The sequence below is a fragment of the Amycolatopsis jejuensis genome (genome assembly GCF_000717335.1).
GTDB lineage: Bacteria > Actinomycetota > Actinomycetes > Mycobacteriales > Pseudonocardiaceae > Amycolatopsis > Amycolatopsis jejuensis.
Map to the genome: position 1 here is coordinate 115,343 of NZ_JNYZ01000013.1, position 57,000 is coordinate 172,342.

Consider the following 57,000-nt stretch of genomic DNA (forward strand, 5'->3'; position numbering starts at 1 on the left):
CTGTCCTCCCCGAGAGCCCGCGGCGGCCGCCCGGTGTTCCTCCGCGAGCAGGAACAGGTACGTCAAGCAGGCCCCCGCCTGCGCGGCAAGCGCATCGTGATCGATCCAGGTCATGGCGGCGAGGACCTCGGTGTCGTGGCCGGCGGCCTGCGCGAGGCGGATATCGCGTGGGACCTGGCGCGCCGCCTGGAAGGCCGGATGCAGGCAACCGGCATGGAAGCGCTGATTTCACGCGGCCCGAACCACAGCCCCACGGACTTCGAACGCGCCCGCTTCGCCAACGACGCGGGCGCAGACTTGTTCTTGTCGCTGCACAACGACGGCAACCCATCGCCGCGCGCGCAGGGGGTGGCGAGCTTCCATTTCGGCACGGGCAACGGCACGACGTCGACTGTGGGCGAGCTGCTGGCAGGCTTCATCCAGCGGGAAGTCGCAGCCCGCACGGGCCTGCTCGACTGCCGCACGCACTACAAGACGTGGGAAATCTTCACCCGCACGCGCTGCCCGGCAGTCCGAGTGGAAATCGGCTACCTGACCAACCCGGACGACGCCCGCCGCCTAGGGGATCCGGCCTTCCGCGACGTGGTGGCGGAAGGCATCCTGATCGCGGTGAAACGCCTGTACCTGCTGGGAGAGGGCGACCAGCCGACGGGGACGTTCACGTTTGCGGATGTCCTGGCACACGAGCTGGCCAAGGCTGAGTAGGTTCTGGGGCTTTTTTCGGGGGCCTGACCTCTCTTGTTGGCTTGACCCGGTTTTGGCCACCTCCGACTCGTCGCTGGCCGGGGCCTGGCTGCATTGCCCGGTGCCCCTCTGGCGTTGCAGGGTTGCCCGACGTCGATCCGAGCCGACTTCGCGACGGCGCGACCTCCGCTAGGCCTGGCTCGCGCTGGCTCTGGTCGCGCTCAGCCAACTCGCGGTGGCGCGGGGTCGATTCACGCCAGTCGAACCTCGCTGCGCCGACTCGCGCCGATGCGATCTCACTGCGCCGACTCGTACCGGTGCGATCTCACTGGTTTGCCCGGCCGCTCCACGCTGGCCACCAGCAGTCCAGCGAGCCCCGATTGCCGAGTCGACGCCCCTTCTTCCCGGCTGATCACCCTCGAGGCCTTCGCCAGCCGACGAACCTCGCTGAGCCTTCCCCGCCCCCGACCTCGCCGCACCGGCTTCGTTGATTCCCCACCAACACCCACTCCACGTCGTCCCGGACCTCGAAACGCCTCGCTCACGGGCCCAGCACGCCTACATCCCACCGACACACGCCCCTCGCCCCCTAAGCCCGGAGCCGCCCGTATCGCCCCCACTCAGCACCGACGCCCCCACAACGACGACCCACTCCCATCACGCGGCCCCCACACCCGCCCTAGGCCCGACCCCCGCCACATCCCCGGGCCCGCACGGCCACTACTGAACGTAACCAAGATCCCGCACCCACCGGCCCACCACACCCGCACCGCCGACGAGCCCACCCCTCGCCCCCACCCAAACCCGATCACCGGCAGCCGAGCGCCCACTCCACCCACCACACCCCCAACAACCGGAGCCACCACACCGCTTGACCGCAGCCACAACAACTTGCGCCCCACCGCGCCAGCACCCACCACACCTGGGGGCAGCCTCCGCCCTCCCAGGGGGGCGTCCCCAAATCCAGTCTACCCATCCACAGGTTTTCCACTGCCTCTATCTGCAATCTGTGGATAACTTCGGGACTCTTCCACAGTTGTGCACAGGTACCAGGAGTGGGTGTTTTGCTGGCGGCGAGAAGGTGGTATGGGAGGTTTCCCGGAGGCGGCGCCAGCGTCGGCGGCGGTAGTTCGCAGCAGGAAGAAGTGCGGCGGGTGGCCCCGGGCTGACCTCGGTTGATGCGGTTCGTTCGGCGATCGGGACGGCGGAACGAGATTCTTTGGCGAGTCGGGAGCGGCGCCGGAGGTGCGGGGAAATCGACGGGGAGGCACGGACGACGAATACAGACAGTGACCGTCAATGAGGGGTGGCCGCCGGGACGGGCGGTGCGTCGGCGGTGCGGGCAATACCGTCCGGATCGGGGCGAGCGACAGCGACAAAGCCGCGGGCGAAACTCGCGGTCCACGAACTCCAGCAACAAGGAGCGAAGGGACCCCTCAAGCCCTGCCGAGGCTTGGTTCTGCGGTTGTGATCGTCACCTGGCCCAGTAGCCGTTCGAGGGCGGCCTCGACGTCTTCCTTCCACGTGATCGCCGAGCGCAGTTCCAGTCGTAGCCGCGGGTACTTCGGGTGCGGGCGCACCGTCTTGAAGCCCACGCTCTGCAGGAACGCCGACGGCAGCACGCACGCGTGCTGGCCGAGCGGGTCCTCCTCGTCCGGCATGGCGTCGCCGAAGGATTCGATGGCTCGGACGCCTCGTTTGGTCAGGTCTTTCGCCACGGCTTGCACCAGCATGCGGCCGAGGCCGCCGCCGCGGAATTCCGGCAGGATCTGGAATGCGGTGAGCAGGACGGCGTCGGCGCTGGGTGGTGACGTCGGGAACGCCGCCGAGCGCGGGACCGCGTTCGGCGGGGCATACAGCACGAAACCGACCGGCAGTGTGTCGCTGTAGACGATGCGGCCGCACGAGCCCCACTCCAGCAGCACGCTCGACACCCAGGCTTCCTTTTCGACCTCGGTGGAGCCGTACTCCTCGGCCTGCGCCTTCAGGTGCGGGGCAAGCTCCCAGTACACACACTGCCGACAGTTTTTGGGCAGATGCTCGAGGTTGTCCAGTGTGACGCCAACCACGCGACGCGACACCCGTGACCTCCCTGGACCCCGTGACTCCGGCTTCAAGACCCGCAAGAGCGCAGGCAGCACCGGAAGAACCACCCCGAGGATAGGCCGATGTGACAAGCGCCGGAAGAGCGGGAAGCCGGAAGAGGCCCCGGTTACACTCGATGGATCTACCCGCAGGTACCTACCGAACCCTCAGGTGTCCGATGACCGAGAACCGTCCCGCCAAGCCGCAGAGCGGCCGCCATAATCTCGACCCTCATCTCGACCGGTACGCAGCACGTACCGCAGGGATGACCGCATCCGAGATTCGCGCGCTTTTCGCAGTGGCTAGCCGGCCGGAGGTCGTTTCGCTCGCCGGGGGGATGCCGAACCTCGCCGCGTTGCCGCTCGACACGCTGTCGGCACAGGTCGGCGAGATCATCGCGACCGAGGGGCTTGTCGCGCTGCAGTACGGGTCCGCGCACGGCGTTCCTGCGCTGCGCGACCAGATCTGCGAAATCATGTCCCTCGAAGGGATCAAGGCGCACCCCGACGACGTCGTGGTCACGGTCGGTTCCCAGATGGGCCTCGACATGGTCACCCGGCTTTTCTGCGACCCGGGTGACGTCGTGATCGCCGAAGGACCGTCGTACGTCGGCGCGCTCGGCTCGTTTTCCGCGTACCAGGCGAATGTCGTGCACGTCGCGATGGACGAGCACGGGCTCGTGCCCGAAGGGCTGCGCGAAGCGTTGCGGCAGACGGAAAAGGCCGGTAAACGCGCCAAATTCCTTTACACCATCCCGAATTTCCACAACCCGGCCGGTGTCACGCTGGCGCTCGACCGGCGCGCGGAGATCGTGGAGATCTGCCGCGAGTACGGCGTGCTCATCGTCGAGGACAACCCGTACGGCCTGCTCGGTTTCGACGGCCAGACGTACCCGGCGCTGCGCTCGCTCGACCCGGACAACGTCGTGTACCTCGGCTCGTTCTCGAAGACGTTCGCCTCCGGCCTCCGGGTCGGCTGGGTGCTCGCGCCGCACGCGGTGCGCGAAAAGCTGGTGCTGGCAGCGGAATCCGCGACGCTGTGCCCGCCGACGTTCAACCAGATGATCGTCTCGCGGTACCTCGCGACGCACGATTGGAAGGGCCAGGTCAAGAAGTTCCGGGAGAACTACCGCGAGCGCCGCGACGCGATGTTGTCGGCGCTGCAACAGTATCTGCCTCCCGGCTGCTCGTGGACGAACCCCGACGGCGGCTTCTACGTGTGGGTGACAGTGCCGGAAGGCGTTGACACCAAAGCAATGTTGCCCCGCGCGGTCACCGCGCGCGTGGCGTATGCGTCGGGTACCGGCTTCTACGCCGACGGTTTCGGCTCCCGCCAGATGCGGTTGTCGTACTGCTATCCGACGCCGGAGCGCATCCGCGAGGGCGTGCGGCGGCTCGCCGCCGTGCTGGAGTCCGAAATGGACCTCAGCCGCACTTTCGGTAGCGTGAAGGCACGCACCATCCCGGGGCCAGAGACCCCGTCTCCGGACACGGTCTGACCGGCCCCCCAGCAACACTAAGGAGTTCCCACGGTGGTCGACCGTACCGTTGCCGTGCTCGCCGGCGGGCTTTCCCACGAACGTGACGTCTCGCTGCGGTCCGGGCGACGGCTGTCCGCCGCGCTGCGGGCCGAGGGGCTCACGGTGGAGGAGTGGGACACCGACGCCGGTCTGCTGGAACGGCTGCGCAACCAGCGGCCGGACGCGGTGGTCGTCGCGCTGCACGGCGGCGAGGGCGAGAACGGGTCGGTGCAGACCGTGCTCGAGATGCTCGACGTACCGTTCGTCGGCACCCACTCCCAGGGCTGCCGTCGCGCGTGGGACAAGCCGTCCGCGAAGGCGTTCATCCAGCAGGCCGGATTCGCGACGCCGGACTGGATTGTGTTGCCGCACAGCACTTTCCGCGAGCTGGGCGCGCAGTCGGTGCTCGACGCGATGGTCGACCGGCTCGGGCTCCCGATGATCCTGAAGCCGGACCAGGGCGGGTCCGCGCTGGGTACCCAGGTGGTGCGGGAGGCGGCGGAACTACCCGCGGCGATGGTCGGCTGCTTCGCGTACGGCGACACGGTGCTCGCGGAACGGTTCGTGGACGGCGTCGAGGTGGCCGTCACGGTCATCGAAGGGGAGAACGGGGCTGAGGCCCTGCCTGCGGTCGAGATCGTGCCGGAGAGCGGCGTCTACGACTATGCCGCGCGCTACACCGCAGGTCTCACCGATTTCTTCACCCCCGCGCGAATCTCCGCGGAAGCGGAGAAGGCGGTCGGCGAGCTGGCCGTCGCCGCACACAAGTGGCTCGGGCTGCGCGACATCTCCCGCACCGACGCGGTCATCACGCCGGACGGGGGAGTGCACTTCCTCGAGGTGAACCTGTCGCCGGGGCTGACCGAAACCTCGACGGTGCCGATGGCCGTCGAAGCTGCCGGGAAGACGCTCGGTTCGGTGTTCGCGGATCTCGTCGCCCGCGCGGTCGCTCGAGCGAACTGAAGCGGTGCGGGGTGGGCGGCGGCCCTCCCCGCACCGGCGTTTCCGGCAGGCACTCAGTGTGATTGCCGCTGACCGTGTGCGCAATCATCACCGTGACGAAACGACCGTGGGTCGATCCCTAGTCGGTTTCGCTGTCCGAATTCGCCGGTTTTTCGCCCGAGTTCGCGTCGATGATCGAGACGATCCGCTCGAGGTCGTCGACCGACCCGAACTCGAGAACGATGCGTCCCTTGCGCCGTCCGAGGTCGACTTTCACCCGGGTGTCGAAGCGATCGGAGAGCCGGTTCGCGAGTTCCTGCAACCCGGGCGCCTGGATCGGCTTGCGCGGCGCGGCCTTCGGCTTGGCCGGTTTCTCACTCTTCTTCAGCGTGACGGCTTCCTCGGTGGCGCGCACCGACATGCCTTCCGCGACGATCCGCGCCGCCAGTTCTTCCTGGCTTTCCGGATCTTCCAGCGACAGCAGCGCGCGGGCGTGCCCGGCGGACAGCACTCCGGCGGCGACCCGGCGCTGCACGGGGAGGGGGAGTTTGAGCAGCCGGATGGTGTTCGTGATGACCGGACGGCTCCGGCCGATGCGACCGGCGAGCTCCTCGTGCGTCACCGCGAACTCGTCGAGCAACTGTTGGTACGCCGCCGCTTCTTCGAGCGGGTTCAGCTGGACGCGGTGGATGTTCTCCAGCAACGCGTCACGCAACATCGACTCGTCGGCGGTCTGCCGCACGATCGCCGGGATCGCCTCGAGCTCGGCCTGCTGCGACGCCCGCAGCCGGCGCTCGCCCATGACGAGCTCGTACTCGTCGTTGCCGAGTTCCCGCACGACGATCGGCTGCATGAGCCCGAACTCGCGGATGGAGTGCTCGAGTTCGGCGAGCGCTTCCTCGTCGAATACCTGCCGAGGCTGCTTCGGGTTGGGCTTGATCGCGCTGACCGGAATCTCGCGGTAAACCGCACCGGCGACCTCGCCGCTGACCGGATTCGCCGCACCGTTCGCCGCGAACCAGCCCTTGTCTTCGCGCACCACCTTCTCCGCAGGCGTACCGCCATCGCCTGCCGGAGGCGCGGTCGGCCCGGTCGGGATCAGGGCCGCGAGCCCGCGGCCGAGCCCTCCTCTGCGCTCAGTCATGTGGTGCTGCTCCTCTCATCGTTCGCGCCCCGCTCGGCGATCTCCTTCGCCGCGTCGAGGTAGCTCATCGCTCCGCGCGAACCGGGGTCGTAGGCGAGCACCGTCTGGCCGTAGCCGGGCGCCTCGGACACCTTGACGCTGCGCGGGATCACGGTTTTCAGCACCGTGTCGCCGAAGTGGTTCCGGACCTCGTTGGTCACCTGGTCGGCCAGCTTCGTGCGGCCGTCGTACATGGTGAGCAGGATCGTCGACACGCGGAGCTCGCGGTTGAGGTGCTGCTGCACGAGCTCGATGTTGCTCAGCAGCTGCCCGAGACCCTCGAGTGCGTAGTACTCGCACTGGATCGGGATCAGCACCTCCTGCGCCGCCACCATCGCGTTGACGGTGAGGAGACCTAGCGACGGCGGGCAGTCGATGAAGACGTAGTCGACGCCGAGCTGGTCCAGCATCTCGGACGACAGCGCCTCCTTGAGCCGCGTCTCGCGGTTCGCCATGGAGACCAGCTCGATCTCCGCGCCCGCGAGGTCGATCGTGGCGGGCACGCAGAAGAGGTTCGGCGACTGCTCGCTGTTGGCGGCGGCGTCGACAATCGAGACCTCACCGATGAGGACCTCGTAGATCGACGGTGTCCCGGACCGGTGGTCGATGTCGAGCGCGGTGCTCGCGTTGCCCTGCGGGTCGAGGTCGATCACCAGCGTCTTCAACCCATGCACGGCGAGCGCCGCCGCCAGGTTGACGGTGCTCGTCGTCTTGCCGACGCCACCCTTCTGGTTCGCAACGGTCAGCACGCGGCGCCGCGTCGGACGGGGGAGTTCCCCTTCCTTCGGATGCAACACGCTCGCGGCCCGGACGGCTTCTTCGGCGATCGGCGTCCAGCCCATCTCCTGGCTGGCCTGTGCGGAGTCGGACGGTGGGGGATTCACCGGTCTCGACACCTCCTCCTGATAGACGATTCGTGGGCGTTCGCACCGCGATGTTTCACGTGGAACGACGCGGTCGTTGTCGTTCGTTAGCTCCGCCTGCCGCGTGGCCGGGTCGGCTTAGACGGTAGGCGACGGATCAGGACCACCGTGCTGGGGACTTCGAGTACAGCCTTTCCACATTCGGCGATCACCGGGTCGGCCCCGCCGGCCTTGCGGACCGCGTCGCGGTCGCGGGAGATCTCCTCGGCCGCACTGGCACCTTTGAGGGCAACCAGCCGACCTTCGGGACGAACCAGGGGAAGGCACCAGCCCGCGAGCCGAGCGAGGGGAGCGACCGCACGAGCGGTGACGACATCGGCGCCACCCAGCTGCTCGCGCACGGACCGCTCTTCCGCGCGTCCACGGACGATGGTGATCGGGAGTTCCAGCTTCTCGGCGACCTCGGCCAGCCAGTCGACCCGGCGAGCCATGGGTTCCAGGAGAACGATAGCGAGGTCCGGTCGAGCGATCGCCAGCGGTACACCCGGAAGCCCGGCACCCGACCCGACATCGACCACCCGCACCCCGGACGGGATCTGCTCCCCGATCACCGCGGAGTTCAGCACGTGCCGCTCCCACAGCCGATCCACCTCGCGCGGCCCGATCAACCCCCGCTCGACCCCGTGGGTCGCCAGCAGCTCCACGTACCCAGCGGCTTGATCGACGCGCTCCCCGAACACCTCCACCGCCGCGGTCCGGAACGTCCCGGTGGCGCCGTCCAAGCTCACTACTTCCACTCCTCGCTCCGCGCGTTTCACGTGAAACGCGCTCCTTCGATTGTCCCTGATGCGGACGCCAAATCGAGCCGACAGACCGCAACTGTGGACAACTCCACTCGAGTCGCCGAGTGATCCACAGGGTGGTTTCACGTGAAACGGGGACGCGGGTGGGAGTCGCGCGGTTTCACGTGAAACGCCATGGTTGTAATTCGATCGACGGTGGGGTGGTTGATCGCGCCGGGTGTCGAGCGCGGCAAGAGGAGGGGATGGGAGCCGGGAAGACGAAGGTGACGGCAGAAGTGGGACTTCCGCGGCGTGGCATGGCGAGGGGTGGGGGACATGCCGTCGCAAGGCAGTGCGGAGCATCCGGTCGCCGACGCAACGCGGTCGGCATGGCGGCGTGGCGACAGCGGGACGTCGAGCGGGAGGAGCGGACGGGCAGGGCCGGGGCGGACGGGATGGCTGGCCAGTCGGAGAGAAGGCGAACCCCGACAGGTGCGCCGCGCCCCTCAAGCAACCAACAGTCCACCGCACTGACCCCGCCCGGTCCAACCCCGTGTCAGAGAGCCACAGCACACAAAAGCGCAAAAGAAAGCGGCCCACCGGAATCACCGGTGGACCGCCTCTGCTCAGTACTCCCGAAAACCCTTACTCCTCCGGGAAGATCACCACCCGGCGCTTCGGGTCCTCGCCCTCGCTCTCGCTCGTGACGCCCTTCACGGTTGCCACTGCGTCGTGGACGACCTTGCGCTCGAACGGGCTCATCGGCTGCAGCCGGACGCGCTCGCCGTTCGACAGCACCGACTCGGCCGTCGAGCGGCCCAGTTCGCGGAGCTCCTCGCGGCGGTCGGCTCGCCAGCCCGCGATGTCCAGCATCAGGCGGCTGCGCGAGCCCGTCTCCTGCTGGACTGCCAGGCGGGTGAGCTCCTGCAGCGCTTCGAGCACCGTGCCACGGGTGCCGACCAGCTTCTCCAGGTCCTCTCCGCCGTCGATGCTCACGATGGCGCGGCCTGCTTCGACGTCCAGGTCGATGTCGCCGTCGTAGTCGAGCAGGTCCAGCAGGCGCTCGAGATAGTCGCCGGCGATGTCACCTTCCCGCACGAGGGTGTCGTCGTCACCGCCCTGCTTCGGTTCGGCCAGTGCGCTTGTTTCGTCCTGATCGGCGTCGATCGTGTCGACCGTCTCCGACATCTTTCGTCTCCTCTCCGAACCGGTTCGCGTCAGCGACGCTTCCGGCCCGACTTCCTGTTCGAGTCCTTGAGGAGTCCGGGCACCCCGGTGCCGTTCTCCTTCGATCCGTTCGGGGACTGCTTCGGCGCGCTGTCCGTGCCGTCGCCAGAGTCGGCGGCCTTCTTCTCCGAGGACGCGACACCACCGTCAGAAGAACCCGACGACGTCTGCGCGAACCCGTGCGCCGAACCGGCCTTGGTCACCTTGCGCTGCTGCCCCTGCTGCTGGTTCTTCTTCTGCTGCACCGGCTTCTGCCCGACCCGCGGCGCGGTCGGCTTCTGGCCCGGCTTCGGTCCGAGCGACGCGCGCTTCTCGGCGGCTTCTTCCTTGCGGGCGGTCTCTTCCTTGTCGATCCTGGTGTAGACGATGCGCTGCTGCATCAGCGTCCAGCCGTTGTTCGCGAGCCAGTAGAAGAGCAGGCCCAGCGGGAAGAACGCACCGAACACGAGCACGCCGAGCGGGAAGATGTACATCGTCAGCTTGTTCATGATCGCGGTCTGCTGGCTGCCCGCCGCGGCCGCGTTCTGCCGGGACACCGAGTGCCGCGCGGTGAGGTGCGTGGCGATCGCCGCGACGATCATCAGCGGCAGCGCCACCGGGAGCACGTTCCAGTGCCAGCCGCCGTTCGCGACGTTACCGGCGACCGCGCCGACGCCGTTGTTGACCGCCTCGCCCAGGTTGACGCCGAACAGCTTGGCGCTCGTGTAGGACACGACGTCGTGCTCGGTGAAGAAGTAGTTCTCGGTCTTCGGGCCGCCGCCGGGCGGCGGGAAGGTGAACGCACGGAGCACGTGGTTCAGGCCGATGAAGACCGGGATCTGCAGGATCATCGGAAGACAGCTGCCGAGCGGGTTGACGCCGTGTTCGCGCTGGAGCTTCTGCATCTCCTGCGCCTGGCGCTGCCGGTCGTTCGCGTACTTCTTCTGGATCTTCTTCATCTCCGGCGCGAAGTCCTGCATCTTCTTCATCGACCGGACCTGGTTCACGAACGGCTTGAACATGATGCCGCGCACGGTGAACGTGAGGAAGATGATGCCGAGGATCCAGGAGATAGCCGTGGCTTCCCCGAAGGCGAACCCGAAGACCTTGTGCCAACACCACAAGATGAAGGACACGGGGTAGTAGATGAAATCGAGCACTGAGCTACTCCTCGATCGGTGTTTCAGGCATGCGGTGTCGCCACGAGAACTTCTCGGGCACGGGGTCGCGGCCGGGCAGGGTCCACGGGCCGCAGCGAAGCAGCCGGCGCAGCGCGAGGTAGGAGCCGCGAGCCGCGCCGTGGCGGGTCAGGGCTTCGACCGCGTACGCGCTGCAGCTCGGGTAGAACCGGCAAGCCGGCGGGAGAAAGGGCGAGATCGCCTTGCGGTAGAACCGCACGGGAAGGAGCAGTACCCACGCGACCGGGCCCGGCCGGGGTGGCTTCTCTTCCACGGGTGGAACATCCTGCTCGGGGGTGGCTTCCATGGCCGTTTACACCGCTGATCCGTGATCGGGGGCCGTGCCCTGCTGGCGCGGCTGCCGGGGAGCATCGGACCCCGGCGCCGGAAGACCGAGCCGGCGCAGTGCGGCGTCGAGATCGGCGCCGAGCTCCGCGCTCGAGGCAGCCGCCGCCGGAGGCAATGCCCGTACCACCAACGAGCTGCCCGCGGGCAGTGTTCCGAGCCGGGCGGAAACGAGGTGCCGCAGCTGCCGGGTGACCCGGTGGCGCACCACCGAGTTGCCGACGGCCTTGCTCACCACAAAACCCGCCCTGGCCGTCGCGGGGACGGCCACGGACGGGTCCGTGGTCAACGCGTGGACGACGAGCCGGCGCCTGCCTGCCCGGGACCCCCGCCGGAGGACGACCCGGAAGTCCTCACTCCGCCGCAGACGTGCAGCAGCGGGCAGCACGAGAGGCTCGATACGGCCGGATCAGGCGGACAGCTCGGCGCGGCCCTTGCGACGGCGCGCCGACAGGATGGCGCGGCCCGCACGGGTGCGCATGCGCAGGCGGAAACCGTGGACCCGTGCGCGGCGGCGGTTGTTCGGCTGGAAGGTGCGCTTGCCCTTGCTCACTGCTTCTCCTGTGTCTCGGCCGTCGGGCGACGGCGGATTCCCCGGCGCCCGGCTGTCGTACGGGTCGCACGGAAGGCGTGCGTGTCTCCTACCAACGTGTGGCCTCGTCACGACGAGCGACGACATACCTGGGCACGCGAAACGCACCCGTCGCTTACGGGAGACCTTACGAGGGTACGCACCCCGGTCGGGAGACCTGCAGCCACCCCCTCCGCCACGCACCGCGACCGGACGGGGGTCACCCGGCCCGGTACACCGCGGCACCGAATGGCAACACGCCGTACACCATGAAATGCTTGCGCGACACCACGTCTTGTGGCATCGACCGGGGCTTGTTAGCGTGCCTCTCTCGGGCTGCCGGGCGGGGTGGACGCCAGGTCATCGCCGCCGCTCGGTGCCGGTGGGTGTGGAGGCACCCCGGGGAGAACGCCGAGCCCGCAGGTGGCGTGGCTGCGGACCGCCGTACATTAGTGCACAGCTGTGGACAACTATGTGGATATCGCTGTGCCGTGGTGCGGGTGAGTCCGGCCATGCGCTCTGGGGGAGCGGTCCGGGACGTGCTCGGGGTGGTTGCGCGCGTCCACGCCGACGAGGGGAGGGGAGTCAGACCGGTGTCCGAGCACCAGCACAATCTGGGCGTCATCTGGGAGCAGGTGGTGCGGGAGCTGTCCGACGGCACCCTGTCCCCGCAGCAACGAGCCTGGATGCGGGTGACCCGGCCGATCGGGCTTCTCGACGGCACCGCGCTGCTGGCCGCTCCGAGCGACTTCGCGAAGGAAGCCATCGAACGCGCGCTGCGCACCTCGATCACCGACGCCCTGTCGCGTCGCCTCGGCCGTCCGGTCTCGCTCGCGGTGAAGGTGGACAGCACCGAGCACGTGGCACCCGCACCCCGCTATGTGCCGTCACCCTCACGGGTGGAAAACGACGGCGCCCGCGCCGACCAGGTGCGTCCAGAGGGCGCGCGCCCGGAGAACGGCCGCGCCGACCACGTCCGCCCGGAGAGCCCGCCCCCGCCGATGCCGCCGTCGCGTCCGCCGGTCGAGGCGGCCGTGCGCACTGAAGCGCCGCAGCCGCTCCGCGAAGACACTGACGACACCGACGACGCAGACGAAGAGGTCGACGAAGTGGGCGAAGCGCTCGCCGCCGCCAACGAGATCTGGCCCACGTTCTCCGGACAGCCGATCGCCGGGCAGCCGTACACCGCACCCGCGCAGCCGCAGACGTCGAAGACGAAGCTGAACGAGAAGTACAACTTCGACACCTTCGTCATCGGCGCGTCCAACCGCTTCGCGCACGCAGCCGCCGTCGCAGTCGCCGAAGCGCCGGCGCGCGCGTACAACCCACTGTTCATCTGGGGTGAATCCGGGCTCGGCAAGACGCACCTGCTGCACGCGGTCGGGCACTACGCGCAACGGCTGTTCCCCGGGATGCGCGTGCGCTACGTGTCCACCGAGGAGTTCACCAACGACTTCATCAACTCCCTGCGTGACGACCGCAAGGTCGCCTTCCAGCGCCGGTACCGCGACATCGACATCCTGCTCGTGGACGACATCCAGTTCCTGGAGGGCAAGGAAGGTACGCAGGAGGAGTTCTTCCACACCTTCAACACGCTGCACAACGCGAACAAGCAGATCGTGGTCAGCTCCGACCGGCCGCCCAAGCGGCTGGAGACGCTGGAGGACCGGCTGCGCACGCGGTTCGAATGGGGCCTGATCACCGACATCCAGCCGCCCGAGCTCGAGACGCGGATCGCGATCCTGCGGAAAAAAGCGGCGCAGGACCGGCTGGCGGTGCCCGGTGAGGTGCTGGAGTTCATCGCGTCGCGCGTCGAGGCGAACATCCGGGAGCTCGAGGGCGCGCTCATCCGCGTCACCGCGTTCGCGTCGCTGAACCAGCAGCCGGTGGAGGTCGGGCTCGCGGAGATCGTGCTGCGCGACCTGATCCCGGATTCGCACACGCCGGAGATCACCGCGCCGACCATCATGGGCGTCACCGCCGAGTTCTTCGACGTGACGCTCGACGACCTGTGCGGGCCCGGCAAGACGAAGGCGCTCGCCACGGCCCGCCAGATCGCGATGTACCTCTGCCGCGAGCTCACCGAGATGTCGCTCCCGAAGATCGGGCAGACGTTCGGCGGCCGCGACCACACCACCGTCATGCACGCGGACAAGAAGATCCGCAAGGAGATGGCCGAACGCCGGCGCATCTACGACCAGGTGCAGGAATTGACGTCGCGGATCAAGCAGCGAGCACGCCAGTAACCCGAATACCTGCGAAGGGCGCCACGGACCACCGTGGCGCCTTTTTGTTGGCCTACAACGCTTCGCGCGCGAAGCTGCGTACACGCGCGTACGCGGCTGTACGCAGAATTTCCCGAACTCATTGATACACAAGGGGTTTTCCCCAGGGTGTGGGTAGTTTGCCCACAGTGCCAACGAATCCGGGACCTGCGACGACCCGAAATCGATCCACATCCCGTTCACACTGAATCCACAGGTTGTCCCCAGGGTTGTCCACGTGGATTCCCCAGGTTGCCCACAATTGATCCACAGTTGTGGGTCGTCACCCATCAGGGCGATCGCGAGCCCGTCGAGTACCCCCAGAACCTGGGTACAACTCGGCCCGAAGCTGGGGACAACCCTGGGGACAACTGAGTCTTCCTGTGGACGAATCGGCCCGGGCCCGAAACCATCCACCGATCGGCCGATTCATCCACCGATCCACCACCAGGGCTCTCCACAGGGGTGCTTCAGTCACGACCAGGCACAACGAGCTCTGTCCACACAATCCACACCCCTTATTACTGCTACTGCTTTTAAATCTCTTCTTAGAGAGAACAAAACAAAAACAGGCGGAGGACGAAACTGGGGACAAGCTCCGAAGGCTGTCGGCTTGTCGACAAAGTCAAGGGGAGGCCGAGGTGACGGCGACCCCGGCGACGGCCTAACGTGGATGCCTGCACCTGGTCCGTTTCTGCGCAGGGACGGACCGGACCGGCGGGGACCCGGTCGCACGCGGTACTCACGACGGGTACCCGGCGGCCCCTTCACGAGCCGAGGGGCTCGGCTGTCGAAAGGATGCGCGCATGAAGATCCGCGTCGAGCGCGACGGGCTCGCCGACGCCGTCGCGTGGGTGGCCAGAAGCCTCCCCTCCCGGCCTCCCGTGCCGGTCCTTGGCGGCGTCCTCCTCGACGCGGGCGCGGACGGCGAGTCCGACGCGCTCACCGTCTCCGGGTTCGACTACGAGGTCTCCGCCACCGTCGGGGTCCCCGCGACCATCGCCGACGGCGGCCGCCTGCTCGTCTCCGGCCGTCTCCTCGCCGACATCACCAAGGCACTGCCCGCACAGCCGGTGGAGATCTCCGTCGACGGCTCCCGCGCCACCATCACGTGCGGCAGCGCCCGGTTCAGCCTCCCGACCATGCCGGTCGAGGACTACCCGCAGCTGCCGTCCCAGCCCGCCCGCGCGGGCGAGCTCACCGGCGACGTCTTCGGGCAGGCGGTCACCCAGGTCGCCACCGCGGCTGGCAAGGACGACACGCTCCCGATGCTCACCGGCATGCGGCTCGAGATCTCCGGCGAGACGCTCACGCTCGTCGCCACCGACCGGTTCCGGCTCGCCATGCGCGAGTTCACCTGGAAGCCGGCCGAGGGCCTCGCCGACGCCGCGGTGCTCGTCCCCGCCCGCACCCTCGCCGAAGCCGCCAAGACCCTCGGCGGCGCCGGCACCACCGTGCAGCTCGCGCTCGCCAGCGGCGAAGGCCTGCTCGGCCTTTCCGGTGCCGGTCGCTACACCACCACCCGCCTGCTCGACGCCGAGTTCCCGCCGTACCGCCAACTGCTGCCCGCGAACCACACGTCACGCGCGGTCATCGAGGTCGGAGCGCTCACCGAGTCGATCAAGCGCGTGTCGCTGGTCGCCGAGCGCGGCACCCAGGTGCGGCTCGAGTTCGGCGACGGCAGCCTCCGGCTCTCCGCGGGCGGCGACGACGAGGGCAGCGCCGAGGAAGAACTGCAGGTCGACTACGAGGGCGAGCCGGTCACCATCGCGTTCAACCCCGGCTACCTCGTCGACGGGCTCGGCGCGCTGCACAGCGACCGCGCGGAGCTCACCTTCACCACCCCCAACCGGCCGGCGCTCATCAAGCCCGCCGACGCCGAGGGCAACGTCGTCCCCGGGTACCTGTACCTGCTCATGCCGGTCCGCCTGCCAGGCTGACCGGCCGGTCACCCACCGAGGATTTTCGTTCTGACGTAAGGGGATCTCATGGTTCAGCTGGGTCTCGTCGGCCTGGGCAAAATGGGTTTCAACATGCGCGAGCGGCTGCGCGCCGCCGGGCACGAGGTGGTCGGCTACGACCGCAACCCGGATGTGACCGACTCGACGTCTCTGGCCGACCTGGTCAGCCAGCTGACCGGGCCGCGGATCGTGTGGATCATGGTCCCGGCCGGAGACCCGACCCGGCAGACCGTCACCGAGCTCGGGGAGCTGCTGTCCGAGGGCGACCTGGTGATCGACGGCGGCAACTCGAAGTTCACCGACGACAAGCTGAACGCCGACCTGCTCGCCACGCACGGCGTCGGCTACCTCGACTGCGGCGTGTCCGGCGGGGTGTGGGGCAAGGACAACGGGTACGGCCTGATGGTCGGCGGTGCGGCGGCCGACGTCGAGCGGGCCATGCCGATCTTCGACACGCTTCGTCCCGAAGGTCCGCGCGAAGAAGGCTTCTCGCACGCGGGCTCGGTCGGCGCCGGGCACTACGCGAAGATGATCCACAACGGCATCGAGTACGGCGTGATGCAGGCGTACGCCGAAGGCTTCGAACTGCTCGAAGCGTCGAAGGTGGTCGACGACGTACCCGCGGTGATCAAGGGCTGGCAGCGTGGCACCGTGGTGCGCTCGTGGCTGCTCGACCTGCTGGTGCGCGCGCTCGACGAAGACCCGGAGCTGGACGATCTCGAGGGGTACGTCGAGGACTCCGGCGAAGGCCGCTGGACGCTGGAGGAGGCGGTGAACCACGCGGTGCCCGCGCCGGTGCTGTCGGCGGCGCTGTTCGCGCGGTTCTCCTCGCGGCAGAAGGATTCCGCCGCGATGCGCGCGGTGGCCGCACTGCGCAACCAGTTCGGCGGGCACTCCGTGAAGAAGGCCGGGAGCTAGCTCCCGCGGGTCCCCGCTCGTGTATCTGCGACATCTCCAGGTCACCGACTTCCGGTCCTGGCCACAGGCCGACCTCGCCCTCGAACCGGGGCCGGTCGTCCTCGTCGGCCAGAACGGCCGGGGGAAGACGAACCTGCTCGAAGCAATCGGTTACGTGGCGACCCTCGGCTCGCACCGGGTCGCCACGGACGCGCCCCTCGTGCGGCACGGTTGCGAACGCGCGCTCGTCCGGGTCGCCGTGGTCAACGAAGACCGCGAGATGACGGTCGAGCTCGAGATCACGCCCGGGCGCGCCAATCGCGCTCGCGTGAACCGGGGCGCCGTCGGCAAACCCCGTGACGTGCTCGGCATTCTGCGTACGGTGCTGTTCTCTCCCGAGGACCTCGCGCTCGTCCGCGGCGACCCAAGTGAACGCCGTCGGTTCATGGACGAGCTGCTCGTGCTTCGCGCGCCGCGGTACGCCGGGGTGCGCGCGGACTACGAGAAGGTGCTGAAGCAACGCAACGCGCTTCTCAAGACGGCGGGCAAACGCCGTACGGGGCGCGAAGATCCGTACGCGCTGTCGACGCTCGATGTGTGGGACGACCATCTCTCGGTGGCTGGTGCGCAACTCCTCGCAGCACGGTTGAACCTCATCGCCGACCTTGCGCCGTACGCGGCCGACGCGTACATGGGCGTCGCGCCCGACTCGCGCCCGGCGAAGATCTCGTACAAGTCTTCGCTCGGTGAAGGGCTTACGCCGGTTGAAGGCGAGCGCGCGGACCCGGAGCAGCTTCGCGAGCTGATGCTGAAGGCGTTGGCCGGCACGCGACGGCAGGAACTGGAGCGCGGCATCAGCCTGGTCGGCCCGCATCGGGACGAACTGGAGCTGGTTCTCGGCGAGGCGCCCGCGAAGGGGTACGCGAGTCACGGCGAATCGTGGTCGTTCGCGCTGGCGCTTCGGCTCGGCAGTTACGAGCTCCTGCGTGCCGAAGCGGGCGAACCGGTGCTGTTGCTGGACGATGTCTTTGCGGAGCTCGACCGCAAGCGGCGGGCGCGGCTGGCCGAGGTCGCGGCGGGGGCCGAGCAGGTGCTCATCACCGCCGCGGTGGACGAGGACGTACCGGCCGAACTGGCCGGGGCCAAGTTCACGGTGGCCGACGGGGAGGTGAAACGTGCCTGAACAGTCCGGACGACCACGCCCGGTGACCGGCGTCACACGAGTTACCCACCGATCTGGGGACAAACCTGTGGACAGTGTGGATAAACCCGGAGCAGCGTCATCGCCGCGCGTGACGAATCGGCCCGATGGCGGTCTTGACAGTGCCCGGGCCGCTGACTCCGCGCGGGATTCCGCGCGTGCCGCGACCGAGCGTGATGGCGCCGCTGGGCCGAACGAGACGGCGCCGTCCGGCCGCGATCTGGCCCATGCGGCGCTCGAAGCAGCCAAGGCGAAGGCCCGTGAACGGGGGGCGCCGCCGAACCTGCGCCGCGGCCGGATCACCGGGGGCGGCGGCCAGAATCCCCGGCGGCGGCGCTGGTCCGGCCCCGGTGCCGACGCACGCGACCCGCAGCCGCTCGGCCGCCTGGTGTCGCGGCTGATCTCGGACAGCGGCTGGCAGGACACGATGACCAACGCGCGCGTGTTCGGGCAGTGGGCCCGGCTCGTGGGGGAGGACGTCGCCGAACACGCCCAGCCGGTGACGCTCAAGGACGGCGAGCTGACCGTGCGCGCGACCTCCACCGCGTGGGCCACGCAGCTGCGGCTGCTGCAGGGGAAGCTGCTCGCGAAGATCGCCGCGGGCGTCGGGCACGGCGTCGTCAAGCGGATGCGGATCCAGGGTCCGACCGCCCCGAGCTGGCGGAAAGGGCCCCGGCACGTGCCCGGTCGCGGGCCGCGTGACACGTACGGCTGACCCGGGTTGCGCGCAAGCGGGTGAGTTCCCCGAGAACCGGGTCACGCCGGTGCGGACACGAAAGGACTCGCCCGAGGGTGATTTCGCGCCTCTGTGACCGACTGAGGGGTGTCCTTGCCGCATGTGAGCGAGCGCGGCCAAGTACACTGTTGTAGTAGCGAGCGTCCGCTCGGGCGAGACGAGGAGAAACAACGCCGGTGACCGAGAACAATAGCGAGTACAACGCGTCGTCCATCACCGTGCTCGAAGGCCTCGAAGCAGTCCGCAAGCGCCCCGGCATGTACATCGGTTCCACCGGTGAGCGCGGCCTCCACCACCTCGTACAGGAAGTGGTGGACAACTCCGTCGACGAGGCGATGGCGGGGTACGCCACCAAGGTCGAGGTTACCTTGCTCGCCGACGGCGGGGTGCGCGTCGTGGACGACGGCCGCGGGATCCCGGTCGACATGCACCCCAAGGAGCAGAAGCCGACGCTCGAGGTCGTGCTCACCATCCTGCACGCGGGCGGCAAGTTCGACAGCGACTCCTACGCGGTGTCCGGCGGTCTGCACGGCGTCGGCGTCTCGGTGGTGAACGCGCTGTCCACGACGCTGCTCGCCGAGGTCAAGTACGCCGGGCGCAGCTGGCGGCAGGAGTACACCGACCAGGTCCCGGGTCCGCTCGAGGACCTCGGCCCGGCCACCGAAACCGGCACCACCATCACGTTCTGGGCCGACGACAACATCTTCGAGACCACCACGTACAACTTCGAGACCATCTCGCGCCGCCTGCAGGAAATGGCGTTCCTCAACAAGGGCCTCACGTTGTCACTGCGCGACGAGCGCGTGTCCGACGAGGAGACCGAGGAAGACGCCGAGGGCAAGCAGGCCAGGGTCAAGGAGAAGGTCTACTGCTACCCGGGCGGGCTCGAGGACTTCGTCAAGCACATCAACGGCAGCAAGGACCCGATCCACGCGAGCGTGATCTCCTTCGACGCCAAGGGGACCGGCCTCGAGGTCGAGGTCGCGATGCAGTGGAACACCGGGTTCACGCCGTCGGTGTACACGTTCGCCAACACCATCAACACGCACGAGGGCGGTACCCACGAGGAGGGCTTCCGCGCGGCGCTCACGCGCGTGGTCAACGCGTACGCGCGCGAGAAGAAGCTGCTCAAGGAGAAGGACGCCAACCTCACCGGTGACGACGTCCGCGAGGGTCTCGCCGCGATCGTGTCGATCAAGCTGGCCGAACCGCAGTTCGAGGGCCAGACGAAGACGAAGCTCGGCAACAGCGAGGCCAAGACGTTCGTGCAGCAGCAGTCGAACGAATGGCTCGGCGACTGGTTCGAGCGCAACCCGAGCGAAGCCAAGACGATCATCAACAAGTCGATCTCCTCGGCGCAGGCCCGGCTCGCCGCCCGCAAGGCGCGGGACCTGGTACGCCGCAAGGGTGCGCTGGAGATCGGCGGGCTGCCGGGCAAGCTCAAGGACTGCCGCTCGAACGACCCCGGCGAATGCGAGCTGTACATCGTGGAGGGCGACTCGGCCGGTGGCTCGGCCAAGGAAGGCCGCGACTCGATGTACCAGGCGATCCTGCCGATCCGCGGCAAGATCATCAACGTCGAGAAGGCCCGCATCGACCGCGTGCTGAAGAACACCGAGGTCCAGTCGCTGATCACCGCGCTCGGCACCGGGATCCACGACGACTTCGACCTGTCGAAGCTGCGGTACCACAAGATCGTGCTGATGGCCGACGCCGACGTCGACGGCCAGCACATCACCACGCTGCTGCTCACCCTGCTCTTCCGCTTCATGACGCCGCTGATCGAGCACGGGCACGTGTTCCTCTCGCGGCCGCCGCTGTACAAGATCAAGTGGCCGCGGCAGGAGCCGGAGTACGCGTATTCGGACAAGGAACGCGACGCGGTCATCCAGGCCGGGGTCGAGGCGGGCCGCCGGCTGCCGAAGGACGACGCGATCCAGCGCTACAAGGGTCTCGGCGAGATGAACGCCGAGGAGCTGTGGGAGACCACGATGGACCCGGCCAACCGCTTGCTCGGGCAGGTCACCCTCGACGACGCGGCGCAGGCCGACGATCTCTTCTCGGTCCTGATGGGCGAGGACGTCGAGGCCCGCCGGTCGTTCATCACGCGCAACGCCAAGGACGTGCGCTTCCTGGACGTGTAGGCGTCCCCCGTAACCCGCTTCCCCAGGACTGCTCACCGAGAAGGACCCCATGACGGAAACCTTGCCGCCGGAACACGACCGGATCGAACCGGTCGACATCCAGCAGGAGATGCAGCGCTCCTACATCGACTACGCGATGAGCGTCATCGTGTCGCGGGCGCTGCCGGACGTGCGGGACGGCCTCAAGCCGGTCGCGCGCCGGATCCTGTACTCGATGTTCGACTCCGGGTTCCGCCCGGACCGCGGGTACAACAAGTGCTCGCGCGTCGTCGGCGACGTCATGGGCAACTACCACCCGCACGGCGACTCGGCGATCTACGACGCGCTCGTGCGGCTCGCCCAGCCGTGGTCGCTGCGGTACCCGCTGATCGACGGGCAGGGCAACTTCGGCTCGTCCGGCAACGACCCGGCCGCCGCCATGCGGTACACCGAATCGCGTCTCGCGCCGCTGGCCATGCAGATGCTGGCGGACATCGAAGAAGACACCGTCGACTTCTCCGACAACTACGACGGCCGCACGCAGGAACCCGACGTGCTGCCGTCGCGGTTCCCGAACCTGCTGGTCAACGGCGGTTCCGGGATTGCGGTCGGGATGGCCACCAACATCCCGCCGCACAACCTGCGCGAGGTGTCCGCAGGCGTCGTCTGGGCGCTGGAGAACCCCGAGGCGACCGACGACGAGCTGCTGGCCGCGCTGCTCGTGCGGGTCAAGGGCCCGGACTTCCCGACCAAGGCGATGATCCTTGGCACGTCCGGCATCGAGGACGCGTACCGCACCGGCCGCGGGTCGATCCGGATGCGCGCGGTGGTCGAGGTCGAGGAGGACGCGAAGGGGCGCACCACGCTCGTCGTGTCCGAGCTGCCGTACCAGGTCAACCCGGACAACCTGGTCGAGAACATCGCGCACCTGGTGCGCGACGGCAAGGTCACCGGGATCGCCGACATCGCCGACGAGTCCAACAGCCGGTCCGGCATGCGGATCGTGGTCACGCTCAAGCGCGACGCGGTGGCGAAGGTGGTGCTGAACAACCTCTTCAAGCACACCCAGCTGCAGCAGAACTTCGGCGTCAACATGCTGGCGCTGGTCGACGACGTACCGCGCACGCTGCGGCTCGACCAGATCATCCGGCACTACGTCAAGCACCAGATGGACGTCATCGTCCGGCGGACCCGGTACCGGCTGCGCAAGGCCGAGGAACGGGCCCACATCCTGCGTGGCCTGGTCAAGGCGCTCGACATGCTCGACGAGGTGATCGCCCTGATCCGGCGGTCGCCCTCGGCCGACGAGGCGCGGCCGGGCCTGATGGAACTGCTCGAGATCGACGAGATCCAGGCCACCGCGATCCTCGACATGCAGCTGCGCCGGCTGGCGGCACTGGAGCGGCAGCGGATCATCGACACCCTCGCCGAGATCGAGCTCGAGATCGCCGACCTCAAGGACATCCTCGCGCGGCCCGAGCGGCAGCGGTCGATCATCCGCGACGAGCTGATGGAGATCGTCGACAAGTACGGCGACGACCGGCGGACGCAGATCATCCCGTTCGACGGCGAGGTGTCGGTCGAGGACCTGATCGCGGTCGAGGACGTCGTGGTCACCATCACCCGCACGGGGTACGCCAAGCGGACGAAAACGGATCTGTACCGGTCGCAGAAGCGCGGCGGCAAGGGCGTGCAGGGCGCCACGCTGAAGCAGGACGACATCGTCCAGCACTTCTTCGTGTGCTCCACACACGACTGGATCCTGTTCTTCACGAACAAGGGCCGCGTGTACCGGGCGAAGGCGTACGACCTGCCCGAGGCCAACCGCAACGCGCGCGGCCAGCACGTGGCGAACCTGCTCGCGTTCCAGCCGGACGAGCGGATCGCCCAGGTCATCGAGATCCCGAACTACGAGGTCGCGCCGTATCTGGTGCTGGCCACGCAGAAGGGCCTGGTCAAGAAGACGAAGCTCACCGACTTCGACTCCAACCGGGCGGGCGGGCTCATCGCGATCAACCTGCGCGAGGGCGACGAGCTGATGGGTGCGGTGCTGGCCGCGGCCGAGGACGACCTGCTGCTCGTGTCCGCGGGTGGCCAGTCGATCCGCTTCCACGCGACCGACGAGGCACTGCGGCCGATGGGCCGTCCGACGTCCGGTGTGCTCGGCATGCGGTTCAACGACGGTGACGAGCTGCTCGGCATCAGCGTGGTCAAACCGGACAAGTTCCTGCTCGTCGCCACGGACGGGGCGTACGCGAAGCGGACCCCGATCGAGGACTACCCGGTGCAGGGCCGGGGTGGCAAGGGCGTGCTCACCATCCAGCACGACAGCAAACGTGGCAGGCTGGTGGGGGCACTGATCGTCGACGAGGACGATGAGCTGTTCGCCATCACGTCCAGCGGCGGGGTGATCCGCACGCCGGCGCGGGACGTGCGCAAGGCGGGACGGCAGACCAAGGGGGTGCGGCTGATGAATCTCGGGGAGGGCACCACTCTTCTCGCGGTCGCACGCAACGCGGACGAGGGTTCGGACGTCGCCAATGGTGACGTGGACTCCGAGGATTCCGGGCAGGTTCCGGACGGCTCGGTGGCGGATGCGGACCAGGCTTTGGTTGACTCGGAATCGGCCTCGGGTTCGGGTTCGGACGGTGCTTCCGTTGCGGACCCGGGTTCGGACTCCGGCTCGGACTCCGGCTCGGCTTCGGAGCCCACGGCAGAAGAAGACGGCACGGCGCCGGAGCAGTGAGCGGCGCCCCACGCACGGGTAAGGACTGACTCAACGTGGCACCATCCGACAAGGCCGACGGCGACACCGCGGCCAACCCTCCCTGGCAACGCACCGCCAAGGACGGCGGCGGCGACCCCGAGGCCATGGCCACGGCCCGGATCGCGACCGAGGATGTGGTCCACCAGGGGCACGAACAGGGTCCGGCGGGCTTCGGGGAGCAGCACGACTACCCGGTGAGCGGCACGGCGGCGCCCCGGCTCTTCGGAGCCGAGGTCCCGCCTGCCGCCACCTCGGCCGAGGTCCCGGCGGCCGGGCGCACCCGGCCCACCCCGAGCGCGCTGCGCCGCCCTGGCCGCGGCCCACGGCGCGCGAGCCTGCAGATCAAGCGGTTCGACCCGTGGTCGGTGCTGAAACTGGCGCTGGTGCTGGGGGTCGCGATGTTTTTCGTGTGGCTGGTCGCGGTCGGCGTGCTGTACACGGTGCTCGACGGCATGGGCGTTTGGGACAAACTGAACGGCACATACTCGTCCCTGGTCGGCGGCGAGGGCGCGAACGCGTCCCCGGAACCGCTGATCAGCGCGGGCCGGGTGTTCGGCATCGCGGCCATTCTCGGGGCGATCAACATCGTGCTGGTGTCCGCGCTGGCGACGGTGAGCGCGTTCATCTACAACGTGTCCGCCGACCTGGCGGGTGGGCTGGAAGTCACGCTGTCGGAACGGGAGTAACCCGGTTGCGGGTGCGGGAGCGGGGTCCGGTAGAGTTCTTCTCGTTCGACGGGCCCATAGCTCAGGCGGTTAGAGCGCTTCGCTGATAACGAAGAGGTCCCAGGTTCAAGTCCTGGTGGGCCCACACAGGAAAAAGCCCGGTTCATCTGGTTGATGAGCCGGGCTTTTTCCTGTCTGAGTGACTAACTGAGTGACTGCGCCCCGGCTTCCATGGCGGCTTCGGCGCGTTCGACCAGGTCGGGCAGCTGGGCGGCGACCTCCTCCGGGCTCGGCATACCCGAGATTTCCGCCTGGATCTCGCCGATGCGGGTGCGGTAGGAGCCGTCGGCGAGGATTCGGGTGGCCAGTTCGGCCAGTGCGTCCGCGGTTACCTGCTCGGGGAGCAGCTGCGGGGCGACCCCGGCCTTGTCCAGGGCTCGGCCGTTGGTCAGCTGGTCAGCGCCCTGCGGGACGAGCAACTGCTGTACGCCTGCGGACAGGGCGCCGAGGACTGTGCCGCTGCCGCCGTGGTGGACGGCCAGGTCCACGTGTGGCAAGAGGAGAGCCTGCGGGACCCAGCGGTGTACCGACACCGAGGCGGGTAGTTCGTCCGTCTCGACGGTGGGGCCGGTGGCGACCAGTACCGGCAAGCCCGCGCTCGTGAGGCCGTCGACAATGGTGCGGAGTGTGCCCGCCTTTCCGAATACTGTGCCCAAGGTGACATAAACCAGAGGCCTTCCGGCGGGTAATTCCGGCAGCTCGGCCGGTTCGGAATAGGCGACCGGACGCAGTGCGATGCGATTTCCGCCGGTGAGCAGTTTCGAATGTTGCAAGGAGGGCGGGAAAATGTCGAGCATCGGATTTCCCACGGTCGCCGGATAATCGTCCGGAAGGGCAATGCCGAGTTCGCCGGCCAGTGCGCGCACGTGGTACTCGGTGGTCGAGGCGACGCGTCCGGTCGTTGCGCGGCCGAAGCCGTGGCACAACGCGGGGACGCCGGCGGCCCGTGCCGCGAGCGCGCCGCCGGGGTTGAAAGCGTCGTGGATGACCAGTCCTGGTGCGAAGTCCTGGATGACGGGGCCGAGTTCGGCGTGGATGTCGCGGGCCGCGTCCGAGCCGAAGACGCGGCCGAAAAGCCACAGCGCTTGTTCGGGGGTCAGGTCGTCGCCGTCGATGCGGGTGCCGTACGCCGTGGTGCGCGTTGCATTGAGCGGCTTCGCGACGGAGATATGCCGGAGACCGGCTCTGCTCAATACCGGACCGAAATCGGCCGACGTGGCGAAAAGGATTTCATGGCCTTGGGCAACCAATGCGCGGGCAAAAGGAATCATCGGAAAGATGTGCCCGTACGCGCCGATTGCGGAGAACAATACCCGCATGCCGTTCAGTGTCGGGACGCTGCGGAGGTTTGTCAATTCACCCCGGATGCGCGTCAGCCCTGCCGGGAAGAGAAGACCGGCAGGGCCTCACGGCCGTCGTGGCCATCCGGTGCAACGGCACACCCACCCCGGGTATTCCCGTTGTTCCACGTGGAACCGCCGGACCCGCCGCGCGGGCAGTGCAGTAGCATCGTGGGGTAGCTCAAGCACTCAGAAGGGGGCTTCAGGTGAAGAAGCTGTTGGCACTCGCGGTCGTCGCGGGCGGCGTCCTGTTCGTCGTCAAGCGCAACAAGGCGGCCAAGGCCGAGGCCGACCTGTGGCGCGAAGCCACCGCCCCGAACGCGCCGGTCTCGGCGAACGGCAGCACGCCGGCCAAGGCCACCGACGCGTCGCGCAACTGACCCGTTTTACGTACTCGCGGACTTCGGTCCGCACCGGGCCTGTAGCTCAATTGGTAGAGCACCGCCTTTGCAAGGCGGGGGTCAGGGGTTCGATTCCCCTCAGGTCCACTCGTTGACCAGCGTGTTTACCGCAACTTTTGCTCCTGAAGTTGATCAATGGGAGCCATGGTGGGTGCGGGTACTATCGGATCATGGCCAGGACGTCGGCTAACAAACGCTCTCGCCGCGAGATCGAGTGCGAGCCCTTGAGATCGAGCCAGGCGACGACGCGTACCTCTTTACCTACTCGCCAACGTTTGATCGGCCGTGCAACCGCTCAGCCATCACGCACCGATACGGGCGTATGTGCACGTCGGTTGGGATCGACAGCCACCTCCATGCGCTAAGGCACTATTCGGCAACGGAACTCATCCTCGCCGGCGTGGACATTCGCACCGTCGCAGGCCGACTGGGCCATGCCGACGGTGGTAACACCACCCTGCGCGTGTAGGCCGCATGGGTTGCCGAAGCTGATCGTCGGGCCGCGAGCGTGGTCAGCAGCAAGTTCTCGCGGCCTCCGCGAAGGAACGCGGCTGGGAAGTAGGCCAATGGCCGACGCACCACGTAGTCCGTTGCTGCCAGCAACCGTCGCGCGCGCCGTGCGCGCGCTGGCCGGATCGCGCACAAGCGTGGGAACTCGCTGTTCCAGAGGAGTTCGCGCAGCTGTGTCGCAAGTACAAAGCGCGCCAGCATCGCGTTTTCAACGCCCGCTTTGGTTTTGTTGCGTCCGTTGTGATTGCAGGCGGCCGCTTGGTTCTGAAGTCGACTCCGGACCCGGCAGGGCCACTGCAAGCGGCGGTCGCGCCGGAGCTTGCGCAGCTAGGCGTTGGCCCGGCAGTCCACGAGGTCATCCGGTCGGGATCGGGCGCCTGGACGGTGATGGACGAGGTCCTGCCGGGCCGCCGTGAGCTGCAGTTCGCAACCGTTCCCCAGCTTGCAGCCGCTCTGGCTCCACTCGCCACCGTCGAGCGAAGCCGAGCGACGGACCGCATCGTGGTTGCTTGAGCAGTTGGCGCCGAACGAGAGATCATCGCTTTGTCACGGCGACCTGTCCGCCGGGAACGTGCTGCTAGGTGAGCCGGGGTTTCGGTTGATCGATCCCCGCGCTGTGTCGGGTGACCTCGAATACGACGTCGCCGTGGTCACGTGGAAATCGGGGCGCACGGTCAATGACCTGGTCGCGCGTCTAGAACTTGACCTGGAGCGCGCGGAGGCTTGGCGATCCGTGGCGGTCGCGGCTCGCGTCTGAGTTGTCAGTCTGCCCCAATCGGCAAGAGTTCCGACATTCGCTCGATGATGGCACTTACGCCTAGTGCTTTGAAAAGCTCGCGCTTGCCAGGCTTGTTCGCATAGCTGAGCGCGGCCGCGCCAGCGGCGTGAGCTGCCCTCATGTCGGTGACCGAGTCGCCGATCATCACGCAATCGCCGATCGGCACGCTGACCAGTTCCGCGCCGCGGTTCAAGAGGTGCGGATGCGGCTTCAGCAGGGCGGGATCGGGCGACGTGCGCGAGGACACGCCGGCAACCAGCTGCTGGAGCTGATGGCGTTCGAGGTACGCGTCGACTGCCGTCGATCAGTTGTTGCTGACTATGACTACTGGGCGGCCTGCCAAGTGGAACTCTCGGAGCAGATCGTCTGCACCTGGCGTCGGCTCGGCTTCTGCAACGGCAGCACGTTCCAGCCGAGCGAGTTCCACTTCGGCATCCGACGCAACTGCAGGGACGGATCCAGCGACGTAACTCAGCAGCTCAAACGGCTCGCCGGTTTCGGGTGTGTTGGATAAGCACAAGGCCGCTCGAAGATCGCTCGCGACCTCGGCCGGCGTGAAAGAGCTGAAGACGGAACACACCGGACCGTCGAAATCGAGGAGGACAGCGGACGTCGACGAAAGGACTGCGGCGACGGTACTTGCAGTCATCGGTACTCCCGGCCGACCGAGTCCCACAGCGAGTCGAACCACATCCCTGACTGCCGGACGAATTCCGCTCCGAGGCTGTCCTGGTCCTCTTCAGCCGAGTGGCGAAAGAGTGTCGCGTCCTTGCCCATCAGGTCCCAGATCGCCGTTCGCTCACCGTTGAGCAACACCTGGTGTTCTTGGATGGGGTAGTAGCAGCCGAGAACGCCTCTGCGTTGTTCAGCAGGTTGAATCTCGGTCGGGTTGAACCGACTCTACTTTTTCTTGACGTTGTGTTTAACGATTGAAATTCCCTTGACTGCCAACGACTTATTCCCCTTTGCCGTTGGCAATCTCGTTGCGGCGGCTGCCGCTGCGGCTCTGGTTGTGGTGACCATTCCACGTGTTGCGCCGTGTCGCTGAGTGCCGGCTCGACGGAGCGGCCGAACCGCGGCTGCCGATCGATTCGACCGCGAGCTCTCCTGCGCAGGGATGTTGCGAATGTCCGCTATCGCCGCTTCGAGGTGGGACACTCTGGCTTCGAGATCGGTTCGATCTGCTGTCGCAGCTTCCTTTTCCGAGAACTTCCTCTCCACCAGTTGGCGAATCCACGCGGTCGGCTTGACGCCGTCATCGTCGGCGGCTTGCCGGACGCGGTCCATCAGGGACTTCGGGAGCCTGATGGACGTTGAGATCATGGGGTCCTCGACGACGTCCGTCTCCCATGTGCCTTGCTCCATCTCCTCCGCAAAGTCATGGGTTGCTGCGTATTCGGCGATTTCGTCGATCTTGTTCATCATGCTCACCTCGCTTTCTTGTCGAACGTGCGACGTTCCGCAGTGGTCATATCGCGCGCAGTCACGACGTACTCGCGTCCGTCGGCTGCATCCGAGAGCACTACGAGCAGGTGCCGCCCGCTCGCCGTGCTGCCGAAGACCAGCGTCGTCTCTTCGCGGCCGCGGGTCGTCAGCCGCGGGCGTGTGTAGATGACCTCCTCGACCTCCTCCGGTCGAACTTGGTGCCGCGCGATGTGCTCTTCGCTTTGCTCGGTCCAGTGGATCTCCCGCACATACCAATGTAGCACAAAGTGGCACAATGTGGCACATCGCGAACCGGCGAGATGCCGCACTGGAGCATGGCTACGCTGACCTGACGCTATTGGCGACTGGCGGGGCCCGCCTAAGTTGATCAATGGGAGCCACGATGGGTGCGAAACCTCGTCGTACGGATCCACTTCAGCCACTGCAGGCACGGGCTAGGTCACTGCGATCAGTGGCGGACGCGTCAGGTGGTAGAGCACCGCCTTTGCAAGGCGGGGGTCAGGGGTTCGATTCCCCTCAGGTCCACCACAACGAACGCCAGGTCAGAATCCCTGTCGATGATCAGGGTCGGCCGGCCATCTCGGGCCAGGCTCAGCTCTGAACAGAGAGCGTGACGATCCGTGCCGCTCAACGGAATCGGCGGGGTGGTGCTCGTCGACGGCGCGCATCATCGTGATGTCGACATCGGACGCTGCACACTGCCGATGTGGGCTCACCGTGACCGATGCACGTGGCCGGATTCGTGCCTGCATGCGAAGGGCGTTCCACGTTGGAGCTGCGCAATGTCGGAAGGTCCGGTCTGCGGGTTTCCGCGGTCGGGCTGGGCTGTAACAACTTCGGCCATTCGCTGGACCAGGCGGAGTCGTCGAAGGTGATCAACGTGGCCCTGGATCTCGGGGTCACCGTGTTCGACACCGCACCCGTCTACGGTGCTTCGTACGGTGCGTCGGAAGAGGTTCTGGGGCGCGGGCTTGGCAGGCGGCGGGACGAAGCGGTCGTCGTGACGAAGTTCGGGGTCCCGGCTGACCGGGCGAACGGCTTCAACACGTCGCGCGCTGCCGTCCTCCGTGAGATCGAGGCGAGCTTGACGCGGCTCGGTACCGATCATGTCGATCTCTACCTGTTGCACTGGCCGGACTGGACGACGCCGGTGGAAGAGACGCTGCGCGCGCTGGACGACATCGTCACCTCCGGCAAAGCGCGCTATCTCGGGGCCTGCAACCTCTCGTCCTGGCGGTTCGTCGAGGCGCACTGGATTGCCAGAACCCGCCGGCTGCACGAGTTCCTCGTTGCGCAGAACGAATACTCGCTGGCGCAGCGCACTGCGGACACGGACCTGCTTCCCGCGCTGGAAGAGTACGGCGCCGCCTTGATGCCCTACGCTCCGCTTGCGAACGGGCTGCTCACCGGCAAGTACTCGACTGCTTCGGCGGCGCCGCGGGACAGCCGGCTCGGCAGGAACCTGTGGAAGACCGGTGATCGGCACCTGACCAGCGGCAGTCTCCACCTCGCGGATGCGCTTGCGCGGTTCGCCGCCGAACGCGGCCACACCCTGCTCGAACTCGCGATGTCTTGGCTGTTGTCCAACCCGCACGTCTGCACGGTCATCGGCGGCGCGACCAATCCCGGTCAGGTCGAGGCGAATGTCTCGGCCGGCCGAGGCTGGCGACTCGACGCCGAGGAGTTCGCCGAGGTGGACCGCATCTGCCGCGCGGCGGAGGGGGCCGGGCGATGATCAACGGAATACACCACATCGGGTTCGCGACGGCCGATCTGGACCGCTTCCTGCACTTCTACCGTGACGTGCTGGGCCTGAAGCAGACCGCCGACCGGCGGCTGGAACCGGGTGACCGGGCCTTCGAGACCATCGTCGGCCTCGCCGAAACCCGAGTGCGGGTCGCGATCCTGCGCGCGGGCAACGTCCAGCTCGAAGTGTTCGCCTACGAGCAGCCCGAGCCGAAACCCGGGGAGGCGCTTCGCGCGTGCGACGTCGGGATCCGGCACATCGCCCTCGACGTCACCGATATCGACGTCGAATACCGGCGACTCACCGCCCTCGGTGTCGAGTGCTTCTCCCCGCCGCAGGAAATCACCTTCGCCAGGCTCACCTCGGTCTACTTGCGCGACCCCGACGGGAACATCGTCGAGCTCCAGGAGGTCTTCCCGGGCAGCATCGTCGATCGCTCCCACGTCGTGGGCGGTAGCGACGAAACCTGCCGTCGGATCGCCCGCGAATTCTTCGACGGCGTGTCGAGGGGAGTTGTGCCGAAGGGGCTGTTCGCGCCGGACTTCTCGGTGTGGACCACGTCGTCGGGCGACTCCCTGCCGGGGTCGGACTACCTGACCCAAGTGGGGCTGCTGAAGTCGGTCTTCGCCGACGGGCCCCACTTCACCATCGATTCCCTGACGGCAGGCGAGGGCCGCATTGCGGTGGAATGCCGGAGCGCCGGCACCTTGGTCAACGGCGAAGACTTCCGCCAGACCTACGCCTTCGTCTTCCGCATCCGAAACGGTCAGATCACCTCGTTGGCGGAGCATTTCAACCCGGACGTGGCTGTCAACCAGCTCCGGCCGCTCATCCGGTCAGCTGCGGTTCCGAAGGGCACGTCGCATCGCCAACGCGAGCTGTAGGCGTAACCGCCCCCGTGGGTCTCGCACATTCCAGCCGAGCAGGGATTCCGCTCGGGTCAACCGGTCGTGCAACGTCGAGTGGTGGATGTGCAGAGCGCGGGCGGCATCGCGCAGGCTGGCGGCGTCGGCGACCGTCGCCAGGGTGACCAGCGTCCACTGTCCTGCGTCGGCTGCGTGCTGTAGTGCTGCGACATCCGGGATGGGCCCGCGGGCCGCGTCGGCGGCGGTGACGACCAGCCCCAGTGCGCCCAGCGACTCGGCTTCCACTACCTGCGGGCCGGGGTCGGCGTCGGTTCCCTCCGCGGTCAGGCGGAGTGCCACGCGGGCCGCTGCCCAGGATTGCGGGAGGCGCTCGGCAGGTACGGCCGGTCCGATACCCGCGCGCTGACCAGCTGGTGGTGCGGCGTTCGCGTCGATGACGATGGCGCTCCCATCGGCCAGCGCGACTGCCCGGCCGGTTGGGGGCAGACGGAGGCGGCGCGAGGCGGCGAGCCGGTCTGCGACGTCCGCCTTGGCGTCGAGGACCAGCTCGAGCGAGGCGGGGTCGTCCTCGGCACGCCGGGCGCGGACGCGTTCGATCACCATCCGCGCGGCGGTCGCGGCGCGTTCGAGGACGACCGACTGGAGCGTGCCGACCGGGGCAGCGGTCTCCAGCCACAACAGCGCGCCGTCGGAGGTCACCGGAGCGGATGGCCAGGTCGGCTCGGGCGGTGAGCCGGCCGGGGTCGCCACTCCGTCGGGGCTCATCCGCACGTCGAGGCTTCTGCCGGGGTCGACGAGCCGGGCCGCGCATCCGGCCAGTTCGGCGGCGCCGCCGACAATCGACTGCAGCCCGGCTCGGGAGGCCACCAGCACGTCGAAGTACCCGATCACGTTGACTGCAGCGCCGGCCTCGGGATCGAGCTCGGACAGCCGGATGGCCAGTTCCTTCATCACCACATTGTCACCCGTCGGACTCGGGCGGCGGCCACCCGGAAATCCGCCACCGTGCGGGAGAAGGCTGTCGGATGGCGGGTGCCGGTGCCTCACGCGAGCGCCGACAATCATTCGACAGGTTCACCGTTGCGAGGAGTGTCGCCCATGAGCGTCAGCGAGGCCGCACGCAAGTTTCTTCAGCACCCGCGCCGGATCATGACTTTCCCGCCGCGGGACGACGTCGCAGGCTGGCTGCGCCTGGTCGAGGAACAGGACGCCTACATCATGGAGTCCTTCGCCGGGGTCACGCTCCCGGTCACCGCCGACGACACCGAGGTCGCCGGGGTGCGCACCTACGTGGTGCGCGGGCCCGGCATCCCCGACAGCGACCAGACGCCGATCTACCTCGACCTGCACGGCGGCGGCCTGTTCCTGTGCGGTGGCGATCTGTGCCGGCTACTTGCCTCCGGGATGGCGATGGTGAACGGGATGATCACCTGGAGCCCCGACTACCGTATGCCGCCGCACCACGTGTACCCGGCGGCGCTCGACGACTGCCTTGCGGTCTACCGCGCGTTGCTCGAGGTCCGGGACCCGGTGGACATCTTCGTCGGGGGCGGGTCGGCCGGTGGCAATCTCGCCGCCGCGCTGCTGGTCCGGGTGAAGGAGGAGGGACTGCCGATGCCGGCGGCGCTGGTGCTGCAGACCCCCGAGGTGGACCTCACCGAATCCGGCGATTCGTTCCTCACCAACCGCGACTTCGACAACGTCTGCGGCACTCTGCGCGAGGCGAACGAGCTCTACGCCGGTGGGTACGACCTCGCCGACCCGCGTCTCTCACCCCTTTTCGCCGACCTGCGGGGATTTCCGCCCACCCTCCTGCAGGCCGGGACCCGGGACCTGTACCTGTCCAACACCGTCCGGATGCACCGGGCACTGCGGGCCGCCGGTGTCGATGCCGAACTGCACGTGTTCGAGGCCATGCCACACGGCGGTTTCGGCGGCGGGACCCCGGAGGACCTGGAACTCACCGCCGAGGTCCGCCGATTCCTCGACCGCCACCGCCGAAGCTGACCAGCCATTCCGGCAGCCAAGTCTTTCGCGCACGATTGCTGCCCGGATTACCGCCTTTCGGACGCCCTGTCCCGCGGCTAAGTTCAATTCCATGGAAATCGCACGCCCGTCCTGGGACAATATCGCCGCCGCGACCGAGATTATCGACCCGGTGTTCCTCGGTTCACCGGTCGTGCGCAGTGCGACACTCGACGAGGTACTGGGTTGTCACCTGGTCGCCAAGGTCGAGACCCTGAACCCGATCCGCTCCTTCAAAGGCCGCGGGACCAGCTATTTCGTCCGGACCGGGGCGTACGGAACCGCGGCCGGCCTGGTGACGGCGTCGGCGGGCAATTTCGGGCAAGGGCTCGCGTATGCCGCCGCGGATGCCGGAATCGGGCTCACCGTGTATTCGGCGACCACCGCCAATCCCGGAAAGATCGATTCGATGCGCCGGTTCGGTGCCACCGTCGTGCTCGAAGGTGACGATTTTGACGCAGCCAAGATTGCGGCCACCGCATTCGTCGAAAAAACCGGCGCGTATTTCGTCGTCGACGGCAATGAGCCCGCAATTGCCGAAGGCGCCGGTACCGCCGCGTTGGAGCTGCTGCAGGACGGTCCGCTCGACGCCGTCCTCGTTTCCCTGGGAAACGGTGCGCTGGCCACCGGCGTCGGCACCTGGGTGAAGCATGCGGCGCCGGGTGCCGAGGTCGTCGCGATCGGTGCAACGGGGGCACCGTCGATGGCGATTTCCTGGCGTACGCACCAGACGACCGAAACGCCGTCGGTGAACACGATCGCCGACGGCATCGCGATCCGGGTCCCCGTGCCGTATGCGCTGGACACCATGCACGGCACGGTCGACGACGTCGCCGAGGTCGACGACGGGCACCTGATCACCGCAATGCGCTTGATCCACCAGCATTTCGGCCTGGTGGTGGAACCCGCCGGGGTGGCCGGCGTCGCCGCCGTACTGGCCGACCCGCAGCGGTGGGCGGGCCGCACCGTCGGGACGATTCTCTGCGGGGCGAACATCGACCGCGTACGGGCGCCGGAGTGGCTGTTCGAGCAGGGCACGTAACCAACCTCACCGCGGCCACCACGAGGTCTGCTCTCGGAAGGTGTTCGTTCCACAGTGGACCTCGCCGCCGCGGGTGTGGTGGCTGTCCCAGTCGTCGACATCGTGCACGGTGAACCCGGCCTTGCCGTACGCCGTATTCACCGCTTCGGTGAAGATGTCCTTGCCGCCGATCATCGGACCCCATTGCCGGGCGGAGAGGTAGTGCTGCGAGTTCAGCACGACTCCGTTGACGGCATTCGGAACGTAGGCGACGAGGCCCTCGGGCATCTGGTCGGGTGGCACCTTCGGCTTGCCCCTGGACTGGTCGATGTCGGACGGTTCGAAGTCGCGGAACAGCACCGGTACCTTCACGATTTCCCCGTCGGTGACGCCGGTTTCCCGTTGCAGCAGCTCGAGATTGGCCTTGATCCGGCGTTGCGCCAGCGCGTTGCCGTCCAGCACCTTCCGGTTGGCGAGCACCTGGTCGACGGTCTCGTTCCGGGTGCTGCCGGGACGCGAGAACATCCGCACCGAGCCGTGTCCCTGCCGCTGCGCATCACGCAGCACCTTCAGCCCGGACTCAGGGTCGGCGACGGCGATCGTCCAGCCCCGTCCGCCCGCACGGGGGAGGAACTGCACGAACTCGTCGACGTGCCCGACGGCCAGCCAGGACGTGTCCAGCACCAAGGGAGACTGCAACCCCTGTGACCGCAGGAAAGTCAGCATTTCCGGGCTCGGCGTCTCCTCCGGCTTGCCCTGCGTGCCGATGATGATCCGCCCGGCCGGGAACCCGTGGTGCGGCGGGATCGTTTCGAGGTTGCCGGTGGAGTTCACGCTGTTGTCGGACCCACCGGCGATCTGCACCGCGCCGATTCCGGGGCCGCGCAGCTTCGTGAACACCTGCCTGCCCGCTTCCCGCTCGGCCTGCGCCGATCGGATCGCAATGCGCAGTCCCTTCGGCTTCCCGTCCGGCCCCGGCATGGTCACGTACCCGGGTTCCACGAAGTCCTGTGCCCACCGGTCGTCCCCGTCGAAGCGGCGCAGCGGCGCGGTCAGCCCGGCCGCGCGGACCTGTTCGGCGAGCTCCTTCACGAACCGCTGCTGTTCCGGGCGGTCGTTGTCGGTCACCAGGACCTCTTGCGCCTGCTGCAGGTGATGGTGGGTCAGCACCGGGGCGACCCGGAGCACCACGGAGTCCGAAGTGGACCGGCCGCCGTGCGCCACGGTGAACTGCACGGTTGCCGAACCGTCCCACACCGCGGTGTCGCGGATGACGTCCTTGGCGTCGATGCCCAGCGTCGCACCGCCGCGGAGTTCCGCCGGAGTGAGCGGACCAGTCAGCTTGACCCACTTGCCGTCGCGGTGGACGAACAGCCGCGTTTTTTCCTTGCCCGCACCGGTCACCGCGACCTGCGCGACCGCGTCCTGCGGGGCATGTGGAATCGGGACGGTCTTCACCGGGGCCAGGTTTTCCGTAGCACGGGCGACGTCGTCGGAAGCGTCGTTGCAGGCGGCCAGTTTGTCGTCGGGGAGTGGCTTGCCCGCGGAATCAGTGCTGGGGCACCGGCGTTCCGAATCCCCGATGTTCGGCAGGAAGATTGCGCCGCGCTGGGTCGTCCAGGTCTTCTTGCCGACGCTGTCGGAGGGGCCGGCGAGATCGACGACACCGTCACGGTTCACGTCGGCTCGGACGTCAGCGGTCAGCGGGCGCGGGTCGGCGGCTGCCGGGGTGGCGAGGCCGGATGCGGTCGTGATCACGAGGAGCGGAACGAGAGCCGTCTTCTTCACCCGGTGAACGATGGCGGATCGCCGTCCGCCCGCACCCCCGCCGAGCGGCTGCGGATGCCCCGCCACCCGTCGGTGATCGGGGCGCGGCGCAGGGTCACGAACTGCCAGCTGAGGAAGCCCACCGCCAGCAGCAGATAACTGTTACCCACGACGTGTTCGAACGGTCCCCACGTCAGTTCGCGGAAATTGTTGTTCGGCAGCAGCGAATGCGGGGCGACGACGAACACCACCGCGGTCGCGGCCAGCCCGGCCACCGCGGGCCGGGTCGTCGCGCGGGCGGCCAGCAGGATGGTCGCCGGGACGATCCATACCCAGTGGTGTGACCAGGAAATCGGCGAGCAGACCAGAATTGCCGTGGCGTTGAGCAGGAACGCCATCGGCGGGTCGGCGCGCAGCATGGCCGGCACGGTGAGGAGCAGGGCACCGAGGGTCGCGACCGCAACCAGCACCAACGTCAGCGTGTCCGGCAAGGCGAACCGGTGGAGCGCGCCCTGGATGGTCTGGTTCGTGGCGAAGATCGACCCGCTCATCCCGGACGCACCGGTCAGCCCGCCGCCGAACCAGTACTTCGTCGACGCTTCCGGCGCGATCGCGAACCCGGCCAGCCCGGCCGCCGCGAAGGTCACGAGGGTGGTCACGACCGTCCGGAAGTCCCGCTTCACCAGGAAGAACAACAGGAATCCGGCGGGCGTGATCTTCACCGCCGCGGCCAGGCCCAGCAGCACCCCGCGGGGGAGCCGGGTTTTCGGGCCGAGGCAGTCGAGCACCACGAGCGCCATGAGCAGCAGGTTGATCTGCCCGAACCACAGCGTCTCGCGGACCGGCTCGAAGGCCAGCGCCGCCGCACCGGCCAGCAGCGACGCGAGCAGCGCGGTCCGCTGTGTAGTACGCGGCCGGACCACGACGTACACCGTCCCGCACAGCGCGGTCAGCGACAGGGCGAGCATCACCACCGCGCCGACCGGCAGCGGAACCGGCGTGAACACCAGGAACAGCAGCGCGGCGAACGGCGGGTAGATGAACGGCAGGACCAGGCCGTTCCGCGTCGGCGGCAGCGGCCCGTAGAGGTCCTGTCCCCGGACGAGCGCCTGCGCACCCATCCGGTAGATCTCCAGGTCGAGCGGCCACATCGTGCACACGGCCACCACGATCAGCGCAGCGCCCGCCAATGCCGCCGTGACCAGCGCGAACACCGTCCAGCGGCGGCTTCCGGCACCTTCGAGCCAGTGCCGCAGCACGGCAGCGAGGGTCGGGGTCACCCTGCGATCATGCCGGGAAGATCACCCGTTCGCGCAGCGGGGCCCCTCACGAGGCGACATACGCCGCCAGGTGTTCGCCGGTCAAGGTCGATCGCTTTTTCACCAGTTCCGCTGGCGTGCCTTCGAAGACGACCTGGCCGCCGTCATGGCCCGCACCAGGGCCGAGGTCGACGATCCAGTCCGCATGCGCCATCACCGCCTGGTGGTGCTCGATCACGATCACCGACTTGCCCGCGTCGACGAGGTGGTCCAGCAGCCCGAGCAGCTGCTCGACGTCGGCGAGGTGCAGGCCGGTGGTCGGCTCGTCGAGGATGTACACGTCACCGCCGGAACCCATGTGCGTGGCCAGTTTCAGCCGCTGGCGCTCGCCACCGGACAACGTCGTGAGCGGCTGCCCGAGCGTCAGGTAGCCGAGGCCGACCTGCTCCATCCGCTCGAGGATCTTGTGCGCGGCCGGCGTGCGGGCCTCGCCGTCGCCGAAGAAGTCCTCGGCCTGCGCGACCGACATCGCGAGCACCTCGCTGATGTCGCGGCCGCCGAGGTGGTAGTCGAGCACCGACGGTTCGAACCGCTTGCCCTCGCACACCTCGCAGGTGACCGCGACCCCCGCGATCATCGCCAGGTCCGTGTAGATCACGCCGGTGCCGTTGCAGTTCGGGCACGCGCCCTCGGAGTTGGCCGAGAACAGCGCCGGTTTCACGTTGTTGACCTTGGCGAACGCCTTGCGGATCGGTTCGAGCAGCCCGGTGTACGTCGCCGGGTTGCTGCGCCGCGACCCGCGGATCGGCGTCTGGTCCACCGACACGACCTCGCCCGACGCCGGGATCGACCCGTGGATCAGCGAGCTCTTGCCCGACCCCGCGACCCCGGTGATCACACACAGCACGCCGAGCGGGATGTCGACGTCGACGTCCTGCAGGTTGTGCGTGTTCGCGCCGCGGATTTCCAGCACCCCGGTCCGTTCCCGCACCGACGGCTTGAGCGACGCGCGGTCGTCGAGATGCTTGCCGGTGATCGTCTTGCTGGCACGCAGATCCTCCAGCGGACCCTCGAAGCACACCGTGCCGCCGTTCGTGCCCGCGCCGGGCCCGAGGTCGACGACATGGTCGGCAATCGCGATCGCCTCCGGTTTGTGCTCCACGACCAATACGGTGTTTCCCTTGTCCCGCAAGCGAAGCAGGAGACTGTTCATGCGCTGGATGTCGTGCGGGTGCAGGCCGATGGTGGGCTCGTCGAAGACATACGTGACGTCGGTGAGCGCCGAGCCGAGGTGGCGCACCATCTTCACCCGCTGCGCCTCACCGCCGGACAGCGTGCCCGACGGCCGCTCCAGCGACAGGTACCCCAGCCCGATCTCCACAAAGGAATCGAGCGTGTCGTGCAAGGACGTCACCAGCGGCGCGACCGATGGTTCGTCCAGCTTCCCGACCCATTCGGCCAGGTCGCTGACCTGCATCGAGCACGCGTCGGCAATGCTGATGCCGTCGATCTTCGACGACCTGGCCAGCTCGCTCAGCCGCGTGCCCTCGCACTCCGGGCAGGTGGCGAACGTGATCGCCCGGTCCACGAACGCGCGGATGTGCGGCTGCAGCGCCTCCCGGTCCTTCGACAGCATCGACCGCTGGATCCGCGGGATCAGCCCCTCGTACCACACGTTGACGCCGTTGACCTTGATCCGCGTCTGCTCCTTGTAGAGCAGGTCGTTGAGCTCGCGTTTGGTGTACTTGCGGATCGGCTTGTCCGGATCGTGGAAGCCGGACTCCCGGAAAATCGTGCCGTACCAGCTGGTTCCGGTGTAGTTCGGGATCATCAGCGCGCCGTCGTTGAGGGATTTGCTGTCGTCGTACAGCTGGGTCAGGTCGAAGTCGGACACGCGGCCCATACCTTCACACCGCGGGCACTGGCCACCGGTGATGCTGAAGCTGCGCCGCTCCTTGACCTGCTTCCCGCCGCGCTGCAGGGTGACCGCGCCTGCTCCGCTGAGCGAGGCCACGTTGAACGAAAACGCTTGCGACGAACCGATGTGCGGTTTGCCGATGCGGCTGAACAGGATGCGCAGCATGGCGTTGGCGTCGGTCGCGGTGCCGACCGTCGACCGCGGGTCCGCGCCCATCCGCTGCTGGTCCACGATGATCGCGGTGGTGAGCCCGTCGAGCACGTCGACCTCGGGCCGCGCCAGCGTGGGCATGAAGCCCTGTACGAAACTGCTGTACGTCTCGTTGATCATCCGCTGTGATTCAGCCGCGATCGTGCTGAACACCAGCGAGCTCTTGCCCGAGCCGGACACCCCGGTGAACACCGTCAACCGGCGCTTCGGGAGCTCGACGCTCACGTCCTTGAGGTTGTTCACGCGGGCGCCCTGCACGCGGATCAGGTCGTGGCTGTCGGCGGCGTGCGGCGCGGGTGTGGTCTTCCCCTTGGCCTTGGTCATCGTCTCTCCCTCTTCGTTCCCGGAGTGTCCGGCCCCAGTGGTTCAGCTCAGCTCTTGAATACGGAGGAGGTTGCCCGCCGGGTCGCGGAACGCGCAGTCGCGCACCCCGTACGGCTGGTCGGTGGGCTCCTGCACGACCTCGGCATCGCCTGCCTGCAGCCGTTCGAAGGTGGCGTCGACGTCCTTGGTGGCGAGGTTCACCGCGGCGTAGGTGCCCTTGGCCATCATCTCGGTGATGGCGCGGCGTTCGTCGTCGGTGAGCCCGGGGAACGCGGCGACCGGCTGCAGCACGATCGACGTGTCCGGCTGTCCCGGCGGGCCGACGGTGATCCAGGCCAGATCGCCGTACTTGACGTTGTTGCGCACCTCGAAGCCGAGGGTGTCGCGGTAGAAGGCCAGCATGGCGTCGGGGTCGGTGTGCGGAAGGAAGCTTGCGTGAATGGTGATGTCCATGTCGGTCACACTAGGTGCGCGCGGACGACGATGCTTCTCGATTCCTGATCGGTCGCGTGACCTGTTTCGCGACGCACGGCGCCATGCCCTCGGTGGCGCCGGTCTCCTCCTCGCGGTAGACGCTCGGCGGCTTCCCGACCAGCTCGGTAAACCTCGTACTGAACGTGCCGAGCGACGAGAACCCGACGGCGAAACACACCTCGGTGACGCTCATTCCGCCCCGCCGCAGCAGGGCCATCGCCCGTTCGATGCGCCGGGTCACCAGATACCCGTACGGTGACTCTCCGTAGGCGGCGCGGAACTGGCGGCTGAGGTGCCCGGCGGACATGTTCGCGCCTCGCGCGAGCGCCTCGACGTCGAGCGGCTGCGCGTACTCGCGGTCGATCCGGTCGCGCACCCGGCGCAACCGCGCGAGGTCGGCCCATCGCTGCGCGTCATCGGCTCTGCTGGTCACTCCGAAATCGTGCCACGGCTCGCCGCGGCGACCCAGTATTCGCCCCCGTTCGGGCCGGTGGCCGATCCGTTCAAGACGGCCGCGGCGAGATCGTGCGACGGTGGCCGGGTGACTGTGAAACTGGATGCCGTCGCCCCGTTCCTCGCCGGGCACGGCCGGGTGCTGGACCGGCGGCGGTTCGAACTGATGCAGGGAAGCGGGCGGGCCGAGGAGGTACTCGCGGCCGTCGCGGCCTACCGCAATCCCGACGGCGGGTACGGCTGGGGCCTGGAGCCGGACCTGCGGGCACCGGAGAGCCAGCCCGGCGGCGCACTGCACGCGTTCGAGGTGTTCGCCGAGCTCGGACCGGTGACCACGCCACACGCGACGCAGCTGTGCGACTGGCTCGAATCGGTCTCGCTACCCGGCGGCGGGCTGCCGTTCGCGTTCCCGGTGGCCGACCCCGTCGCGTCCGCCCCGTTCTGGACCGGCGCCGACCCGGCGGTGTTCTCGTTGCAGAGCACGGCGTTCGCGACGTCGGTGGCACTGCGGGTCGCCGAGCACGACCCGGCCGTCGCAGCGCATCCCTGGCTGGCCCGCGCGACCGAGGCCTGCCTGCGGGCAATCCGGTCCATCGAGGAAATGCCGCACGCGATCGAGCTGAACTTCGCAATCCACCTGCTTGACGCCGCGTACGACCGGTACCCGGAGGTGGACGAACTCCTCACGAAACTCGGGAAGTTCCTGCCGGACAACGGAATCGTCCCGGTGGCGGGCGGCTCCGAAGGGGAGGCGCTGCGGCCGTTGGACTTCAGTCCGACCCCGGGTCCGGCCCGGCGGCTTTTCACCGCGGACGCGATCGAGGCCGACCTGACCCGGCTCGAACAGGGTCAGCAGCCCGACGGCGCCTGGACGGTCGATTTCGCCAGCTACTCCCCGGCCGCCGCACTGGAATGGCGAGGGTACGCGACTGTCGGTGCGATTTCCGTGCTCCGGGCCAACTCCCGGCTCGGCTGAACACGTCCGGCCAAAGCACCCCAATGTGGCATTGGGTGCATGTGACGCACCCAATGTGGCATTGGTTGCGTCAGATGCAGCGAATGTGGCATTGGGGTCAGGGCCAGAGGCGTTCGCGGACCCAGGTCGCGCCGTCGCGGCGGTAGCGCAACCGGAGGTGCCGCCGGTCGTGCGCGGCCTGCCAGAACTCGACGGAATCCGGGCGTACCAGGTATCGCGTCCACGTTTCCGGTGCGGTGTCCGGGTTTTCGGCGACCCAGCGTTCAGCGGCCGCCGCGGCTTCCGGGAGCCGCGCGGGGTCGTCGAGGATCTCCGACTGGTGCCCGAGGTACGCCTCGGCGCGCGACGCGGGCGGACGGGCGAGGAAGTCCGCAGCGGACACCTCCGGCGCAGCCGGGGCGACCGTGCCCCGTACGCGCACCTGTCGTCCGCGCCCTGGCCAGAAGAACGTGAGCGCTGCTCGCGGATTCGCCTGCAGCTGCTGCCCCTTCGGGCTGTCCGAGCTGGTCGCGACGGCCCAGCCCGGCGCGCCGACGTCCTTGAGGATCACCACGCGAGCGTCCGGAGCGCCATCTTCGTCCACTGTGGACAGCGTGACGGCGTGCGGGGCCAGCACGTGCTCACCGGCTTCGGTCAGCCAGGCGAGAAACAGCTCCTCCGGTGTGTCCGGCGCGGCGGCCGGGTCGAACTCCGGTAGCTGCTCGGGAAACGACGGCCAGCCGCGCAACGAAACCATGTTCCGACCGTACGGCGGCCGCCCCGGCGGCGGGTAATGCGGTGGCTGGGGCACGGCGACCGGCGGGGGACCGGTCTGCGGTAACGGACCGGCCGGGCGCCAGCCGGGGAACTGCTGTGGTGCCTGCACGGCCGCGACCTCCCAGCTCGAGCGTGTCCACCGCCATCGTTGCACGCCTGCTTGACGCGGCATGGTTGACTGTGCGCGCCATGCGCCGATTCCTCGTTCTTGCCCCCGCCCTGGCCCTGCTCGCCGCCTGCGGTCCACCGGCCCCGGTCGCGGGGACGCCACAGCCGACGGCACCGGCGAGTTCGTCGTCCGCCGGGCTGCCGCCCGATCCGAAACCGGCGCGCACTGCGAAGTGTCCGTACCTGTCGAACGAGGAGGTGCAGGACGCGAACGGGCAGCACGTGACGAAGGTGAGCGTGTCGGCCGACCAACCGCATCCGACGTGCTTCTTCTATCGGCCGGACGACAGCCTGCAGCTCACCGTGCGCGTGTACGTGGGCACGAGCGAGGTGGCAACGGCGCTGGTCAACAAGGCGGCGCCGGTGGACACGTCGAACCCGGCAGCGGAGCCGGCCGGGTGGAAGGGCGGCTACCAGCCGTCCGGAGACGGCGTGGTGTACGCGGTCGCGAAGGGCGACGCGGCCGTGATCGTGACGAGCAACCAGAAGCAGAGCATCAAAGCACGCACAGTGGCGAAGAAGGCTATCGCTGCCCTGAAGCTGTGAGTAGTGGGCTCCGCACGGGTGAGTGAAGTTGATCTTGTATTACTCTGGGCAGCACGCGCAGGCCCCCGGCACTCGCGCGGGCGGGTGCCGGTCCGGCACCGAAAACTTGGTTACCCCCATCCGACGACAAGGACAGATTCGTGGCTGACACCCTCAAGGAAATCCTGCTCGACTCGAGCCGTCGCCCCAACGTGGTCACCGACCTCGGAGAGCTCGTGGACGCCGAGGTCTCCGACAAGGGCGGGGTCTCGGGCGCGGTCGTGAAGACCGGCTTCGCCGCCGTCAAGAAGATCAAGCCGGGCATCATCCCGTCCGCGGTCGACACGCTGCTGGACGACTTCGCCGGCGCGCTCGAGCCGTTCTACGGCGACTTCAGGGCCAGCGGCGGCGGTGACTTCGGCGCGTACCTCACGAGCCGCTCCGACGAGGCCTCGGACGCGCTGCTCAGCGTCACCGACAACCGCGCCGACCGCAGCAGCCGCGACAGCATCAAGAAGGTGTACTCGAAGCTGCGCCCGAACGGCAAGAAGAACGTCGAGGAGGCGCTGCCGCGGCTCGGCAAGCTGATCGACAAGCACGCCGCCACGGTCTGAACCGGCTGAGCGAGCACGAAAAAGGGCCCCGGGACACGCTTCCCGGGGCCCTTCTCGCGTTCAGTTCTTCTTCTCTGCAGCCGGCGTGCTCGGCGCCTTGCCGTTGGTCTTCGGCTCGGCCTCCTTGGCTTGGGGGGCTTCGGGGGCTTCGGGCTTCTCCGGAGCGGCCGGTTTCGCGGGCGGCGTCGCCTTCGGCGGTGCCGGGGCGACCGGCGGCTCCTGCTGGCGTGACTTCAACGCCACCGCGGTACCGACGGCGATCGCGCCGAGGCCGAGCAGCCATGGCCAGCGACGGCGCTTGCGGGTGCCCTTGGCGGCCACCTTGGCCTCCTCGAGCGCAGCGCGGAACTCCTTCTTCGCCGCCTTGAAGTCCTTCTTGCCCCGCCGCTTCGAGTCGCCGGCGGACGCCGCCGCCTTGATCGCGGCCCGCTTGGCCTTGCGGCCGGGCTTCTTCAGCTCGGCCAGCCGGGCCAGCGCCTCCTTGCGGGCTGCGGCCGAGCTCTTCTTGAGCTCCTTGCGGGTGAGCTCCGTCTTCTTCGCGAGCTTGCGCCGCGCGCGCCGGCTCTGCTTCCCCAGCTCTTCGGCTCCGGCCTCGGCGGCCTTAGCACCTGCCTTACCGGCCTCGACGGCCCGTTTGCGCAGGTCCGCCGCGCCGGACTTGACCGACTCGCCGACCGAATCCACGGCCCGGGTCATGGCCTTCACCTCATATCAATCGTTGTGAAATACCTCTGGTGCTTGTCATCCATCCTGCCCTTTTTCCGCGCGTACCGCTGCGGCTTCCCGCGCGTGGCGCAGCGCAAACCCCCGGAAAGGGCGCTCTTCCTGCGCAGATGCCCGCTGCCCCCGGACCGGGTCGCCCCCTGAACCCCCCATTTGTGCGACGGGGTGGCACGATGACCGCGTGACTGAAAGCGCCCGCAAGGCCACCCTGCACACCAACCAGGGTGACATCCACGTGAACCTGCTGCCCGACCACGCGCCGAAGACCGTGGCGAACTTCGTGGGGCTGGCCACCGGCTCCAAGGAGTACACCCAGCCGAACGCCGGCGGCAGCAACTCCGGCCCGTTCTACGACGGCTCGATCTTCCACCGGATCATCGACGGCTTCATGATCCAGGGCGGTGACCCCACGGGCACCGGCCGCGGCGGACCCGGCTACAAGTTCGGCGACGAGTTCCACCCGGAGCTGCAGTTCTCCAAGCCGTACCTGCTGGCCATGGCGAACGCCGGGCCGGGAACCAACGGCTCGCAGTTCTTCATCACCGTCGCGCCGACGGCCCACCTGAACTTCCGGCACACGATCTTCGGCGAGGTGGCCGACCAGGCCTCCCGCGACGTCGTCGACAAGATCGCGTCCGCCGCGACCGGCCCGGCGGACCGCCCGCTCGCCGACGTGGTCATCGAGAAGGTCACCGTCGAGGACTGACCCCGCGGGGCCCGGGTGGATTTCGGTAGGTTGGTGCCATCGTGAACCAACCGCCGAATCCCCCCGTACCCCCGGTACCGTCCGCACTTCCCGGTTGCTGGTGGCATCCCAACCGCCCGACCGGCCTGAGCTGTGCCCGCTGCGGACGTCCGGCGTGCCCGGACTGCCTGCGCGAGGCCCCGGTCGGCTTCCAGTGCACCGACTGCGTCCAGGCCGGCGCGCAGCAACAACAGCGGCAGCACCGGCAGTACCGCAACGCCGGGATGGGCACGCGCACGATCGCGGGCGCCCGGCCGTCGAACTCCTTCCCGGTCACGGTCACGCTCATCGCGGTCAACGTGGTGGTCTTCCTGATCACCGTGATCCAGGCGAAGAGCCTTTTCGACAACAGCAGCGCGCCGGTCGAGCAGCTCGGGGTGCTGTGGACGTCGGCAACGCTCGGCGGCGGCGAGTGGTGGCGGATCATCACCTCCGGCTTCCTGCACTACGGGCCCATCCACATCGCGGCGAACATGTTCTCGCTGTGGATGATGGGCCGCGCGCTGGAGCAGGTCTTCGGCAAGGGCCGGTACCTCGCGCTGTACTTCGTGTCGATGATCGGCGCGTCGGCGACGGTGCTGGTGTTCCAGGACGTCAACGGGGGCACCGCGGGCGCGTCCGGCGCGATTTTCGGGCTGCTCGGCAGCTACGCGGTGATCGTGCTGAAGCTCAAGCTCAACCCCACCGCGCTGCTGATCAACCTGGTGATCAACGCGTACGTCACTTTTGCGATCCCGGGGATTTCGATCTACGCGCACGTCGGCGGGCTCGTCGCCGGTGCGCTGGTCACCGTCGCGATGCTGTACGCGCCGGAGCGGAACCGGGTCCGCTGGCAGGCCATCGGCACGGCGATCGTCGCGGTCGCCATCGTGGGGCTGATCGGCTGGCGGGCCACCCAGGTCCCGCCTGCGCAGTGCACGTTCGCGGAGCTGCGGGGCGGCACCACGTATGTCTGCGGAACGTCACGCTCCGGTTGAGCGGGCCCGCAGCGCGGTGAGCACGTCCAGCACGTCGCGGGGGTCCTCACCGAGGTCGAGCTGCCCGAAGATGAACAGCCGGTCGTCGTGCTCCAGTTCGAGCGTCACGCCGTCGCGGCCGAGGCGGCGGGTGCTGCGCAGCCGCGTGCTGGTGCCTGCCCACGGAAGCCGGTGCGTGCCGCCGAGGGTGCGGGCGCGCAGGCCGTGCACGTCGGCGGCGAGCCGCGGCCGCACGAGGGTCCAGTGGCCCGCGAACGCGCCGACGGCGACCGTGGCGAGGCCCATCAGCACCGCACCCTTGCCGTCGCCGAAGACCGCGTCCACCACGGCTCCGGCCAGCAGCACCGTGGCAAGTCCCCAGGTCACTACCACAAGGTTCCACCGGGGCGCCCACGAGGTCGGCTGGTTATCCACAGGGGTTATCCACACTGGGGATGAGTCACACCGATGTGATTCGGTGTCAATCGGCCGTCCGGACGAATGGTCAGCGCCACCGCATCGTCATCAGCAGACCGGCGATCATCGCCGCGAACCCGATCGCGAAGTTCCAGTTGCCGAGCTCGGTGAGGAACGAAATCTTCGGACCGGCGATGTAGTTGAGGACCAGCCACAGCAGACCGAGCAACATGAGGCCGAACATGACGATCTTGTAGAACAGGTTCGACGGGCCTGCGGCCTTCACCTTCACCGGCGTCCGGCGATCGGCAGGCGGGGTGTACGCGGTCTTCTTCCGGACCTTGGACTTCGGCATCGTTTCCTCGCGTGCTCTCGGGCATTACTGGTGGCGCATCCTGGACGAGGTCCCGCTGTCGGGGTGCGCAACCAGCGCCACGTGCACACGTTAACGTAAAGGACGGCTCCGCAGCACCGGGCTGGAGCGGTCGGGTTCTCGGACTGTGACAATAGCGCCACGCGGAGCGCCGAATCGGCCTCCGACCGGCGCGGGAGGAGCTTGCGTGACGCCGCAGGATTGGCCGGGCGACGACCGTCACCCCGGCACGGGAGCCTCCCGCCGCCAGCCCCCGCCACCCCGCCGCCAGCCAGGCGAGACCCCACCGCGACGAAGAGCAGCGGGCGACCCGGGACGTAGATCACCCGAACAGCGCACGCCGATCGACCGGGGTGGCCAGGGTGGTTACCGCGACACCGACGCTCGCGACGGCGGGCCCGCCCGGCGGACCGGGGAGTTCCGCACCGGTCGAGCCGACGACCGCGGCGGCGCCGGGTCGCAGCGGGACCCTGGCGGCCGGGTAGGCGAGTTCCGCGGGGAAACCGGACCGGATCGGCGGACTGGCGACCTTCGCGCGGCTGATGGGCGGACCGGGGAGTTCCGCCCCGAAGCAGGACCGGATCGGCGGGCCGGTGACCTTCGCGGCGAGGCCGGGTCGGATCGGCCGCATCGCGACTCCGGCGCCCGGACCGGCGACCTTCGCGCCGAAGCCGGGTCCGATCGGCCCCAGCGCGGTCCACGCGGCGAAAACCCAGGTCAACGCGCCAACCAACCCAACCGCGACCCCCGCCGCAGGGCCGAGGACACGCGGCAGATGCCTCGCCGGGTCGGTGAAACCGGCCCGCCCCGGCGGCGGATGACCGGTCCCGAATTTGCCGAGCAGCCCACCGAGGTCTTCTCCGCGGTCGCCGTATCGGACGAAAAAGACAAAAAACCCAAGCCGCCGCTCGGTAAGGGGGGCGTCGCGATCCGGACCGCCGGGGAAATCTTCATCACCCTCGGCGTGGTCGTGCTGCTGTTCATGGTCTACGAGGTCTGGGTCACCGACCTCTTCTCCGCCGAAAAACAGCACACCGCGAGCGACCAGCTCGACGGCGACTGGGCCAAGGACCGCACGCTGCATCCCGAGCTGGTCGACGGGAAGGCGTTCGCCCGCATCCACATTCCGTCGTTCGGCGCGGACTTCAACTTCACCATCCAGGAAGGCACCGGCGAGAACGCACTCGCCGTCGGGCCGGGGCACTACAAGGGCACCGCGCTGCCCGGCGAGCCCGGCAACTTCGGCATTGCCGGGCACCGGGTCGGCAAGGGCGCGCCGTTCAACGATCTGGACAACCTCGGCTCGTGCGACCAGATCGTCATCGAGACGCACACCGATTTCTTCATCTACCAGGTCCTGCCCTACGAGGACGAGATCAAGGGCTGGGCCGCGGGCAAGGGCGCGCAGCCGGAGTGCAAGAACGTGCCGACGCTGCGCAATACGAGCATTCCGGGCGGCGGCGCGTACGACGAGACGTTCGGCCGCAAGGTCGTGCTGCCGAGTCAGGGCGACGCGGTGAACCCGGTGCCATACAAGCCGGCCGGGATCCTGCCGAAGGCGCAGCAGGCGTCGCTGCTCACGCTCACCACCTGCCACCCGCAGTTCTCCGCGAAGGAGCGGCTGATCATCACCTCGGTGCTCACCCGCCAGGTCCCGAAGACGCAGGTCAAGGACTACACCACGTTGCTGTCGAAGATCGGCGGTGCCTCCTGATGTACGGCTGGATCTGGCGGCATCTGCCCGGGCCGTTCGCGGTGAAGATCGCGACCGCGGTCGTGCTGGTGCTCGGCGTCGTGGCGTTGCTGATGTTCGTGGTGTTCCCGTGGCTCGACCCGTTGCTGTGGTTCAACAACGTGTCGGTGGACAACTGATCCGGTTCGGCGTCTTCCTCGTCTCCGCACGCTTCCCCGGCCAGGACGACGCCGACGTCCTGCGGCGTACCGTCCGCGCCGCCGAGGCAGCCGAGGCCGCGGGCTTCGACGACGTCTGGCTCGCCGAACACCACTTCATGCCCTACGGCGTCTGCCCGTCGGCGATCACGCTCGCCGCACACGTGCTGGGACGGACGGAGCGGATCGGCGTGGGCACCGCGGTGAGCGTGCTGTCCACGACGCATCCGGTCGCGCTGGCAGAACAGTGGTCGATGCTCGACGCACTGTCCGGCGGACGCCTGCACCTTGGCGTCGGCCGCGGTGGGCCGTGGCAGGACCTGGAGGTGTTCGGCACCGGATTACCGCGCTACGAAAGCGGTTTCGCGGAGTCCCTCGGCCTGTTCCTCACCGCGACCACCGGCCGGGTCTCCGCCGCCGGTGAACATTTCGCCTTCCGCGAGGTACCGCTGACCCCCGTGCCACACCGCCCGCCACGGGTGGTCGTCGCCTGCGGCGGTCCGACGTCGGCCGCCGTCCGGCTGGCAGCGGACCGCGGTTTACCGATGCTGCTAGGCCTACACGCCGACGATTCCGAAAAAGCCGCAACCGTTGCCGCGTACGGCAAACCGGCCGCGCACGTGTCAACCGTGCTGTGCCAAGTCGGCGACAACGCGACGACCCTGGTCCGCCGAACCCTGCCCGGCTGGCTGAAGGACGGCCTCGGCGCACACGTCACGGTCGACGGCCGCCCCGGCCCGTCCCGCGATCCGGGCGAGTACACCGAACGCCTGTGCGCCATCCACCCAGTCGGCCCGGCCGCCCACTGCGTCGACACCCTGGCCACGAGCCTCCGACGCACCGGGATCTCCCACGTGATCATGTTCGTGGAAGCCTCCGGCACGACGGAGGGCACGGTGGACAATATCGCCCGCATCGGCGCGGAAATCCTCCCCGAACTCCGCGGCCAGAGAACGAGGTAAGCCCCTAGCGCTGGCTCTCCTCGCGACGCAGGCCGATCGCCCCGGCCCACAGCCGGGTCAGGTGATCGATCACCTCGTCCTCGTCGAAGTTCTCCCCGAGGTACAGCCACACGTGCACCGTTTGCTCGACCATCGCCCCAAGGGCGATCGCGGTCAGCCGGGGCTGCAACGACGGGTCGGCGAGGCCTGCTTTCTGCAGCCTGCGGATGCCCTCCGCCCCGCGGCTCACGAAGAGCTCGCGCAGCTCGATCATCAGCTTCCGGTACTGCTCGCTCGTGGCGGACATGTGGTCGATGAGCCGCATGATCTTCGCCCCCTTGCGCCACGCCGCCAGGTAACGGCGGTTCGCCGCCTCGATCCGCGCATAGGGGTCGCCAGGAGCGTCGGCACCGATCAGGTTGGCCGCGAACACCTCCCCGATGACGGTGTGCGCGATCTCGCGCAGCAGCGAATCCTTGGAGTCGAAGTAGACGTAGAAGGTCCCGTGCGAGACCTTCGCGCGTTTGACGACCTCGTCGATGCTCGTTTCGGCGAAGCCCCGCTCTTCGAGCAGCTCCCGGCCCGCCTGTACGAGCATCGCCCTGGTTCGCTTGCCGCGGGCCGTGGTCGGGGTGGTCACCGAGGGCCTGCGTGTGGGCGTAGCCATGAATCCGGTCCTAACATCGCGGTGCTGCACGTCTTGACCCGACGGCGCAGTCACCTAGGGTAGACCATTCCAGCCTGGCATTCGATGCGGCACGACCCCCTGGACTTGACGTCATCGTCACCACGGTGTGGTCATCTGCCGGTGAACCGGGGAGAGCGTTTGGCGAGGAATGCATCGATCGCCTCGACGTGGTCCTCGCTCAGGAACGTGGAGATCTCGTATCCGGTCGAGGCGTCGAATGCCGAGTTCAGGCTGTCCTTGACGAGCTTGTTGACGGCGAGCTTGGTGAACCGGGTGGCCAGCGGGGCGCCGGCGGCGAGCCGGCGCGCGAAGGCCAGTGCGGCATCGGGCAGAGCGTCGTCCGGCACGACGTGGTTGACGAGGCCGAGGCGCTCGGCGTCGGCCGCGGTCAGCGGATCGCCGGTCATCAAGTACTCCTTGGCCCGGGCGGGACCGACGGCGAGGGGCCACGCGACCACGCCGCCGTCGCCGGCCACGATGCCCGCTCGGACGTGCGGGTCGCCGATCGTGGCGCTCTCGGCCATGAAGATCACGTCGGAGAAGAGCGCGATACTGGCACCGAGACCGAGGGCGTGCCCGTTGACCGCGGTCACGATCGGCAGCTCGACGTCGAGCAGGTCCCAGATGAGCTGCCGGGCGTCCCGGCTGAGCTCGGCCAGCCGGTGTGGCGTCCGGAGTGTCTTGAACCAGCGGTAGTCGCCCCCGGCGGAGAACGCCCGACCGCGGCCGGTTAGCAGGACCGCCCGCGCGTCGTTCTCCTGCTTGAGCTCCCGGAACAGCCGGGTCAGGTCGGAGTGGAGCAGGTCGTCGACGGTGTTGAGGGCACTGCCGGGATGGTCGACGGTGATGCGGAGGACGTCGTCGTCGTAGGTGACGTCGAGGCACGTGAAGTCGTTGCGCACGAAGGGGAACTCCCTGCTTCCGGGACGAAATGCATGGTCGGTTGACGGCCCGCGCCCGGCTCGCCTGCGAAGGCCTGCGCGAGGCTCATCCACTCCGCCGCTCCCGGTCCGGTGAGCACCAGGTCCAGGTCGGCGAGGTGGCGGCGCTGGGTGACGGCGAAGCAGAAGTCGAGCGCGGGTCCGGTGACCCGGCCGGGAGCGTCCGGCGGTCCCCACGTCCACGGGCCGGCCGGTCCGGTGAGCTCGACCCGGACCGGAGTGTCCGGGGCGGGCCGCCCGTTGATCAGGAAGCTGAACTTGCGGGCGCCGACGCCGAGGTGCGCGACGTGCCGCAGCCGTTCGGTCGCCCGGATCGGTACCCCGAGCGTGTCCGCGATGTCCACGCCGTGGGCCCAAGTCTCCATGAGGCGGGCGGTGGCGCACGAGCCGATGCTCATCTCCTGGCTGAACCACGGCACCCGCGATCCCGGGTCGGCGCCGGTGAACGCGCTGATGAGCTCGGCGCGGCCGGAAGTGAACCAGGACAACAGTTCCGAGCCGCGCCACGAGCGGTAGCGTCCGGCGATCTGGTCCGGGTCGATGCCGTGTTCCTCGATCGTGGCCCGGCCGGCGGCGAACGCGTCCGGATCGACGAGCGCGAGCCGAGCCTGGTCGTCGAAGAACGCGAGGTGCGAGATCTGGTCGGCAATCGACCAGCCCGGGCTGGGAGTCCCGGCCTGCCAGCCGGTCTCGGGCAGGTCCTCGACGAGCTCGCGCACAGTTTCGGTCTCCGCGGCGAGATCGTCGAGGAGCACCGGCATCGTCACCGCCATGTCAGTGCGAGCTGCTTGTCGTGGACCGGCGGCAGCTCGCGCAGCGAGACCTCGGTTTCGAGCCGGCAACCGCAACCCGGGCAAACGAACTCGCGGAACACCAGGCTCGTCTCGTCGACATACAGTGCCGGGTCCCGCCAGACGCGGTCGGTGGCCGACAGCGGGGTTTCGACCACGTGGGTACCGAGCTTGTAGTTGGCCTGCGGGTCCGCCAGCCGGTGGCGGCACCGGCCGCACGCGGAGGTGCCGTCCTCGGCGATCACGATGTTCTCGTCCAGCCACCGATGGCCGTCGGGCAGTGCGGGGGCCGGTGGTTCGGGCATCGGTTCGCGGCCTAGCCGATCGCCTCGCAGCTGCGCCCGCAACCGGGTCGACTGCTCGTGGTCGACGGCGCCGTCGAGGACCACTGCGCCATAAGTGGTGCGCGCGTGCGCCACGCTCACCAGCCCTTCCGCGACGTCTTCCTCGACGGCGGAGAGATCGCGTTCGAGCGGGTCGCCGTATCCGCCACCGCCGAACCATCCGAGCGCGTAGACGTCGTTCAGCCCGATCGGCAGCAGCACGGTCTTCGAGTGCGGCCATTCGGTCGTCCCCGCGAGCTCGTCCTCGTCGACCGGCACCGCCGAGGTGGCGTACCGGTCCCAGACGTCGGAGTCGCGGACGACCTTGTAGTAACCCGCTTTCGCCGGCGACCCGCCGCACAGCCCCGCGCCGTTCGGGGTGGCGAGGCCGGAAGCAATGCACATCGCGTACATCGGCTCGGCGGTGTCGTGCGGGACGACAGCGGACTGCGCACCCGTGCCGCCGCGGAACCGCCCGGCGCCTCCGCTGTCGACGGTTTCCGTGCGGTACAACCACAACAGGGGCTGGTACCACTCCTGGGACTCGACGTTCGCGATCCGGCACGCCGGGCTGAGCGGCATGCCCGCGGCGTCGTCACCGTCGCCCCAGGAACGGGCGCCGATCCCGCCGGCTGCCTGGTCGAGGGAGAGGGCCAGGGTCGGCAGCCCGTCGCGGTCGAGTCCGCCGAGGAGCTGGGCGAGCCAGCTCGAGTTCGAGACGGCCAGCAGGTGCTGCTTGTGCTCCGCCGGGCCTGCCGCGAGCATTTTCGAAATCAACGTCGTCGCGGAGTTGATGTTGGTCCAGCTGGTCTGCGTGACCCCGCCGCCCGAAGCGGCCGGGAACTACGAGGCGATGATCGTGCCCGGCGTGACCCGGCATTCCAGCACCCGCAGCACGGCTCCCGGCGCCCACGGCATGTCGTGGCACAGCAACGGAAGGACCGCGGCGACGATCGACGCTTCGGTCAGCGTCCGCGTGCAGTTGAAGAAGCCGGTCTGCGGATCGGCCTCGGTGAGGTCGAAGACGAGCCGGTCGCCGTGCTTCTCCATCGTCATCGGAAGGGAGTAGAGGCCGCGGTCGCCGTCCTTGGCGCACTCGGCGAAGTGCAGGTGCCGCCAGACCCCGTCCGGAAGGTCCGCCAGCCTGCTGCGCAGCCGGGTCTCGGTGGAATCCAGGATCCGTGCCATGACAAGGGCTACCTCGTCGGCGCCGTACGCCGCCGCCATCTCGGTGATGCGGGTCGCCGCCACGTGCGTGCCGCCTACCAGCGCACGCAGGTCCAGTCCGGCGGACAGCGGCATCCGGCTGCGCCGCAGGAACATGTCCTCGACGTCCGCCCGGATCACCCCGCCCTCGACGTACTTGATCGGCGGCAATGGCAGGCTCTCGCTGAAAACGTCGTCGGCGTCCACGACGAAGCTCGACGGATGCCGCCCGCCGAGGTCGACGAAGTGCAGGGTCGCCGCGACCCACGCGAAGAGCTTCCCGTCGACGAATACCGGCCGGAGCAGGGCGGTGTCGTTCTGGTGTGCGGCGCCGACCCACGGGTCGTTCACCAGAAATGCGTCGCCTTCCCGGATACCCGGGTTGGCGCTGCGATGTTCGAGCGTCCACTGGATCATCCGCTGGACGACGCCGCCGTGGACGCTGATGTGCGAGCCGAGCGCGACGAGATCGCCGCGCGGATCACCGACTGCGGTGTTGAAGTCGTAGGCCTCGGTGACGATGATCGAGCCCGACATTTTCCGGATCGTGGCGCCGGCCTCGTCGTTGACCTGCGTGAGCTTGTGCGACAGGACGGCGTAGGTGACCGGGTCGACGACGCAGTCCGCCGCCGGGACGAATAGCGCGAGGCTCGGGTCGATCTGCAGGGCGGACGCGGGTTTGGCCACCGACTCGAACTTGTCCGAGCCCGCGATGGGGTAGCTGGTCATGGTGGGACTCCGATCGATCAAGCCGGGGTGATGACGTAGTTCGCGAATTCGTCGACGCGCAGCCGCTGTCCCGGACGGACCGCCACGGTCGTCGTGGTGAGCTCGACGACGGCAGGCCCGTCGATCCGGGTGCCCGGCTGCAATCCGGCCGAGGTGAACACCGGGGTGGGCCGGGACTCCTTCAGCTCGTACCAGTAGACCGACCTTTTCGCGGACGGCTGCGCGGTTCCCGTCGACAGCGGATGGCGGGCGATGGCCGGTTTGCGCCGGACGCCGTAGGCCTGCACCCGGAAGTTGATGCACTCGACGCCCGCTTCGCGGAAAGCGCTGCCCTCCCCGTAAAGGCGTTCGTACTGTTGCTCGAACGCATCGACGACCCCCTCGATGGCCGCCGCATCCAGACGCCCGCCTGGTACCGGAACCACGACGACATTCGTCTGGGTCGCATACCGCAGCTCGGCGTAGCGTTCGACAACTCGGGCGTCCTCGGCGACGCCGTCCCCGTCGAAGCGCTCACGGGCCCTGCCTTCGAGTGTGCCGAACACCTCGGCGAGGGCATCGGTGTCGAACGGCGCCTTCATCGGGCTGGACAGTTCGTGAGTGTGGTGTACGTCGGAGCCGGCGATGCCCCACGCGGAGAAGACCGACGCCAGCTCGCCGCCGGGAACGACCATGGAGGTGATGCCGAGCTTCGGCGCGTAGGCGGTGCCGTGGAGCGGGCCGCCGCCACCGTAAAGGAATGCGGTGAAGTCCCGGGGGTCGTGCCCGCGCTCCACTGTCTGCTGGCGCATGGTGTCGGCCATGTGGTTGTCGGCGATCTCGACGATTGCCGCCGCGGCCTCCTCGACCGACAGGCCGAGCGGCTTGCCGACCTTCTCCTCGATGGCACGGGGGGCCCCCGCCACGTCGAGCCGCATGCTTCCGCCGAGGAAGAAGTCAGGGTCGATGAAGCCGAGGACGAGGTCGGCGTCGGTGACGGTGGGGTACTCGCCGCCCTTGCCGTAACAGACCGGGCCGGGGACCGCGCCCGCGCTTTCCGGGCCGACGCTGAGCAGCCCGGCCACCTCGTCGACGCGCGCGATACTGCCGCCGCCGGCGCCGATCGAGACCACGTCGACGATCGGAAGGTAGAGCTGATGCTGGTGGACGACCGCGGTCGGGGTGAGCACGGGTTTGCCGTTCACCAGCAGGCCCATGTCGAACGTCGTGCCGCCGACGTCGGTGCAGATGACGTTCGAGAGGCCCATCGCTTCGGCGAGCACCTTCGCCCCGAGCACGCCGCCCGCCGGACCCGACCCGATGAGGTTCACCGGCCGCGACGTGACGTGGACGGAACGGTCCAGCCCGCCGTTGCCCTGCATGACCAGAACGCGATCCGGGGCGAGCCCGCCGGCAGACAGGCGGTCCTCGAGCCGGTCGAGGTGAGAGCTGGCGACCGGGGCCATCGCCGCGTTGTAGGCCGAGGTCGTCATCCGTTCGTACTCACCCATCTTGGGCGCGAGCTCGCTGGACAGCGTCACCGGCAGGCCGGGCGCGACCTCGGCCGCGATCTCCCGGACGCGCTGCTCGTGGGCGTCATTCCGGAACGACCACAGCAGACACACCGCCAGCGACTCGGCGCCGGCGTCGACCAGTTCCGCGACGGTGGCGCGGACCTGGTCCTCGTCGAGCGGAGCCAGCACCTGGCCCTTCCAGTCGACTCGCTCGCGCAGTTCCTTGACCATCCGGCGGTTACGCGGGATCAGCGGGGTGGGCTTACGGCGTTCGGCGAACCGCCGGAGGCTCTCGGTGCCCAAGCCGTTGGTCCGGCTCGCCGCCCGCGCGATGAACATCGTGCTGGCGAATCCCTGTGTCGTGATGATCCCGGTGTTCGCCGCCTGCCCGGTGGCGATCGCGTTGACGACAATCGTTGTCCCGTAAAGGAAAGCGTCGGTGTCGGACAGCAACCGGTCGTCGATGCCGAGCTTGCCTGCCGCATCGGCCACGCTGTCGAGGACACCCCCGACGAACTCCGGCGGCGTCGAGGAGCGCTTCCCGATCGTGACCCTGCCGTCCTGGTCCATCACGACGGTGTCGGTGAAGGTACCGCCGGTGTCGGTGCCGATGACGTACGACATCTTCAGTCCTGCTTCCTCGTGGAGTGCGGAATCGCCGGGGCGATCGGATCGGGGTGGCCGGTGCCGGCCAGCTCGCGCAGGACGCCCTTGCGGATCTTTCCTGCGGGCGTGAGCGGCAGTTCGTCGACGACGACGATTTCCTCCGGCACCTTGTAATCGGCCAGCTGGCTCCGGCAGCGCGCGATCAGGTCGGCCGGATCGACCCGACGGCCCGGCTCGGCAACGACGTACACCCGGCCGACCTCGCCGAACATCGGATGCGGGATGCCGATCACCGCACACATCGCCACCGATTCCTGACCGGCCAGGAAGTTCTCGATCTCGGCGGGGTAGACGTTGTACCCGCCGCGGACGTACATCTCTTTCCGCCGCCCGCGCAGTTCGACGTGGCCATCGGGCCGGATGACAGCCATGTCGCCGGTGGCGAGCCACCCGCCGGGCCGGAACACCGCGTCGTTTTCCTCGGGGAGGGCAAGGTAGCCCGCGGCAAGGCACTCGCCGGACACCTGCAGCTCGCCTTCGGCACCGGCGGCAAGGATGGCCCCGGAGT

Annotated in this window: 56 protein-coding genes, 3 tRNA genes and 2 pseudogenes (2 of these 61 only partly in view); 29 read left to right on the plus strand and 32 right to left on the minus strand. The window is 68.4% G+C overall.

All coding sequences use genetic code 11. The features are described from left to right. Positions 1-705, plus strand: partial view of an N-acetylmuramoyl-L-alanine amidase gene (locus OO71_RS20490; RefSeq protein WP_033291437.1) — the 3' portion only. Its footprint begins 444 nt before the window's first position; the window shows 705 of its 1,149 coding nt (coding positions 445-1,149); its start codon lies off the left edge, out of view; its stop codon occupies positions 703-705. 1,415 nt (positions 706-2,120) lie between these two features. Here the strand turns inward: OO71_RS20490 and OO71_RS20495 are convergent. After that, entirely contained in the window at positions 2,121-2,765 is a 645-nt protein-coding gene (locus OO71_RS20495) for a GNAT family N-acetyltransferase (RefSeq protein WP_033291438.1), read from the minus strand. Positions 2,766-2,947: 182 nt separating this feature from the next. Between OO71_RS20495 and OO71_RS20500 the strand changes: the two genes are divergently transcribed. Next, positions 2,948-4,267 (plus strand): aminotransferase-like domain-containing protein, encoded by a 1,320-nt coding sequence (locus OO71_RS20500; protein ID WP_033291439.1) that lies wholly within the window; start codon positions 2,948-2,950, stop codon positions 4,265-4,267. 33 nt (positions 4,268-4,300) lie between these two features. After that, positions 4,301-5,251, plus strand: a complete 951-nt coding sequence (locus tag OO71_RS20505; RefSeq protein WP_033291440.1) for a D-alanine--D-alanine ligase family protein — start codon at positions 4,301-4,303, stop codon at positions 5,249-5,251. A 118-nt stretch (positions 5,252-5,369) separates the two neighbouring features. Here the strand turns inward: OO71_RS20505 and OO71_RS20510 are convergent, their stop codons facing one another. From OO71_RS20510 to rpmH, 8 genes are all read right to left on the minus strand, one after another. Further along, complete coding sequence (locus tag OO71_RS20510; RefSeq protein ID WP_033291441.1) at positions 5,370-6,374, minus strand: ParB/RepB/Spo0J family partition protein; 1,005 nt, start codon at positions 6,372-6,374, stop codon at positions 5,370-5,372. After that, positions 6,371-7,297 (minus strand): ParA family protein, encoded by a 927-nt coding sequence (locus tag OO71_RS20515; RefSeq protein WP_033291442.1) that lies wholly within the window; start codon positions 7,295-7,297, stop codon positions 6,371-6,373. The genes OO71_RS20510 and OO71_RS20515 overlap by 4 nt, the downstream gene beginning before the upstream one ends. An 86-nt stretch (positions 7,298-7,383) precedes the next feature. Further along, positions 7,384-8,064 (minus strand): 16S rRNA (guanine(527)-N(7))-methyltransferase RsmG, encoded by a 681-nt coding sequence (rsmG, locus tag OO71_RS20520; RefSeq protein ID WP_033291443.1) that lies wholly within the window; start codon positions 8,062-8,064, stop codon positions 7,384-7,386. Between the two features lie 639 nt (positions 8,065-8,703). Beyond that, positions 8,704-9,246, minus strand: coding sequence for a Jag family protein (locus OO71_RS20525; RefSeq protein WP_033291444.1), 543 nt, complete (start codon positions 9,244-9,246; stop codon positions 8,704-8,706). A gap of 29 nt (positions 9,247-9,275) precedes the next feature. After that, positions 9,276-10,424 (minus strand): membrane protein insertase YidC, encoded by a 1,149-nt coding sequence (gene yidC, locus OO71_RS20530; RefSeq protein ID WP_033291445.1) that lies wholly within the window; start codon positions 10,422-10,424, stop codon positions 9,276-9,278. Between the two features lie 4 nt (positions 10,425-10,428). Beyond that, entirely contained in the window at positions 10,429-10,749 is a 321-nt protein-coding gene (gene yidD / locus OO71_RS20535; protein WP_033291446.1) for a membrane protein insertion efficiency factor YidD, read from the minus strand. Between the two features lie 6 nt (positions 10,750-10,755). Continuing rightward, complete coding sequence (rnpA, locus tag OO71_RS49005) at positions 10,756-11,175, minus strand: ribonuclease P protein component (protein ID WP_033291447.1); 420 nt, start codon at positions 11,173-11,175, stop codon at positions 10,756-10,758. Between the two features lie 21 nt (positions 11,176-11,196). Further along, complete coding sequence (rpmH, locus tag OO71_RS20545; RefSeq protein WP_033291448.1) at positions 11,197-11,340, minus strand: 50S ribosomal protein L34; 144 nt, start codon at positions 11,338-11,340, stop codon at positions 11,197-11,199. Positions 11,341-11,951: 611 nt separating this feature from the next. On the opposite strand from rpmH, the gene dnaA reads away from it, so the two are divergent. The 9 genes from dnaA (at position 11,952) to OO71_RS20590 (ending at position 24,117) form a co-directional block, all read left to right on the plus strand. Next, complete coding sequence (gene dnaA, locus OO71_RS20550) at positions 11,952-13,604, plus strand: chromosomal replication initiator protein DnaA (RefSeq protein WP_033291449.1); 1,653 nt, start codon at positions 11,952-11,954, stop codon at positions 13,602-13,604. 824 nt (positions 13,605-14,428) lie between these two features. Further along, on the plus strand, positions 14,429-15,562 hold the full coding sequence (dnaN, locus tag OO71_RS20555; RefSeq protein WP_033291450.1) for a DNA polymerase III subunit beta: 1,134 nt from the start codon (positions 14,429-14,431) through the stop codon (positions 15,560-15,562). Between the two features lie 48 nt (positions 15,563-15,610). After that, positions 15,611-16,501 (plus strand): phosphogluconate dehydrogenase (NAD(+)-dependent, decarboxylating), encoded by an 891-nt coding sequence (gene gnd, locus OO71_RS20560; protein ID WP_033291451.1) that lies wholly within the window; start codon positions 15,611-15,613, stop codon positions 16,499-16,501. A 19-nt stretch (positions 16,502-16,520) separates the two neighbouring features. Then, complete coding sequence (gene recF, locus OO71_RS20565) at positions 16,521-17,663, plus strand: DNA replication/repair protein RecF (protein ID WP_033291452.1); 1,143 nt, start codon at positions 16,521-16,523, stop codon at positions 17,661-17,663. A gap of 109 nt (positions 17,664-17,772) precedes the next feature. Then, positions 17,773-18,396 (plus strand): DciA family protein, encoded by a 624-nt coding sequence (locus tag OO71_RS20570; RefSeq protein WP_084145093.1) that lies wholly within the window; start codon positions 17,773-17,775, stop codon positions 18,394-18,396. 197 nt (positions 18,397-18,593) lie between these two features. Continuing rightward, positions 18,594-20,561, plus strand: a complete 1,968-nt coding sequence (gyrB, locus tag OO71_RS20575) for a DNA topoisomerase (ATP-hydrolyzing) subunit B (RefSeq protein ID WP_033291453.1) — start codon at positions 18,594-18,596, stop codon at positions 20,559-20,561. 49 nt (positions 20,562-20,610) lie between these two features. Next, complete coding sequence (gene gyrA / locus OO71_RS20580) at positions 20,611-23,286, plus strand: DNA gyrase subunit A (RefSeq protein ID WP_033291454.1); 2,676 nt, start codon at positions 20,611-20,613, stop codon at positions 23,284-23,286. Between the two features lie 35 nt (positions 23,287-23,321). Continuing rightward, positions 23,322-23,993 (plus strand): DUF3566 domain-containing protein, encoded by a 672-nt coding sequence (locus OO71_RS20585; RefSeq protein WP_033291455.1) that lies wholly within the window; start codon positions 23,322-23,324, stop codon positions 23,991-23,993. A gap of 50 nt (positions 23,994-24,043) precedes the next feature. Further along, positions 24,044-24,117 (plus strand) — tRNA-Ile (locus OO71_RS20590). Between the two features lie 58 nt (positions 24,118-24,175). On the opposite strand, the gene OO71_RS20595 is transcribed toward OO71_RS20590, so the two are convergent. Continuing rightward, a complete protein-coding gene (locus OO71_RS20595; protein ID WP_051791737.1) occupies positions 24,176-25,351 on the minus strand; it encodes a glycosyltransferase in 1,176 nt (391 codons plus the stop codon). 227 nt (positions 25,352-25,578) lie between these two features. Between OO71_RS20595 and OO71_RS51295 the strand changes: the two genes are divergently transcribed. The 4 genes from OO71_RS51295 to OO71_RS20610 all read left to right on the plus strand — a co-directional run bounded on the left by OO71_RS51295 (position 25,579) and on the right by OO71_RS20610 (position 27,040). Further along, entirely contained in the window at positions 25,579-25,752 is a 174-nt protein-coding gene (locus tag OO71_RS51295) for a DLW-39 family protein (RefSeq protein ID WP_156096437.1), read from the plus strand. A 35-nt stretch (positions 25,753-25,787) separates the two neighbouring features. After that, a tRNA-Ala gene (locus tag OO71_RS20600) sits at positions 25,788-25,860 on the plus strand. A 127-nt stretch (positions 25,861-25,987) separates the two neighbouring features. After that, entirely contained in the window at positions 25,988-26,242 is a 255-nt protein-coding gene (locus tag OO71_RS20605; protein WP_033291456.1) for a tyrosine-type recombinase/integrase, read from the plus strand. A gap of 453 nt (positions 26,243-26,695) precedes the next feature. Continuing rightward, entirely contained in the window at positions 26,696-27,040 is a 345-nt protein-coding gene (locus tag OO71_RS20610; RefSeq protein WP_084145095.1) for a phosphotransferase, read from the plus strand. Between the two features lie 4 nt (positions 27,041-27,044). Here the strand turns inward: OO71_RS20610 and OO71_RS49010 are convergent. The 4 genes and pseudogenes from OO71_RS49010 to OO71_RS20625 all read right to left on the minus strand — a co-directional run. Next, positions 27,045-27,341 (minus strand): annotated as a pseudogene (locus tag OO71_RS49010) (HAD family hydrolase); the annotation flags it as partial. Between the two features lie 24 nt (positions 27,342-27,365). After that, positions 27,366-27,710: an HAD family hydrolase gene (locus OO71_RS50210; RefSeq protein WP_156096438.1), complete on the minus strand. Its 345-nt coding sequence runs from the start codon at positions 27,708-27,710 to the stop codon at positions 27,366-27,368. Positions 27,711-27,961: 251 nt separating this feature from the next. Next, the gene (locus OO71_RS20620; protein ID WP_156096439.1) at positions 27,962-28,483 is read right to left on the minus strand and encodes a hypothetical protein; all 522 of its coding nucleotides are present in this window, start codon (positions 28,481-28,483) and stop codon (positions 27,962-27,964) included. A 5-nt stretch (positions 28,484-28,488) separates the two neighbouring features. Further along, a complete protein-coding gene (locus OO71_RS20625) occupies positions 28,489-28,755 on the minus strand; it encodes a BrnT family toxin (protein ID WP_033291459.1) in 267 nt (88 codons plus the stop codon). 208 nt (positions 28,756-28,963) lie between these two features. On the opposite strand from OO71_RS20625, the gene OO71_RS20630 reads away from it, so the two are divergent. The 3 genes from OO71_RS20630 (at position 28,964) to OO71_RS49020 (ending at position 31,138) form a co-directional block, all read left to right on the plus strand. Continuing rightward, a tRNA-Ala gene (locus OO71_RS20630) sits at positions 28,964-29,035 on the plus strand. Between the two features lie 241 nt (positions 29,036-29,276). Next, a complete protein-coding gene (locus OO71_RS20635) occupies positions 29,277-30,242 on the plus strand; it encodes an aldo/keto reductase (protein WP_033291518.1) in 966 nt (321 codons plus the stop codon). Continuing rightward, a complete protein-coding gene (locus OO71_RS49020; protein ID WP_051791742.1) occupies positions 30,239-31,138 on the plus strand; it encodes a VOC family protein in 900 nt (299 codons plus the stop codon). Before OO71_RS20635 ends, OO71_RS49020 begins: the two co-directional genes overlap by 4 nt. Here OO71_RS49020 and OO71_RS20650 read toward each other — a convergent pair. After that, positions 31,091-32,071 (minus strand): helix-turn-helix domain-containing protein, encoded by a 981-nt coding sequence (locus tag OO71_RS20650; protein ID WP_033291521.1) that lies wholly within the window; start codon positions 32,069-32,071, stop codon positions 31,091-31,093. The genes OO71_RS49020 and OO71_RS20650 overlap by 48 nt on opposite strands. A 147-nt stretch (positions 32,072-32,218) precedes the next feature. Here OO71_RS20650 and OO71_RS20655 point away from each other — a divergent pair, with 147 nt between their 5' ends. Together OO71_RS20655 and OO71_RS20660 are read left to right on the plus strand one after the other, a co-directional pair. Then, on the plus strand, positions 32,219-33,127 hold the full coding sequence (locus OO71_RS20655) for an alpha/beta hydrolase (RefSeq protein WP_033291460.1): 909 nt from the start codon (positions 32,219-32,221) through the stop codon (positions 33,125-33,127). Positions 33,128-33,218: 91 nt separating this feature from the next. Then, on the plus strand, positions 33,219-34,187 hold the full coding sequence (locus OO71_RS20660) for a threonine ammonia-lyase (RefSeq protein ID WP_033291461.1): 969 nt from the start codon (positions 33,219-33,221) through the stop codon (positions 34,185-34,187). 6 nt (positions 34,188-34,193) lie between these two features. On the opposite strand, the gene OO71_RS20665 is transcribed toward OO71_RS20660, so the two are convergent. The 5 genes from OO71_RS20665 to OO71_RS20685 are packed head-to-tail and all read right to left on the minus strand — an operon-like array spanning position 34,194 to position 40,551. Beyond that, positions 34,194-35,954, minus strand: coding sequence for a protein-arginine deiminase domain-containing protein (locus OO71_RS20665; protein WP_033291522.1), 1,761 nt, complete (start codon positions 35,952-35,954; stop codon positions 34,194-34,196). Next, complete coding sequence (locus OO71_RS20670; RefSeq protein ID WP_084145099.1) at positions 35,951-37,213, minus strand: glycosyltransferase 87 family protein; 1,263 nt, start codon at positions 37,211-37,213, stop codon at positions 35,951-35,953. The genes OO71_RS20665 and OO71_RS20670 overlap by 4 nt, the downstream gene beginning before the upstream one ends. Before the next feature lie 46 nt (positions 37,214-37,259). Beyond that, entirely contained in the window at positions 37,260-39,644 is a 2,385-nt protein-coding gene (locus OO71_RS20675) for an ATP-binding cassette domain-containing protein (RefSeq protein WP_033291462.1), read from the minus strand. Positions 39,645-39,686: 42 nt separating this feature from the next. Next, complete coding sequence (locus tag OO71_RS20680) at positions 39,687-40,097, minus strand: VOC family protein (RefSeq protein WP_033291524.1); 411 nt, start codon at positions 40,095-40,097, stop codon at positions 39,687-39,689. Between the two features lie 10 nt (positions 40,098-40,107). Beyond that, positions 40,108-40,551 carry a helix-turn-helix transcriptional regulator gene (locus tag OO71_RS20685; RefSeq protein ID WP_033291463.1) on the minus strand — a complete coding sequence of 148 codons (444 nt, stop codon included), beginning with the start codon at positions 40,549-40,551 and terminating at the stop codon, positions 40,108-40,110. A gap of 108 nt (positions 40,552-40,659) precedes the next feature. Between OO71_RS20685 and OO71_RS20690 the strand changes: the two genes are divergently transcribed. Beyond that, positions 40,660-41,547, plus strand: a complete 888-nt coding sequence (locus tag OO71_RS20690; protein ID WP_033291525.1) for a hypothetical protein — start codon at positions 40,660-40,662, stop codon at positions 41,545-41,547. Between the two features lie 97 nt (positions 41,548-41,644). Here the strand turns inward: OO71_RS20690 and OO71_RS20695 are convergent, their stop codons facing one another. Next, positions 41,645-42,283, minus strand: a complete 639-nt coding sequence (locus OO71_RS20695; RefSeq protein ID WP_033291464.1) for a pyridoxine/pyridoxamine 5'-phosphate oxidase — start codon at positions 42,281-42,283, stop codon at positions 41,645-41,647. A 209-nt stretch (positions 42,284-42,492) separates the two neighbouring features. On the opposite strand from OO71_RS20695, the gene OO71_RS20700 reads away from it, so the two are divergent. Together OO71_RS20700 and OO71_RS20705 are read left to right on the plus strand one after the other, a co-directional pair. Next, entirely contained in the window at positions 42,493-43,017 is a 525-nt protein-coding gene (locus tag OO71_RS20700) for a DUF2020 domain-containing protein (protein ID WP_211260566.1), read from the plus strand. A 140-nt stretch (positions 43,018-43,157) separates the two neighbouring features. Next, positions 43,158-43,610 carry a DUF6918 family protein gene (locus OO71_RS20705; protein WP_033291465.1) on the plus strand — a complete coding sequence of 151 codons (453 nt, stop codon included), beginning with the start codon at positions 43,158-43,160 and terminating at the stop codon, positions 43,608-43,610. 60 nt (positions 43,611-43,670) lie between these two features. Here OO71_RS20705 and OO71_RS20710 read toward each other — a convergent pair whose 3' ends face one another. Next, positions 43,671-44,306, minus strand: coding sequence for a hypothetical protein (locus OO71_RS20710; protein ID WP_033291466.1), 636 nt, complete (start codon positions 44,304-44,306; stop codon positions 43,671-43,673). Positions 44,307-44,514: 208 nt separating this feature from the next. On the opposite strand from OO71_RS20710, the gene OO71_RS20715 reads away from it, so the two are divergent. After that, positions 44,515-45,039 carry a peptidylprolyl isomerase gene (locus OO71_RS20715; protein ID WP_033291467.1) on the plus strand — a complete coding sequence of 175 codons (525 nt, stop codon included), beginning with the start codon at positions 44,515-44,517 and terminating at the stop codon, positions 45,037-45,039. A 41-nt stretch (positions 45,040-45,080) separates the two neighbouring features. Further along, a complete protein-coding gene (locus OO71_RS20720; protein ID WP_033291468.1) occupies positions 45,081-46,055 on the plus strand; it encodes a rhomboid family intramembrane serine protease in 975 nt (324 codons plus the stop codon). Here the strand turns inward: OO71_RS20720 and OO71_RS20725 are convergent. The 3 genes from OO71_RS20725 to OO71_RS20735 form a co-directional block, all read right to left on the minus strand. Further along, the gene (locus tag OO71_RS20725; protein ID WP_245633733.1) at positions 46,041-46,421 is read right to left on the minus strand and encodes a PH domain-containing protein; all 381 of its coding nucleotides are present in this window, start codon (positions 46,419-46,421) and stop codon (positions 46,041-46,043) included. The two genes, OO71_RS20720 and OO71_RS20725, sit on opposite strands and share 15 nt — an antisense overlap. A gap of 118 nt (positions 46,422-46,539) precedes the next feature. After that, the gene (gene crgA / locus OO71_RS20730) at positions 46,540-46,806 is read right to left on the minus strand and encodes a cell division protein CrgA (protein ID WP_033291470.1); all 267 of its coding nucleotides are present in this window, start codon (positions 46,804-46,806) and stop codon (positions 46,540-46,542) included. 340 nt (positions 46,807-47,146) lie between these two features. Next, complete coding sequence (locus OO71_RS20735; RefSeq protein ID WP_033291471.1) at positions 47,147-47,545, minus strand: hypothetical protein; 399 nt, start codon at positions 47,543-47,545, stop codon at positions 47,147-47,149. Positions 47,546-47,599: 54 nt separating this feature from the next. On the opposite strand from OO71_RS20735, the gene OO71_RS20740 reads away from it, so the two are divergent. From OO71_RS20740 to OO71_RS20745, 3 genes are read left to right on the plus strand one after another with little or no spacing between them, the layout of a single operon-like run. Further along, a complete protein-coding gene (locus tag OO71_RS20740; RefSeq protein WP_033291472.1) occupies positions 47,600-48,538 on the plus strand; it encodes a class E sortase in 939 nt (312 codons plus the stop codon). Then, complete coding sequence (locus OO71_RS51300; RefSeq protein ID WP_156096441.1) at positions 48,538-48,696, plus strand: hypothetical protein; 159 nt, start codon at positions 48,538-48,540, stop codon at positions 48,694-48,696. Before OO71_RS20740 ends, OO71_RS51300 begins: the two co-directional genes overlap by 1 nt. Continuing rightward, a complete protein-coding gene (locus tag OO71_RS20745; protein WP_245633734.1) occupies positions 48,666-49,676 on the plus strand; it encodes an LLM class flavin-dependent oxidoreductase in 1,011 nt (336 codons plus the stop codon). Before OO71_RS51300 ends, OO71_RS20745 begins: the two co-directional genes overlap by 31 nt. Positions 49,677-49,680: 4 nt before the next feature. On the opposite strand, the gene OO71_RS20750 is transcribed toward OO71_RS20745, so the two are convergent. The 7 genes and pseudogenes from OO71_RS20750 to OO71_RS20775 form a co-directional block, all read right to left on the minus strand. Next, positions 49,681-50,295, minus strand: coding sequence for a TetR/AcrR family transcriptional regulator (locus OO71_RS20750; protein ID WP_033291473.1), 615 nt, complete (start codon positions 50,293-50,295; stop codon positions 49,681-49,683). A gap of 158 nt (positions 50,296-50,453) precedes the next feature. Continuing rightward, positions 50,454-51,245: an enoyl-CoA hydratase/isomerase family protein gene (locus OO71_RS20755; protein WP_033291474.1), complete on the minus strand. Its 792-nt coding sequence runs from the start codon at positions 51,243-51,245 to the stop codon at positions 50,454-50,456. Beyond that, entirely contained in the window at positions 51,128-52,057 is a 930-nt protein-coding gene (locus OO71_RS49025; RefSeq protein WP_084145103.1) for a TIGR03084 family metal-binding protein, read from the minus strand. The genes OO71_RS20755 and OO71_RS49025 overlap by 118 nt, the downstream gene beginning before the upstream one ends. Next, entirely contained in the window at positions 52,048-52,380 is a 333-nt protein-coding gene (locus OO71_RS52275; protein ID WP_245633739.1) for an acetone carboxylase subunit gamma, read from the minus strand. Before OO71_RS52275 ends, OO71_RS49025 begins: the two co-directional genes overlap by 10 nt. A gap of 180 nt (positions 52,381-52,560) precedes the next feature. Further along, positions 52,561-54,333, minus strand: a pseudogene (locus OO71_RS52280) (hydantoinase B/oxoprolinase family protein); the annotation flags it as partial. Positions 54,334-54,350: 17 nt separating this feature from the next. Further along, positions 54,351-56,450: a hydantoinase/oxoprolinase family protein gene (locus OO71_RS20770; RefSeq protein WP_033291475.1), complete on the minus strand. Its 2,100-nt coding sequence runs from the start codon at positions 56,448-56,450 to the stop codon at positions 54,351-54,353. Positions 56,451-56,452: 2 nt separating this feature from the next. Then, on the minus strand, positions 56,453-57,000 hold the 3' portion of the coding sequence (locus tag OO71_RS20775; RefSeq protein WP_063740090.1) for a class I adenylate-forming enzyme family protein. It continues 1,105 nt past the right edge of the window; the window shows 548 of its 1,653 coding nt (coding positions 1,106-1,653); its start codon lies off the right edge, out of view; it ends in the stop codon at positions 56,453-56,455.

What these genes read in the sequence shown, in the direction of transcription:
- OO71_RS20655 (WP_033291460.1), top strand. Translation starts at nt 32,219, where the DNA reads ATGAGCGTCAGCGAGGCCGCACGCAAGTTTCTTCAGCACCCGCGCCGG.
- OO71_RS51300 (WP_156096441.1), top strand. Translation starts at nt 48,538, where the DNA reads ATGTACGGCTGGATCTGGCGGCATCTGCCCGGGCCGTTCGCGGTGAAG.
- OO71_RS52275 (WP_245633739.1), bottom strand. Translation starts at nt 52,380, where the DNA reads ATGCCCGAACCACCGGCCCCCGCACTGCCCGACGGCCATCGGTGGCTG.
- OO71_RS20620 (WP_156096439.1), bottom strand. Translation starts at nt 28,483, where the DNA reads ATGAACAAGATCGACGAAATCGCCGAATACGCAGCAACCCATGACTTT.
- OO71_RS20525 (WP_033291444.1), bottom strand. Translation starts at nt 9,246, where the DNA reads ATGTCGGAGACGGTCGACACGATCGACGCCGATCAGGACGAAACAAGC.
- dnaN (WP_033291450.1), top strand. Translation starts at nt 14,429, where the DNA reads ATGAAGATCCGCGTCGAGCGCGACGGGCTCGCCGACGCCGTCGCGTGG.
- OO71_RS49025 (WP_084145103.1), bottom strand. Translation starts at nt 52,057, where the DNA reads ATGGCGGTGACGATGCCGGTGCTCCTCGACGATCTCGCCGCGGAGACC.
- OO71_RS20510 (WP_033291441.1), bottom strand. Translation starts at nt 6,374, where the DNA reads ATGACTGAGCGCAGAGGAGGGCTCGGCCGCGGGCTCGCGGCCCTGATC.
- OO71_RS20650 (WP_033291521.1), bottom strand. Translation starts at nt 32,071, where the DNA reads ATGAAGGAACTGGCCATCCGGCTGTCCGAGCTCGATCCCGAGGCCGGC.
- yidD (WP_033291446.1), bottom strand. Translation starts at nt 10,749, where the DNA reads ATGGAAGCCACCCCCGAGCAGGATGTTCCACCCGTGGAAGAGAAGCCA.
- OO71_RS49020 (WP_051791742.1), top strand. Translation starts at nt 30,239, where the DNA reads ATGATCAACGGAATACACCACATCGGGTTCGCGACGGCCGATCTGGAC.
- OO71_RS20595 (WP_051791737.1), bottom strand. Translation starts at nt 25,351, where the DNA reads ATGCGGGTATTGTTCTCCGCAATCGGCGCGTACGGGCACATCTTTCCG.
- OO71_RS20660 (WP_033291461.1), top strand. Translation starts at nt 33,219, where the DNA reads ATGGAAATCGCACGCCCGTCCTGGGACAATATCGCCGCCGCGACCGAG.
- OO71_RS20680 (WP_033291524.1), bottom strand. Translation starts at nt 40,097, where the DNA reads ATGGACATCACCATTCACGCAAGCTTCCTTCCGCACACCGACCCCGAC.
- OO71_RS20740 (WP_033291472.1), top strand. Translation starts at nt 47,600, where the DNA reads ATGCCTCGCCGGGTCGGTGAAACCGGCCCGCCCCGGCGGCGGATGACC.
- gnd (WP_033291451.1), top strand. Translation starts at nt 15,611, where the DNA reads ATGGTTCAGCTGGGTCTCGTCGGCCTGGGCAAAATGGGTTTCAACATG.
- OO71_RS20675 (WP_033291462.1), bottom strand. Translation starts at nt 39,644, where the DNA reads ATGACCAAGGCCAAGGGGAAGACCACACCCGCGCCGCACGCCGCCGAC.
- OO71_RS20710 (WP_033291466.1), bottom strand. Translation starts at nt 44,306, where the DNA reads ATGACCCGGGCCGTGGATTCGGTCGGCGAGTCGGTCAAGTCCGGCGCG.
- gyrA (WP_033291454.1), top strand. Translation starts at nt 20,611, where the DNA reads ATGACGGAAACCTTGCCGCCGGAACACGACCGGATCGAACCGGTCGAC.
- OO71_RS20695 (WP_033291464.1), bottom strand. Translation starts at nt 42,283, where the DNA reads ATGGTTTCGTTGCGCGGCTGGCCGTCGTTTCCCGAGCAGCTACCGGAG.
- OO71_RS50210 (WP_156096438.1), bottom strand. Translation starts at nt 27,710, where the DNA reads ATGACTGCAAGTACCGTCGCCGCAGTCCTTTCGTCGACGTCCGCTGTC.
- crgA (WP_033291470.1), bottom strand. Translation starts at nt 46,806, where the DNA reads ATGCCGAAGTCCAAGGTCCGGAAGAAGACCGCGTACACCCCGCCTGCC.
- OO71_RS20500 (WP_033291439.1), top strand. Translation starts at nt 2,948, where the DNA reads ATGACCGAGAACCGTCCCGCCAAGCCGCAGAGCGGCCGCCATAATCTC.
- OO71_RS20700 (WP_211260566.1), top strand. Translation starts at nt 42,493, where the DNA reads ATGCGCCGATTCCTCGTTCTTGCCCCCGCCCTGGCCCTGCTCGCCGCC.
- OO71_RS20770 (WP_033291475.1), bottom strand. Translation starts at nt 56,450, where the DNA reads ATGTCGTACGTCATCGGCACCGACACCGGCGGTACCTTCACCGACACC.